This is a genomic window from Chitinasiproducens palmae, assembly GCF_900095735.1.
Lineage (GTDB): Bacteria > Pseudomonadota > Gammaproteobacteria > Burkholderiales > Burkholderiaceae > Chitinasiproducens > Chitinasiproducens palmae.
In genome coordinates this window covers 1-57,671 of record NZ_FNLO01000009.1, presented here as the reverse complement: position 1 = coordinate 57,671, position 57,671 = coordinate 1, and the positions used below count along the sequence as shown (strand labels likewise).

48 protein-coding genes, 1 tRNA gene and 1 rRNA gene (1 of these 50 running past the window's edge) are annotated in these 57,671 nt (G+C 67.0%); 16 read left to right on the top strand and 34 right to left on the bottom strand.

Annotated features, from left to right (window positions below):
• The 7 genes from BLU54_RS14955 to BLU54_RS14925 all read right to left on the bottom strand — a co-directional run.
• On the bottom strand, nt 1-398 hold the 5' portion of the coding sequence (locus BLU54_RS14955) for a phosphocholine-specific phospholipase C (protein WP_091910087.1). 1,822 nt of this gene lie to the left of the window's left edge; only the first 398 of its 2,220 coding nucleotides appear in the window; it begins with the start codon at nt 396-398; its stop codon lies beyond the left edge, outside the window.
• Between the two features lie 126 nt (nt 399-524).
• Nucleotides 525-731, bottom strand: a complete 207-nt coding sequence (locus BLU54_RS23370) for a hypothetical protein (RefSeq protein ID WP_139169702.1) — start codon at nt 729-731, stop codon at nt 525-527.
• 645 nt (nt 732-1,376) lie between these two features.
• A complete protein-coding gene (locus tag BLU54_RS14945; protein ID WP_091910082.1) occupies nt 1,377-1,742 on the bottom strand; it encodes a (2Fe-2S) ferredoxin domain-containing protein in 366 nt (121 codons plus the stop codon).
• Nucleotides 1,743-2,054: 312 nt separating this feature from the next.
• Entirely contained in the window at nt 2,055-2,726 is a 672-nt protein-coding gene (locus BLU54_RS14940; RefSeq protein ID WP_170845163.1) for a histidine phosphatase family protein, read from the bottom strand.
• Entirely contained in the window at nt 2,723-3,493 is a 771-nt protein-coding gene (locus BLU54_RS14935; RefSeq protein ID WP_407919429.1) for an adenosylcobinamide-GDP ribazoletransferase, read from the bottom strand. Before BLU54_RS14935 ends, BLU54_RS14940 begins: the two co-directional genes overlap by 4 nt.
• 25 nt (nt 3,494-3,518) lie before the next feature.
• A complete protein-coding gene (cobT, locus tag BLU54_RS14930; protein WP_091910523.1) occupies nt 3,519-4,589 on the bottom strand; it encodes a nicotinate-nucleotide--dimethylbenzimidazole phosphoribosyltransferase in 1,071 nt (356 codons plus the stop codon).
• Nucleotides 4,590-5,006: 417 nt separating this feature from the next.
• On the bottom strand, nt 5,007-7,463 hold the full coding sequence (locus tag BLU54_RS14925; protein ID WP_091910076.1) for a cytochrome P450/oxidoreductase: 2,457 nt from the start codon (nt 7,461-7,463) through the stop codon (nt 5,007-5,009).
• Between the two features lie 552 nt (nt 7,464-8,015).
• Between BLU54_RS14925 and BLU54_RS14920 the strand changes: the two genes are divergently transcribed.
• Nucleotides 8,016-8,855 carry an IclR family transcriptional regulator gene (locus BLU54_RS14920; protein ID WP_091910521.1) on the top strand — a complete coding sequence of 280 codons (840 nt, stop codon included), beginning with the start codon at nt 8,016-8,018 and terminating at the stop codon, nt 8,853-8,855.
• A gap of 244 nt (nt 8,856-9,099) precedes the next feature.
• Nucleotides 9,100-9,279: a DUF2256 domain-containing protein gene (locus BLU54_RS14915; RefSeq protein WP_091910073.1), complete on the top strand. Its 180-nt coding sequence runs from the start codon at nt 9,100-9,102 to the stop codon at nt 9,277-9,279.
• Nucleotides 9,280-9,374: 95 nt separating this feature from the next.
• Here the strand turns inward: BLU54_RS14915 and BLU54_RS14910 are convergent, their stop codons facing one another.
• A complete protein-coding gene (locus tag BLU54_RS14910; RefSeq protein WP_091910070.1) occupies nt 9,375-10,253 on the bottom strand; it encodes a LysR family transcriptional regulator in 879 nt (292 codons plus the stop codon).
• Nucleotides 10,254-10,357: 104 nt separating this feature from the next.
• On the opposite strand from BLU54_RS14910, the gene BLU54_RS14905 reads away from it, so the two are divergent.
• Nucleotides 10,358-11,560: a YeiH family protein gene (locus BLU54_RS14905; RefSeq protein WP_091910067.1), complete on the top strand. Its 1,203-nt coding sequence runs from the start codon at nt 10,358-10,360 to the stop codon at nt 11,558-11,560.
• Nucleotides 11,561-12,057: 497 nt separating this feature from the next.
• Here the strand turns inward: BLU54_RS14905 and BLU54_RS14895 are convergent, their stop codons facing one another.
• The 10 genes from BLU54_RS14895 to cysS form a co-directional block, all read right to left on the bottom strand.
• A complete protein-coding gene (locus BLU54_RS14895; RefSeq protein ID WP_139169701.1) occupies nt 12,058-13,833 on the bottom strand; it encodes a hypothetical protein in 1,776 nt (591 codons plus the stop codon).
• Nucleotides 13,830-14,198 (bottom strand): GtrA family protein, encoded by a 369-nt coding sequence (locus BLU54_RS14890; protein WP_170845162.1) that lies wholly within the window; start codon nt 14,196-14,198, stop codon nt 13,830-13,832. Before BLU54_RS14890 ends, BLU54_RS14895 begins: the two co-directional genes overlap by 4 nt.
• Before the next feature lie 4 nt (nt 14,199-14,202).
• On the bottom strand, nt 14,203-15,252 hold the full coding sequence (locus BLU54_RS14885; protein WP_091910055.1) for a glycosyltransferase family 2 protein: 1,050 nt from the start codon (nt 15,250-15,252) through the stop codon (nt 14,203-14,205).
• A gap of 316 nt (nt 15,253-15,568) precedes the next feature.
• Entirely contained in the window at nt 15,569-16,006 is a 438-nt protein-coding gene (locus BLU54_RS14880) for a hypothetical protein (protein ID WP_091910052.1), read from the bottom strand.
• A gap of 915 nt (nt 16,007-16,921) precedes the next feature.
• Nucleotides 16,922-17,015: transfer RNA gene (locus BLU54_RS14875), tRNA-Ser, on the bottom strand.
• 115 nt (nt 17,016-17,130) lie between these two features.
• The gene (locus tag BLU54_RS14870) at nt 17,131-18,384 is read right to left on the bottom strand and encodes an aspartate kinase (protein WP_091910049.1); all 1,254 of its coding nucleotides are present in this window, start codon (nt 18,382-18,384) and stop codon (nt 17,131-17,133) included.
• A 187-nt stretch (nt 18,385-18,571) separates the two neighbouring features.
• The gene (tilS, locus tag BLU54_RS14865; RefSeq protein ID WP_091910046.1) at nt 18,572-20,362 is read right to left on the bottom strand and encodes a tRNA lysidine(34) synthetase TilS; all 1,791 of its coding nucleotides are present in this window, start codon (nt 20,360-20,362) and stop codon (nt 18,572-18,574) included.
• A gap of 42 nt (nt 20,363-20,404) precedes the next feature.
• The gene (locus tag BLU54_RS14860; protein ID WP_091910043.1) at nt 20,405-21,379 is read right to left on the bottom strand and encodes an acetyl-CoA carboxylase carboxyltransferase subunit alpha; all 975 of its coding nucleotides are present in this window, start codon (nt 21,377-21,379) and stop codon (nt 20,405-20,407) included.
• A 176-nt stretch (nt 21,380-21,555) separates the two neighbouring features.
• A complete protein-coding gene (locus tag BLU54_RS14855) occupies nt 21,556-22,437 on the bottom strand; it encodes a DNA-3-methyladenine glycosylase family protein (protein WP_407919428.1) in 882 nt (293 codons plus the stop codon).
• Nucleotides 22,438-23,054: 617 nt separating this feature from the next.
• Entirely contained in the window at nt 23,055-24,446 is a 1,392-nt protein-coding gene (gene cysS / locus BLU54_RS14850; RefSeq protein ID WP_091910037.1) for a cysteine--tRNA ligase, read from the bottom strand.
• 427 nt (nt 24,447-24,873) lie between these two features.
• Here cysS and BLU54_RS14845 point away from each other — a divergent pair, with 427 nt between their 5' ends.
• The 4 genes from BLU54_RS14845 to BLU54_RS14830 all read left to right on the top strand — a co-directional run bounded on the left by BLU54_RS14845 (nt 24,874) and on the right by BLU54_RS14830 (nt 28,145).
• On the top strand, nt 24,874-25,737 hold the full coding sequence (locus tag BLU54_RS14845; protein ID WP_235837973.1) for a tetratricopeptide repeat protein: 864 nt from the start codon (nt 24,874-24,876) through the stop codon (nt 25,735-25,737).
• A 237-nt stretch (nt 25,738-25,974) separates the two neighbouring features.
• Nucleotides 25,975-26,535 carry a peptidylprolyl isomerase gene (locus tag BLU54_RS24010; RefSeq protein ID WP_211435365.1) on the top strand — a complete coding sequence of 187 codons (561 nt, stop codon included), beginning with the start codon at nt 25,975-25,977 and terminating at the stop codon, nt 26,533-26,535.
• 78 nt (nt 26,536-26,613) lie between these two features.
• Nucleotides 26,614-27,108 (top strand): peptidylprolyl isomerase, encoded by a 495-nt coding sequence (locus tag BLU54_RS24005; RefSeq protein ID WP_091910034.1) that lies wholly within the window; start codon nt 26,614-26,616, stop codon nt 27,106-27,108.
• A 230-nt stretch (nt 27,109-27,338) separates the two neighbouring features.
• Entirely contained in the window at nt 27,339-28,145 is an 807-nt protein-coding gene (locus BLU54_RS14830) for a UDP-2,3-diacylglucosamine diphosphatase (protein ID WP_091910031.1), read from the top strand.
• 49 nt (nt 28,146-28,194) lie between these two features.
• On the opposite strand, the gene BLU54_RS14825 is transcribed toward BLU54_RS14830, so the two are convergent.
• Nucleotides 28,195-29,121: an RNA methyltransferase gene (locus BLU54_RS14825; RefSeq protein WP_091910028.1), complete on the bottom strand. Its 927-nt coding sequence runs from the start codon at nt 29,119-29,121 to the stop codon at nt 28,195-28,197.
• 307 nt (nt 29,122-29,428) lie between these two features.
• On the opposite strand from BLU54_RS14825, the gene BLU54_RS14820 reads away from it, so the two are divergent.
• The 4 genes from BLU54_RS14820 (at nt 29,429) to BLU54_RS23790 (ending at nt 33,245) form a co-directional block, all read left to right on the top strand.
• Nucleotides 29,429-30,244 carry an inositol monophosphatase family protein gene (locus BLU54_RS14820; protein ID WP_091910513.1) on the top strand — a complete coding sequence of 272 codons (816 nt, stop codon included), beginning with the start codon at nt 29,429-29,431 and terminating at the stop codon, nt 30,242-30,244.
• A 50-nt stretch (nt 30,245-30,294) separates the two neighbouring features.
• Entirely contained in the window at nt 30,295-31,596 is a 1,302-nt protein-coding gene (gene lplT, locus BLU54_RS14815; RefSeq protein ID WP_091910024.1) for a lysophospholipid transporter LplT, read from the top strand.
• A gap of 112 nt (nt 31,597-31,708) precedes the next feature.
• Nucleotides 31,709-32,518 (top strand): 5'-methylthioadenosine/adenosylhomocysteine nucleosidase, encoded by an 810-nt coding sequence (locus BLU54_RS14810; protein WP_091910021.1) that lies wholly within the window; start codon nt 31,709-31,711, stop codon nt 32,516-32,518.
• A gap of 352 nt (nt 32,519-32,870) precedes the next feature.
• On the top strand, nt 32,871-33,245 hold the full coding sequence (locus tag BLU54_RS23790) for an ElaB/YgaM/YqjD family protein (RefSeq protein WP_170845161.1): 375 nt from the start codon (nt 32,871-32,873) through the stop codon (nt 33,243-33,245).
• Between the two features lie 175 nt (nt 33,246-33,420).
• Here BLU54_RS23790 and BLU54_RS14800 read toward each other — a convergent pair whose 3' ends face one another.
• On the bottom strand, nt 33,421-34,383 hold the full coding sequence (locus BLU54_RS14800) for an aldo/keto reductase (protein ID WP_091910015.1): 963 nt from the start codon (nt 34,381-34,383) through the stop codon (nt 33,421-33,423).
• A 140-nt stretch (nt 34,384-34,523) separates the two neighbouring features.
• On the opposite strand from BLU54_RS14800, the gene BLU54_RS14795 reads away from it, so the two are divergent.
• Entirely contained in the window at nt 34,524-35,213 is a 690-nt protein-coding gene (locus tag BLU54_RS14795) for an MgtC/SapB family protein (RefSeq protein ID WP_091910012.1), read from the top strand.
• Between the two features lie 213 nt (nt 35,214-35,426).
• Here the strand turns inward: BLU54_RS14795 and BLU54_RS14790 are convergent, their stop codons facing one another.
• Together BLU54_RS14790 and BLU54_RS14785 are read right to left on the bottom strand one after the other, a co-directional pair.
• Nucleotides 35,427-35,672, bottom strand: a complete 246-nt coding sequence (locus tag BLU54_RS14790) for a hypothetical protein (RefSeq protein ID WP_091910009.1) — start codon at nt 35,670-35,672, stop codon at nt 35,427-35,429.
• Between the two features lie 417 nt (nt 35,673-36,089).
• A complete protein-coding gene (locus BLU54_RS14785) occupies nt 36,090-37,739 on the bottom strand; it encodes an exonuclease domain-containing protein (RefSeq protein WP_091910007.1) in 1,650 nt (549 codons plus the stop codon).
• 546 nt (nt 37,740-38,285) lie between these two features.
• Between BLU54_RS14785 and BLU54_RS14780 the strand changes: the two genes are divergently transcribed.
• A complete protein-coding gene (locus BLU54_RS14780) occupies nt 38,286-38,504 on the top strand; it encodes a hypothetical protein (protein ID WP_091910004.1) in 219 nt (72 codons plus the stop codon).
• Between the two features lie 120 nt (nt 38,505-38,624).
• A complete protein-coding gene (locus BLU54_RS14775) occupies nt 38,625-40,469 on the top strand; it encodes an AI-2E family transporter (RefSeq protein ID WP_139169700.1) in 1,845 nt (614 codons plus the stop codon).
• Between the two features lie 48 nt (nt 40,470-40,517).
• Here BLU54_RS14775 and BLU54_RS23360 read toward each other — a convergent pair whose 3' ends face one another.
• From BLU54_RS23360 to BLU54_RS14730, 9 genes are all read right to left on the bottom strand, one after another.
• Complete coding sequence (locus BLU54_RS23360; protein ID WP_139169699.1) at nt 40,518-41,186, bottom strand: TetR/AcrR family transcriptional regulator; 669 nt, start codon at nt 41,184-41,186, stop codon at nt 40,518-40,520.
• Nucleotides 41,183-42,820, bottom strand: coding sequence for an efflux transporter outer membrane subunit (locus tag BLU54_RS14765; protein WP_091909999.1), 1,638 nt, complete (start codon nt 42,818-42,820; stop codon nt 41,183-41,185). Before BLU54_RS14765 ends, BLU54_RS23360 begins: the two co-directional genes overlap by 4 nt.
• On the bottom strand, nt 42,804-44,372 hold the full coding sequence (locus BLU54_RS14760; protein WP_091909996.1) for a DHA2 family efflux MFS transporter permease subunit: 1,569 nt from the start codon (nt 44,370-44,372) through the stop codon (nt 42,804-42,806). Before BLU54_RS14760 ends, BLU54_RS14765 begins: the two co-directional genes overlap by 17 nt.
• A complete protein-coding gene (locus BLU54_RS14755; RefSeq protein ID WP_235837972.1) occupies nt 44,369-45,751 on the bottom strand; it encodes an HlyD family secretion protein in 1,383 nt (460 codons plus the stop codon). The genes BLU54_RS14760 and BLU54_RS14755 overlap by 4 nt, the downstream gene beginning before the upstream one ends.
• A 252-nt stretch (nt 45,752-46,003) precedes the next feature.
• Nucleotides 46,004-46,792, bottom strand: a complete 789-nt coding sequence (locus BLU54_RS14750; protein ID WP_091909993.1) for an SDR family oxidoreductase — start codon at nt 46,790-46,792, stop codon at nt 46,004-46,006.
• A gap of 132 nt (nt 46,793-46,924) precedes the next feature.
• Nucleotides 46,925-47,302, bottom strand: coding sequence for a RidA family protein (locus BLU54_RS14745; protein WP_407919431.1), 378 nt, complete (start codon nt 47,300-47,302; stop codon nt 46,925-46,927).
• Between the two features lie 153 nt (nt 47,303-47,455).
• Nucleotides 47,456-49,390: a propionate--CoA ligase gene (gene prpE, locus BLU54_RS14740; RefSeq protein WP_091909990.1), complete on the bottom strand. Its 1,935-nt coding sequence runs from the start codon at nt 49,388-49,390 to the stop codon at nt 47,456-47,458.
• A gap of 75 nt (nt 49,391-49,465) precedes the next feature.
• On the bottom strand, nt 49,466-49,930 hold the full coding sequence (locus tag BLU54_RS14735) for a YaiI/YqxD family protein (protein WP_091909987.1): 465 nt from the start codon (nt 49,928-49,930) through the stop codon (nt 49,466-49,468).
• A gap of 254 nt (nt 49,931-50,184) precedes the next feature.
• Nucleotides 50,185-51,330: a catalase family protein gene (locus BLU54_RS14730; RefSeq protein WP_091909983.1), complete on the bottom strand. Its 1,146-nt coding sequence runs from the start codon at nt 51,328-51,330 to the stop codon at nt 50,185-50,187.
• 441 nt (nt 51,331-51,771) lie between these two features.
• Between BLU54_RS14730 and BLU54_RS14725 the strand changes: the two genes are divergently transcribed.
• The gene (locus tag BLU54_RS14725) at nt 51,772-53,121 is read left to right on the top strand and encodes an amino acid permease (RefSeq protein WP_091909979.1); all 1,350 of its coding nucleotides are present in this window, start codon (nt 51,772-51,774) and stop codon (nt 53,119-53,121) included.
• A gap of 725 nt (nt 53,122-53,846) precedes the next feature.
• On the opposite strand, the gene BLU54_RS14720 is transcribed toward BLU54_RS14725, so the two are convergent.
• The gene (locus BLU54_RS14720) at nt 53,847-54,230 is read right to left on the bottom strand and encodes a cupin domain-containing protein (protein ID WP_091909976.1); all 384 of its coding nucleotides are present in this window, start codon (nt 54,228-54,230) and stop codon (nt 53,847-53,849) included.
• A gap of 1 nt (nt 54,231) precedes the next feature.
• Nucleotides 54,232-54,822, bottom strand: coding sequence for a LysE family translocator (locus tag BLU54_RS14715; protein WP_091909973.1), 591 nt, complete (start codon nt 54,820-54,822; stop codon nt 54,232-54,234).
• A 120-nt stretch (nt 54,823-54,942) separates the two neighbouring features.
• On the opposite strand from BLU54_RS14715, the gene BLU54_RS14710 reads away from it, so the two are divergent.
• Nucleotides 54,943-55,860 carry a LysR substrate-binding domain-containing protein gene (locus BLU54_RS14710; protein ID WP_091910505.1) on the top strand — a complete coding sequence of 306 codons (918 nt, stop codon included), beginning with the start codon at nt 54,943-54,945 and terminating at the stop codon, nt 55,858-55,860.
• A 1,525-nt stretch (nt 55,861-57,385) separates the two neighbouring features.
• Here the strand turns inward: BLU54_RS14710 and rrf are convergent.
• Nucleotides 57,386-57,498: ribosomal RNA gene (gene rrf / locus BLU54_RS14700) — 5S ribosomal RNA — on the bottom strand.
• Nucleotides 57,499-57,671 lie beyond the last annotated feature (173 nt).

Sequence of the window (57,671 nt, the reverse complement as noted above, 5' to 3'; positions counted from 1 at the left end):
CGTCCGTGATCCCAGGCCGCCTGTGCATCGGGCCAGGTGTGCGGCGTGCCGCCCGCGCGCTGCGCGTTTCCGACCGTGCCGTCGAGGTGATACGGCGTGGCCGACGCGCCTTTCGCATCGGTCTGGTACAGCACCGATTTGCCGTTCTGCAATGGGATGCCGAAGCGGTCGCCGTAGCCACGCACGCCGCGGTAAGTCCCGAAATAACCGTCGAACGACCGGTTTTCCAGCATCAGCATCACGACGTGCTGGACGTCCTGCAGGGTGCCGGTGGCATTGTTGGCTTCGATGGCCAGCGCCCGGCGAATGCTCGGCGGCAGTGTCGCGGTTGCCAGCAGCGCGGCGCCGCCGCCGAGGGTCGCTTTCAGGAACTGTCTTTTTGCGGGGTCGATTTTCATCCGGGAATCACTCCTGATCGGGGAAGGAACGTCACCTGTCGCGCGTCGGACGCACGATGCGGCGCGCGCGCGGCGTGGTGACCGTCGATGGGTCGCTCTAGCGCGTGGCGTGTGCGTCGCGACGCTTCAGGGCGCGCATTGGCGCGTGCAGTTCGCGGCTGGCGAGCTTGCCGGCGTCGAGGCACCGTCAGGACTGCTTGCGGAATTGGGTGGACTGGTCTTCGGTGTGTCGCTGCCGCCGCAGGCGCCGAGCGCGACGCAGGCGGCAAGAAGCGTGGCCGCCAGCAGTGCGCGGGCACCGGCGGCGGGATGAGTGGCAGGATGATCGGCCATGGGCGGCGCTCCGGACATGCGCTGGCCGCGCACGTCGTCTGGCCCGCGTCATCAGGGGACGCGGCCGATGCCAGGGACGATGCGCACGGTGCACGCGTTTTCGAAAGGTCGCGCGACGGACCGGCGGCTCGGGCGCTGGTCGACGACGCGGCCCGCCGCGCGCGGCATGTGCGCCGCAGTCGCGGCCAGCCGCGCGGACGGACCGGTGGATGATGGCGGCCGCGTGTGACATCTTGTTGACGAAACGAAAGGTCCGGTGCGACCTCGTTTTGCGATGGACCGATGCATTGGTCCGAGCGGCCCTGGACGACGGCGTGATGCTCAGGCGGCGGCCGGCGTACGCCAGCGGCGCTGAGAGCGATACAGGCGGCAACACTGTTGGCGACATCGACAGCGACATGAACGTTGGCATGCGCGGCGACGTACACAGTGGCAGGAGCGGCGGCAGGAACCGTGGCATGCGCTGCGGCACTGGCAGCGCCCGCCGCCCTTCACGACCGTTCGCGCTTCGTCAGCGCGCCGTCAACGCGCTGTCAACGCGCTGTCGCCTGCTGATCACCGCGCGAGAGCAACCGCCCGAGTGCGCTCCCGACGAAGGCTGCCGCGCGCATTCCACATATTCGCCTGCATCGTTGGCCGCGACGGTCAACGCGTCGTCGAGCCGTCCGTATTGGCCTGACGGCTGCCCTCTGCCGCAGGCGCGACATCGCCCTGGCCAGTGCGGTGGAACACCAACGCATCGACGGTTTTTCCGCCGACCAGATGGCGCTCGACAATCTCCGCTACCGCGGCCGCATCGACGCGGCGGTACCAGACGCCATCCGGGTAGACGACCATCAGCGGCCCTTCCTTGCAGACGGCGAAACAGTGGCTGCGCGTGCGTTTGACGCGCAGGCCTGGATGCGCGTCGATGGCGCGGCCCAGGCACTGGAATGCGGCCTCGGCGTCCTTGCCGGCTTCGGTGCAGCGCGGGCCGGTACACATCAACACGTGTCGGTCGTGGGTTCGCATGACGATCAATGGACAATCGGCCGCGCCCGGTGCGCGGCGACCGCGCAGTGTAGCGCGATTCGCACGATGCCGAGGCCAAGATCGCGACGCTCGGTGCAACCGCCCGGAGGCGAAATGCCGGCGCCTGCTACCTGCTCCGCGCCACGCCTGGCAGCGCAACGAGCGATGCATCCCCGTGCCGTGCCTCGGCCGCGGCGTTGCAGCGGCGTTGCATTATCGGAGCCGCACCATCGGAGCCGCACCATCGGAGCCGCACCATCGGAGCCGCATCATCGGAGCCGCATCATGGAAGCCGCATTGCGCGAGCGCGCGTCAGTCGATGTCGTTCCACCTGGCAAGGCGCCACGCGTCGTCGTCCCCTCGCTCGAAGACGCACAGACCGTTGTAGTCGAGCGGCCAGGCGAGGCAGTCGCTCGGCGCGCGGGCGAGCATCAATGCGGCGAGCAGGCGGATCACGCCGGCATGGGCGATCACGACGCAGACCGTCGCTCCCGGGTCAGGCCGATTGCCGAGCCGATCCAGCGTCGGCAACCAGGCGCGCAACCTCCCGAGAAATGCGGTCAGCGTCTCGCCACCGTGTGCGCGATAGCCATGCAGGTCGGCAGCCCAAGCATCGATCGATGCGCGTTCGATTTGATCCCAGCGCTGCATTTCCCACACGCCGAAATCCATCTCCCGCAGGCGTTCGTCGTCGGCAAAACGGACCTCCAACGATGCGGCGAGCGCCGCCGCAACCGTACGGCAGCGCAATGCCGGACTGGTGAGTATCGTCACGCGCGCGCGCGGCACGGTCTCTTCGTCGGGCGACAGGTGTCCGACGGCGCCATTTTGCGAGGCGAACACGCCGGGCAGGCGCCGGCGCAGACGCGCCGCGAGTGCGGCGGCCGCCTCGACAGCCGGCACCGCCAGCGCGACGTCGGTGCGTCCGTAGCACGTCCCCTTCGCCACCGCGACCGGTGGATGGCGCACCAGGATCAGTGTCAACGCGCGTACCACGCCAATGCCACCAGATAGATCGACAGCTCGGCGAGCTGTTGCGCGAGACCGAGGCAATCGCCGGTGTAACCGCCAATGCGTCGCTTGAACCAACGAAGCAACGCCGCACGCAACGCCAGCAACGTCAGCAGCATCGCAACGCCGCAGCGCCAGTCCAGCCAGAACAACCAAGGTAGACCGGTCAATACCGCAACGCTGCGCGCGACCGTGCCAAAGCCGGCGGTAATCGCCTGTGCCTTGCCCGACTCGCGCGCATAAGGCAGCGCCCAGACCAGGCTGATCGCGGCGCTCCGGCTGGCCGGATGGGCGACGAGCACGACCCAGGCAGCCAGCGGCGTCGGCAATGCCGCGATGGCCTGCCAGCGCAAACCGAGCGCCAACACGAGCCCGATCGCCCCGAACGCGCCGATGCGGGAATCGCGCATGATGCGCAGCACGTCGTCGCGCGAGAACGCGCCGCCCAAACCATCACAGCAGTCCGCCAGCCCATCTTCGTGCAGCGCGCCGGTAAGCAGCGCGGTCGTGGCCAACGCGAGTCCAGCGGCGATCGTCGGTGGCCACAGGCATGCCGCCAACAGCAGCACCAATGCACCACAGCCACCTACGAACAGGCCGACCAGCGGGAAGTAGCGGCCCGCCGCCGCCAGCGCGGGCGCGTCGCTACCGATCGCGGGCATCGGCACGCGCGTGAAGTAAGCGAAGGCGGCAATCAGGTGGCGCCACTCGGTGACCCACCTTGCGCGCATGGCCCACATGACCCGCATCACCCGCATCAGGCGCTCAACCGCGATCGCTGACGTTGGCCGATTCGAAGCTGGCCATCTCGCAGAGCATCGCGGTGGCGGCGCGCAACAGCGGCACGGCCAGCGCGCAACCGGTGCCTTCGCCGAGGCGCAGATCGAGGTCGAGCAGCGGGGTCGCTTCGAGCCGTTCGAGCAGCAGCCGGTGACCGGTCTCGCGCGACGTGTGTGCGAACACGCAGTAGTCGAGCACGCGGCGCTCGAGCGCCGCGGCCGCCAGCAAGGCCGCGCTGGCGATGAAGCCGTCGACGAGAATCACCATGCTGCGTGCCGCCGCCGCGAGCATGCCGCCGGCGATCATCGCAATCTCGAAACCGCCGAAAGTTGCCAGCGTCGCGAGCGGATCGTCGTCGGTGCGCGGATGCGCGGCGAGCGCCCGCGCGAGCACCGAGCGCTTGCGCGCCAGGCCCGCGTCGTCGACGCCCGTGCCGCGTCCGACGCAGATGTCGATCGGCAGGTCGCACAGGCGGCTCATCAAGCAAGCCGCCGATGAGGTGTTGCCGATGCCCATCTCGCCGAACCCGATGGTGTTACAGCCGAGCTCCGCGTGGTGCGCGACACGCGCGGCGCCGCTGCGCAGCGCGAGATCGAGCTGTTCGCGGCTCATCGCCGGGGCATGGAGGAAATCGCGCGTGCCGGGGCCGACGGGCATCGACACCAAGGCGGGATCGCGCGGCAGCGGCGTCGCCACGCCCGCGTCGATCACTTCCAGCGCAACGTCCGCGGACCGGCAAAACACATTCACCGCCGCGCCGCCCGCCAGAAAGTTCGCGACCATCTGCGAGGTCACCACCTGTGGAAAGGCGCTGACACCCTCGGCGACGATGCCGTGGTCGGCCGCGAACACCAGCAGCGTCGGCCGGACGATGGCCGGTCGCAGGCTACGCTGGATCAGGCCGATGCGCAGCGCCAGTCCTTCGATGCGACCAAGGCTGCCGAGCGGCTTGGTCTTGCGGTCGATCGCATGGCGCAGCGCATCGTGCAGCCGCAAATCGAGCGGCGCGATCGCGTTGACGCCGACGGACAGATGAGCGACAGGGCTCGCGTGCATATGCACCGGTTGCGACATGACTGGCAGTGAGCAGAAGTGGACGAGGTCCGGCGCGAGGCCCGCGGCGCCGGCATTGCCGCGAGTGTAGGCCGGTCTCGCGGCATGTCAAGCCGTGCGACGCGCGCGCTGGTGGGATCGCGAGCTGGCGACGCTGTGACGCATGCCAATGCCATCGCGACATCGCCACGTCGTCGGGCCGGCACAGAAGCGGCCTCCATGCGGCCTCTATGCGGCCTCGCTGTGGCTTCAATGCGGCCTCCAAGACCACGGTGCGGCGGCGCTGATCCGACGATGCGCTCGCGCTGCCCCGCATTCAGGCCACGGCGACCCATCTCAGGGACGCCCTGCCGCACCGCCGACTGCGATGCTCGCGCCGGTACGCGGTGCCCTCGCAAGACGCGGCCGACACCATCGAACTCAGAGGTCGAGCACGACGCGCTTGCCCGCCGCCCGCGAGCAACAGCTCATCATCTTGGTGTTCGATTCACGCTCGGCGCGGGTCAGCACCACGTCGCGATGATCGATGGTCCCATCGAGCACGCGAACCTCGCACGAACCGCACAGCCCCTCCTCGCAGTCGCTGCGCACCTCCACATGGGCGTCGCGCAGCGCTTGCAGCAGAGTCTGGTCGGACCTGACCTGAACGCTTTTCCCCGACGACGCCAACACGGCCTCGAACGCGTGCTCCTTGCTGGGATCCAGCTTGCCCAGCGCCGAAGTGAAATGCTCGACCCGCAACGTGTCTTGCGGCCAATGCGCGCAGGCCTGCGTCAACGCGTCGATCATGCGCGCCGGGCCGCAGGCGTAGACCCGCGTCTCGGCGCACGGTGTCGCCAGCAGTGCCGTGAAGTCTGCACGCCGCCCTTCGTCACTCGCATAGACCTGCAAGCGTTCGCCGTGCAGCGCCGTCAGTTCGTCGAGCAATGCCATCGATGCGCGCGAGCGGCCGCAGTAAATGAGTCGGTAATCCAGGCCCAGCGCACGGGCGCGGCGTGCCATCGCGCTGACCGGCGTGATGCCGATGCCACCGGCAATCAACAACACGGTCCCGCGGTCGGTCTCGAAATGAAAGTGGTTGCGCGGCCCGCGGATACGCAGCAACGCACCGGCCCGAGCGTATTCGTGCACCCACGCCGAGCCGCCGCGACCGTCCGGCTCGCGCAGCACCGCGATCTCGTAGGCGTCTCGCGCGTCCGGGTCGCCACACAGCGAGTACTGGCGGGAGATCGGGCGGGCAGCCGCGGCACCGTCCTGCGAGCTCGCGCCGCCATCCTGAATGCCACCGGACGCGACGGCACAGACCACATCGATGTGGGCACCCGGCGTCCAGCGCGGCAACGGACGTCCGTCCGCAGCCACCAGACGCAGTCGCACGATATCCGAGGTCAGCGCGACGGCCGACTCCACCTTGACGGTACGGTAGGCGTCGACGCGCGTGATGTCCCCGATGCGGACCGGCGCCCGGGCCGACAGCACCGCGCGGTCGCGACGCTCGGGATTGGCGGCCGGGTCCCATTCCACCCATAGATGCTCCGGACCCCGGAACGATGTATTCGGCACATAGCTGAACGCTTGCTCGGCCAGCCGCATGTGCGGCAGGCGCCGGCTGAACTCCTCGAGAAAGATCTGCAGCTCCATGCGCGCCAGGTCTTTGCCGAGACACTGATGGGCGCCGAAGCCGAACGTCAGTTGGTCGCCGGCGTTCTCGCGCCGGATGTCGAAGAAGTCCGCGTCGTTGAAATGGCGTTCGTCGTGATTCGCGGACGAGGTGACGATCAGCAGCTTGGCGCCGGCCGGAATGTCGACGCCGCCGATGCGTACGTCGCGCGTGGCCAGCCGCCGCCATGCCGCGACCGAGCCGTTGTGCCGCAGGCACTCCTCGACCGCGTTCGGAATCAGCGACGGGTCGGCGCAGATGTCTTCCCACGCCTCGCGATGTTGCAGCAGCAGCTTGATCGCGTTGGCGGCGGCATTCGCCGTGGTTTCATGCGCGGCAACGATGCCCGCCATCATCATCGAATGCAGATACGAGTCGGTGACGATTTCCGGATGCTGCTTCTGCATGCGAATACCGTATTGCATCCAACCGGGACCGGACGGATCGGCGCGCATCTTGTCGAGCACCTTGCCGGCGAATTGCCAGAACTTGCCGACCGCATGCGCGACCGCCACCTGCTCCTCGGGCTTCGGCCGCCCCCAGGTGTTGACCGTGTGCGCGATCGAATACTGGCGCAGCATGTCCATGTCTTCCTCGGGCACGCCGAGGAAGTGCAGCGCGACGGTCAGCGGCACCTCCCACAGCATCTGGTCGACCAGATCGGCGCGTCCGTCGTCGATGAAACGATCGACGTACTCGCGCGCCAGCCGGCGCACCATCGCTTCATGGTGGCCGAGCTCGGGCGGCGTGAACGGCTCCATCAGCACGCGACGGCGCGGCATGTGAGCCGGCTCGTCCTCGTTGACCAGCGTGCGACTCATCCCGTATTCGTAGGACGCGAGCACCGCATTGGCTTCCGGCCCGGTCGGCGTGATCTTCTCAAGCGCGATCGACGGACTGAAGGTGATGTTGTCGCGGAAGATCGCCTTGATGTCGTGATAGCGCGTCACCACCCAATAGCCGAGCTGCGGACTGTAGAACACCGGCTCCTGCTCGCGCGACCAACGCACATAGTCCGGCGGGTCCTGCTGATAGCCATCGCTGAACGGATCGAAGTCCGCCGCCCTGGCACTGACCGGACAGCCGTTCGGGGCCCGCATCGCACTGTGATCGATCGGACAGCGGCCGGCGCCGCCCGCGGGCGGCGCCGACGGCACGCCAGCGGCGGGCGTCAGGACGTTGTCGATTGAAGCGTCGGACGGAGTGGCGGTCGTCATGGGGTTTCTCACCGGCTGTTTTGCGTAATCCTAGTACGCTTTGCGTAATTCGCGTATCGGGACTAGTCCGGGTAAACCGTAGCGCCAGATGAGCGTCGCCGTGGCATCGCGCAAGCCGGCCGCCCTCGCTTATGATTGAGCCGGTCAGCAGTGTGTCGTCACGGCCGCGCATCTTGCGGTGCAACGGTGCCCGTTGCTGGCAACATCGCCCTCCGATGCCCGCCTCGCTCGTCTCGTGCGCATCGTTGCCGCTCCGTGCGACCATGGTCACCGTCTGTGACGCCTGGTCACGCTTCGCAGCGCTTCGTGGCGCTCGGTTGCTTTCCGTCGCATTCCATCGCCTTTTGTCCTCTCCTCGCCGCCGCGGCTTCTCGAATGCCTTCTCTGCCCCGCACTGCCTCGCCGCCGTCCGGATCGACCGGTCCTACCGGTCCCGCCAGTACGGCGCGTACGGATCTCGGCAACGACCACGATGCGGCCGCCCGCCAGAGCCGCGAGACCGGCCCGGCAGGTCACCCCGCGACGCCGTCCGGATTGGCCGCGCCGACGCGCATGCCCGTATCCGGCAGCGCGGAGACGCCGGCACGGGATCGACGGCAGCGGGTGCAGTCGGCCGAGACGGCGATGGCGGTTCTGAAAGCGCTCGGCGCACTTGGCGGGCGCGCCGCGCTCAGCGCCATCGCCGCACGGGTCGACGAACATCCGTCCAAGGTTCACCGCTACCTGAGCAGCCTGGTCGAAGCCGGCCTGGTTTCGCAGGACGATGGCTCCCAGGATTACCGCCTGGCGCTGGAAACGATGCTGCTGGGCATTGCCGCGATGCGTCAGGCCGATCCGATCCGTCTGGCGGAAGGCTCCCTGCTGCGGTTGCGCGAAGCGCTCGGTGTCACCTGCTTTCTGGCAATCCTCGGCAACAAGGGCCCCACCATCGTTCGCTTCGAGGAGCCGGGGCTGCCGGTGACGGTCAACGTGCGCGTGGGCTCGGTGCTGTCAATGCTTTGGTCGGCTACCGGGCGGGTCTTTCTGGGACTGGTCGATGCACGCAGCGCCTTCAAGCTTGCGGAACGCGAGCTCGCCGGCTTGACGGCGTCCCAGCGGGCTTTGCTCGATGGCGGCGACCCGATCGGCACGTTGCGCCAGGCCGTGCAACGCGATGGCTGCGCCGCGGTGCGGGACGTCAATCTGAAAGGCATCAGTGCCGTTTCCGCGCCGGTTTTCGACCACGCAGGCGGCGTCTGCGCGGCGCTCACCGCCCTCGGTGCCAGCGGCGGCTTCGATCCATCGCTCGACGGGCCGATCGCCGCGGCAGTGCGTGCCGAGGCCGTGGCTGTCAGCACGCTGCTCGGCTATCGCGGCGCCGACACCGACCGCACGACCATCGATCCTGCCTGATGGCAACCGCGCTATCCGCCTCGGCACGGCTCCCATCGAGGGCTCCATCGCGGGCCTCAGCACGGGCCTCGCTAGCGGCTCCAGCGCCGGCCACGATGGGAACCAGGATGCGGACGGCCACCGCTCCCGCACGACGGGACCTTGCTGTACGCCAGCCGTGGCGCCCTTTGGGTGCCCTCCATCGGTCGGTAGGGGCGCCATGCGGCCGGGCTGAACCACGCCACATGGCAAATTGGTCAGCGCAATGAAGATGCGGCGCAAAGGCGACCTGCCGACGCGCGTCTGCGCGCACTGCGGACTGCCGTTCACGTGGCGCAAGAAGTGGCGCGCGAACTGGGACGAGGTTCGCTATTGTTCGGAACGGTGCCGCGGCGAGGCGCAACGCGCGCGCCGCACTGGGGACGCACCCGGGCCGTCCGCCTGAACCCGTCCGCCACTGCGGCGATGAGGGACCCATTCGGGTACTGGCGCGCCGTGACCACGCTCGCCGCCGGCGCGCGCGAATGCATCAATCATCGATCAATCGACCAGCAGGGCGACCAGAGCCTCGGCGGCGCGGGTCCGGTAGCGCTCGCGATGGCGCAGCAGGTTGAAGCTTCGAGGCGGCAACGCGAAGCCCGCTCGCACCAACCGGCCCGCTTCGATCGCCGGCGCGGCAACCCGTTCGGACAGCACGGCTGCGCACGCGGAATGCTCGACCGCGACACGAACCGCTTCGTTGGACGGTAGCGTCAGCACGACATCGAGCGTGGCCGCGTCGACACCGCCCGCTCGCAGCGCCGCCTCGAACACCGAACGGGTGCCCGATCCGCTTTCGCGGCTGATCCAACTCGAACGCACCAGATCGGCGGTGCCGAGACGCCGGCCGTCGGCCCACGCATGGCTGGGAGCGACGACCACGAACAGTCGGTCGGTGGCGACCTGCGTGACGTCGAGCGATGCGCCATCGACGTCTCCCTCGACCAGGCCAAGATCGGCGCCACCCTCATTAACGCCCTGCGCAACGCCCGAAGTGTTGCCGATCGTCAATGCCAGCTCCAGCGCCGGATAGCGCTGCCTGAAAGCGATCAAGCGTTGCGGCAGCCAGTAGCTGGCAATGGTCTGACTGGCATGGACCCGCACCCTGCCCCGGCCGGTGCCGCTCATTTCCTGTAGCGCCAGCTCCGTGGCCTGGGCATTGGCCAGCGTGGCACGCGCCTGTTCAAGGAAAGCGGCACCCGGCGCGGTCAATACGATGCCGCGCCCGACGCGATCGAACAACTGAACGTCATAGCGGCGTTCGAGCGCCCGGATGGCCGCACTCACCGCGGCAGGGGTCAACGCCAGCGCGTCGGCGGCGCGTGTCAGATGACCACGGTCCGCCACCGCAACGAAGACCCTGAGCTGATCGAGCGTCAATTGTCAAATCCAAGTGAACGAACACAAAGATATTAACAGATGGATTTAACGATTTGGCGACCCGACAATGACGTAACCGACAAGGAACCGACAAGGAACCGATCATGAACCGCTCCATCAGCGCCGCAGGCCGCGTCCAGACGTCTTCATCCGTGTCCGCCACTACCGTCGGCGCCGTACCGGCCCGGACGCGGCGCGCTCACCGCGGCTGCGGAGCCAGCGCGTGGCTGGCGATCGGTGGCGGGACAGTCCCACCGATCGCGGCCGCGACACGGCACACGTGGTCCGGCAGCGTCGCACGACTCCTCCCCGGCATCGCGCTGAGTATCGCGGTATCGTTGGCCGCCGCCGCGGGCGAATACGTTCAATCACGCTTCGTCGGCCACGTCTGGCTCGAAAGTCTCGTGCTGGCGATCCTGCTCGGCACCGCGGTGCGCAGCCTCTTCGCCCCCGGACCCCGATTCGCGCCGGGGATCACATTCAGCGCGAAGACAGTGCTCGAAGTTGCGGTGCTGCTGCTGGGCGCGGGCATCAGTGCCGGTGCCCTGCTGGTCAACGGTCTGCCCTTGCTGCTCTGCGTCGCGGCGATCGTGCTGCTGGCCGTCGGTCTTGGCTTCGCGATCGGCCGCGCGTTGGGGCTGTCGCGCCACCTGGCATTGCTGGTCGCATGCGGCAATGCGATCTGCGGCAATTCGGCCATCGCTGCCGCGGCGCCGGTGATCGGCGCCGACGCGAAGGACGTCGCGGCATCGATCGCCTTCACCGCGGTCCTGGGCGTCGCGGTCGTGCTGCTGCTGCCGGCGCTGTCGGTGTGGCTGGGCATGAGTGCGACGCAATTCGGTGTGTTCGCGGGCATGACGGTCTACGCGGTGCCGCAAGTGCTCGCGGCAACTGCGCCAGTGTCGCAGATCAGCGTGCAGACCGGCACACTGATCAAGCTGGTCCGCGTCCTGATGCTCGGACCGGTGCTCCTGCTGCTCTCCTTCATCGCAGACGCCGAACGCGGCGAAGCCGACGCGTCGACCGGCAAGCGGGCGCGGCTCGGCCAGCTCGTACCGTGGTTCATCGTCGGCTTCCTGCTGTTGATGGCGGCACGTTCGATGGGTTGCTTACCCGCGGCAGTGCTGGCACCCGCGCACTGGCTCTCCAACGCTCTGACCATCGTCGCGATGGCCGCGCTCGGCCTTGGTGTGGATATTCGATCGATTGCGCGGGCCGGCGGCCGTGTCATCGCCGCCGCGCTGTTGAGCCTGAGCCTGCTCGCCTGCCTCAGCCTTGGCGCGATTCATCTGCTGCACCTGGCCTAGCCCCGCGACCAGCCAAGCTGCCTGTTCGCGCGCGATACCGGCCGCGTCAGCGGACGACATCGCAACGGCTGGCGAAATGCGCGGTGCACGCGCCGCCCCCCAGCGTCGCGTGGTCGTGCATTACGAGCGGCCCCGCGCACTAACGTTGCATGTGCGTTGCAGGACCGTGCAACCGCAGTGCGCCACTTACGCCTGCGGCGCTTCGTGCGCCGCCCGGGTCGTCGCATGGCTCGTTGCGCCGATAGTTGCGCCGATAGTTGCGCCGACAGTTGCGCCGATAGTTGCGCCGATAGTTGCGCCGATAGTTGCGTCGGTTGTTGCGTCGGTTGTTGCGTCGGTTGTTGCGTCGGTCTTCGGCCGGATCATCGCGCTGGTCTTTGCCAGCCTGGTTGCTGTCGCGTGCGGGCATTATCGGCCGCATCGCCTCGTCGCTGTCGCGTGAGGGCATTATCCGCCGCATCGCCGCGACTGGGCCGATCCTGGGCGACAGTTTTGGCTTACTTCAGCGTCACGGACCGCTTGCCGAACAGCATGAGCACGCCGTCGATCCACGCCGGCGTGTTCGGGCCACGCTCGTAGCGACCTTGCTCGACCACCATGCCGCCGACCACGCGTCCCGGCGGGTGCTGGGCGAACGACATGGTGTCGCCAGGCGCGCGACCGGCCTGCCAGTTCTGCGCCCGCACGGCCGCAAAGCGGCGATACGAGCGGAAGTCCGCATGCAGCGCAGGCAGCGCGGCCAGGAACGCGATCGCCGCGCCGGCCAGCAACAGCGAGGCACCTTGCACCGGACGTGGCGCGGTCACCCTCGATACGGCGCCGGGGCGCACGCCACATCGACGGTGGCGGCGCCCCGCTGCCCACGCGGCCGCGGCCGACGCAAGACCCAGATAGACCAGACACTGTCTGAACGTATCGTGACGCTCGCAACAGAGCAGGCCGAACTGATAGAACGCCGCGCCGATCGACAGCGCCACGACGCCGAGGCAAGCGCACGCGAAGGCTGCGAGCAGCACGGGGATGCCCGCCGGCGACGCTCCTGGGCCCGCTGCTTCATGAGTCCCCGCATTTGGTAAGGCAAGTTCCATCCCGACAGCCGGCAAGCGGTGCAGCGACATCGCAGGTGCCGCGTGCGACGCCGGAGGCGGCGTCATGAACGGCGCGAGCAGACGTCGGCAACCGATCGTGAACAAGCCCTTCACGGCCAAGCCGGCGACAACGTTCAACACGCCGCTCGACGTACCGTCGAGCGAGACCATCGCCACGAGCACGGCATGCACCGACGCCCGCAGTGCGGGTGCAAGATGGTGAGCGACGGTCGCCTGGCCCATTACCTCGATGCTCTGCGTCACGCGGCCGAAATACAGCAGGCCAATCACGCCGAAGGCGAGCACTACCGGCAGTCCCACCCACTTCAACGCCCGCAATGCACCGCGGTCCAACGTACTGGCTACCACCACCAGCAGGCCGAATGCCGCTACGAACATCGCGCCCACCTCGGTGCTGGTCGCCGCCACCGCGAGCGCCACGCACAGCGGCAGGCATGGCGGCACGGCGGCACGCGGCGTCGGCGCTACGGCAGACGCGACGGACCCGACGGACCCGACGGCAGCCGCCTCCACGGAAGCCCTGGCGGAGCCGCCGTCGGACGCACCGTCGAATGTATCGCCGGCACCACTGTCGGCAGCGCTGCCGGACGTGCCTGCCGCCTGCGCCAGCAGCGGCGCGCGCTCGGTGGATGCGGCCAGGATGGGCCGGGTCGACCCGCGCAGCGTCATGCCGCTTGCGATCAACGTCAGACAAACGAAGGCGAGCGTCGCAACGGTCGGTACGTAGGCGAGCGTGGCCATTGGCCAATAGAAAAACTCGGCGACCGGATGGCCCAACAGACAGCCGCACCAGATCGCCAGCGCCAGCAGCAGCAAGGCGCGGCGCGCAACGCCGCGTGGCGCCCACCGCGCCGGCAACAGCAGCAGCACGGCGAACAGCAGCCACGCCAGCGCCAGCGCCGCGCCGATCAGCGGCCTGCCAAACGCGAAGACCGCCAGGCTGTAAACGTAAATCAGGCCTTCGGAGAACGGACGCGGGCTCCAATGCAGCACCCGCGACCAGACCGCATCGAGTCCGCCTTCGCGCATGTGCGGGAACACCGCGTATTCGTCCTGCCAATGCCCGATCGGCAACAGTGCCGCGAACAGCGCGATGCAACACGCCAACGCAGTGCAGGCGAACGTCATGCGAAAGGCATGGTCGCCGCGAACCGTTCTATTCATGTCTTGAACGACCAGGATGCATTCGCAACGTAAGTGAGCGCAAGGACCGCGGCTGTCGCCACGCATTGCGCAAGCAGGTACGGCAGCGCGAACGCGCCGGTGAGCAGTGCCATCACCATCGCATTGATCGCCAGGCCGCCTGCGGCGACCAGCATGAAGCGGGGCGCGGCGGCGCGATGGCGGGCGGTGCCACCGAAGCTGTAGCGATGATTGAGTAGATAGTTGGTCACCGCGCCCGCCACCGCGCCGGCTGAAGAGGCGGCCACCGGACCGACGCCCATGCTATGAACCAGGCAGATCAGCAAGACATACTGCACCGCCGTGCCCACCGCGCCGAGGGCGGCATAGCGTAGAAAGCGAAGCATCGCGTCAGCCCCCGGCACCGGTCGCCTGGGCGGCACCGGTGGCATGGGTGGCACGGGTGGCGTTCGCGCCATAGCGCTTGCGTACGATGTATGTCGGCCGGCGCTTGGCCTCCATATACATCCTGCCGACATACTCGCCGATCACGCCGATGCCGATCAGTTGCACGCCGCCCAGGAACAGCACCGCGGTGATCAGCGACGCGTAGCCCGGCACGTCCCGGCCGTGGATCAGCGTGCGTCCGACCAGATAGATCGCATAGAACAACGCCGACAGCGCGGTCGCCGTCCCGAGGTAGGTCCAGACGCGCAACGGCAAGGTGCTGAAACTGGTAATGCCTTCGAGCGCAAGGTTCCACAGCCGCCACCCCGAAAACTTGCTGTCGCCGCAGGCCCTGGCTTCCCGCCGGTACGACACGCACGCCGTGCGGAATCCAACCCAGGCGAACAACCCCTTCATGAACCGCCGGTTTTCCGGCAACTGCCGAAGCGCGTCGATGACGGGCCGCGTCATCAGACGAAAGTCCCCGACATTCTCCGGAATCTTCGGATCGCTGATGCGATTGTGAAGACGGTAGAAAGCGGCGGCCGTGCGCCGCTTGGCGAAGGTGTCGGTGCCACGTTCACTGCGTTTGGCCAGCACCACCTCATACCCCTCCCGCCATTTCGCCACCAGTTGCGGAATGACCTCCGGTGGGTCCTGCAGATCGGCGTCGAGGGGCAGCACCGCATCGCCGCGCGCCGCTTCGATGCCGGCGGTCAGCGCCGCCTCCTTGCCGAAGTTGCGCGACAGATCGATCACGACCACGCTGGCATCGTCCGCCGCGTGCGCCAACAAGCGCACCAACGTATCGTCGTTGCTGCCGTCATTGACGCAGACGATTTCGTGATCGAGTCCTGGCATGCTGTCGAGCACCGGACGCACGCGTGCGAAGAACGCGTCGACCGCGCCGGCCTCGTTGAAAAACGGAGCGACCAACGACAGCAAGGCACGCGACGCCGCCGCGCGACGCGTCTCGTCCGGCCATACGCCCGAAACCGCGGTGCTTCGTTGCATCACGTGCTCCCCGCTTGAACGCGCCTTGCGCGCCTTACGCGCCTTACGCGCGCAACACCATAGCGTTGCATCCAAGCGGCAAGCTTACCATCCGCGTTTTCCGGCACGCCTGCCCGGAACAAGGGATGGGGGACGGACGGGCGAGGAAGCCAAGGACATGCCATGTTCGACCTTTGCGGCAGCCTCGGTGTCGCGATCGCGCGACAGCCGCCATCATGCGCGGCAGGGCACCGACGGCTCGCGAGATTCGAGCGTGCCGCCCGAGCGCACGAGTCGGCAGCTTTGCTACCTTTGGTAGCTTCGGCAGCACCAAACTCTACCGCGCTTGGCGCTGCGTCGCGGACGCGGATGCGGCAATCGGCGCAGTGCCGCGGTCGCACTCTAGCCCCAGTACTGCCTCACCGGTTTCGTTCCGGACGCGATAGCGATTGCCGGGATAGAACGTCAGGCGCAAGGTCTTTGCGCCGTTTACATGATGAAATTTTCCGCCGCCGGTATAAGTGCCGCCAGTCTGTTCGACCGATAACGGCAAGCGACCGACCGTGGGCTCATTGATGAGCTCTACATAGAAATTGACTCGCTCGGGCGAAAATTTGAAACAGCCCACGTCGAGACCGTCGTAAGACGTGTCTACCGTCAACTCCCCGTCCTTTTCGAACGACCATCTGCGGTTGTCTTCGAAGGTATTTTTCGCGCTCACGCCGAATGACGCCATCGAGAGCGTGACAACAATTACTGCGCTTGCGATCTTCATTGCTTTTCCCCGTCTATTACGCGCCACCGCGTTCGTCAGCATGCCTCGATAGCATCAAGCAATCGACAGCATCCGGGCAATGAGAATTGGCTTAGCTCGGCAGCGCTCTATCTAAGGCGACACGACTCCGCGGACACTGCCCATTAGCCGGCCAGCCGGCTGAGCAACGGGCCGCGCGCATCGCTGTGCTGAGGGTCAGGTATGCAAGCGGGACGAGATACCGCACCCGGATGCGACGTCAGCGCCGCGCGCACGAGACGCCGATGATGAATGCGTGCGCTGAGGCGGCGCTTCGACAAGGGAACGCGCTCACACTGCCATCTCGGACGGCGCGTCGCCACCGAACGGCGGGTGCGGGCTTGCGCCCACGCCGTCCACGGTAGACGCGAGGGCGACGCGTCGCCCTCGCGCGGCGAACATAGGCCGGTCAGCCGCAGCATCGACGACGCCGCGCGTCCGCGCGCATCCGCGAGTTTGGTCCGCTGCAACCCGTTCCGTCGTTTAAGTCACAGGTGGCGCGATGAGCGGGGTTTCGTTTGTCCGCGTGTTCGACACCATCCGCCGGGTCGATGGCGATCGACCGATCTACTCAGGGGGAAGCTGGGTAACCGATATGCTGCTCGCCGGTGGCTTGTCCACTTGATTAACCACACCGCGCGGTCATCGCGTGGCACTGACGGAAGCCGGCCAGGACGTGCGGTGCGAGATGGCCGACCTTGAGCAAGACGGCCTACTCCGAGGCTGTTGGCCTGGCGAAGATTTCGGTCCGATTAAACGCTGGGAGTTATTGTTGACCGCGAAGTAGCGCGCTTTGAACAGCCGATCGGCTGGCGTGCAAGCATCGGGGGTAGTGCTGTGGGTAAGTCATCGCTGGACTGAGAGAATCAAGCGAAATCACCGACTTACCATTAATACTGGCGGAGACGGAGGGATTCGAACCCTCGATGCAGGTTTTGGCCCGCATGCTCCCTTAGCAGGGGAGTGCCTTCGACCTCTCGGCCACGTCTCCGAACAGTCTCGCTTCGGAAAGCGAGAAGCCGCAATATTAGCGACTTAGCGGTCCCCGGTCAACGACAGTTTCGTGTAAATCGCAAAGCTGCGTTGCCCGTGGCCGCGCGCCGCGTTCAGGCGCTTTCCAGACCGAAGGCCTTGTGCAGCGCGCGCACGGCGAGTTCCATGTACTTCTCGTCCATCAGCACCGAAATCTTGATTTCGGAGGTGGAGATCATCTGGATATTGATGCCCTCTTCCGACAGCGTGCGGAACATCTGGCTGGCAACGCCGACATGCGAACGCATGCCCACGCCGACCACCGACACCTTCGACACTTTCGGGTCGCCCTCGATGCTGCCCGCGCCGATGTGGTCCTTCACTTCGGCCTGCAGGATCTCCAGCGCGCGCTGATAGTCGCCGCGCGCAACGGTGAACGTGAAGTCGGTCTTGCCGTTCGAGCCGCGGTTCTGGATGATCATGTCGACGTCGATGTTCGCGTCGGCGACCGGCCCGAGGATTTGATACGCAATACCCGGCTTGTCGGGCACGCCGGCCACTGCGATCCGCGCTTCGTCGCGCTGGAATGCGATGCCGGAGATGATCGCCTGTTCCATGTCCTGTCCTTCTTCGTCAAGAGTAATCAGCGTTCCCGATGCCATCTCGGTTTCGAGCGGGATGTCCGGGTCGGTCAGGCTCGAGAGCACGCGCGTCTTCACCTGGTACTTGCCGGCGAACTCCACCGAACGGATCTGCAGCACCTTCGAGCCAAGACTGGCCATCTCCAGCATCTCCTCGAAGGTGATGCTGGACAGCCGGCGCGCTTCGTCGACCACGCGCGGGTCGGTGGTGTAGACGCCGTCGACGTCGGTGTAGATCAGGCACTCCTCCGCCTTCATCGCGGCCGCCACGGCCACTGCCGACGTGTCGGAGCCGCCGCGGCCCAGCGTCGTGATGTTGCCCTGCTCGTCGACGCCCTGAAAGCCGGTGATGACGACCACGCGGCCGGCGTCGAGATCGGCGCGCACGCGCGCGTCGTCGATGCTGCTGATGCGCGCCTTGGTGTAGGCATTGTCGGTCCGGATCGGCACCTGCCAGCCGGCATAGCTGACGGCGTCGATGCCGATATCCTGCAGCGCGATGGCCAGCAAGGCGACGCTTGCCTGTTCGCCGGTCGACGCCAGCATGTCGAGTTCGCGTGTCGACGGCCGCGCCGAAATGTCGTTCGCGAGTTTCAGCAGCCGATTGGTTTCGCCGGACATCGCCGACGGCACCACGACCATCTGGTGTCCCGCCTTGTGCCACTTGGCAACCCGACGCGCCACGTTGCGGATGCGCTCGACCGAGCCCATCGACGTGCCGCCGTATTTGTGTACGATCAATGACATGGTTGATTACGGTTGAGACTGGCGGGCATGGTCGCGCGGAAGGCGACTGCCCGTTTCATTGCGTCGCATGGACGCACGCGTTCACCGTCGACACGCGCCCCGGTCGGGGATCGCGCAGGCGATGCGGCCGGCCCCGCAGGTGACGGACCCGGTCATCGAAAAAACGATAGAAATTACAGGATGCAGGTCAGCTTGACAAGCCGACAGGCAGGAATTGCCATTCGAAGCGCACATACCGGTGTGGCGGGCCGGCCTGCGCGTCCGCGATGCGGCGCAATTCCGTCGCGTAAGCGATGTCGGCGCCGAGGCGCGGCACGAACGCAAGCCGTCCGTCGATCTCGAACAACGGCACGGCGCGTTCGGCTGCCGGCACGCAAGCTTCCTGGAAAAGATTCTTCAGGCTGCGCGAAGGTCCCCCTGCCCGCGTTCGCATCCGCTCGCCGCCGCCGCGACTGCGCGCAGTAACCATCGCGTCGGCAAGCGCGCTCAGCGGCCAGAGGTCCGCCAGCGCATCGCGCAACGGGGCGCAGGTCGAGTCAGCGTGGCGATCGCGGCCAGGAGGGCACGCCGATTCGCATGCCGAGTTGCACTGCGATTCGCTATGAGGTGCCTGACCCGATGCGCGATCGCCTCGGGAGCCGTCGCCGTGCTCGCGATGCAAAGCGGGCGCGTGGTCCACGGCAAGCAGGCGCAGGCAGCCGCCCCAGGCGGGCAGATGCCATTCACGCAGGCAAAGCGTCGCGCCCCGGATCGACACCGGTTCCAGTGCCGCACTTGCCCGCGGTCGGCCCGCCAGCGACTCACAGGCCGCCAGCCAGCGCAGACGGCCGCGCTCACATACCAGCGTGCGTCCTTCAAAGCGCCCAAGCATGCCGCGAGGCGCCGCGCGCAGCGCATTAGGCGACGCAGCAGGCGACGCACTACACAACGCCTCAGGCAACGCATCAGGCAATGCATCAGGCAATGCATCAGGCAATGCACTACGCAACGCAACACGCAACGCTTCGAGGCGGGCAGTTGACGGCGCGCGCAGCCCGCAACGCCGAAACCAGCGGCGCAGGGCGTTGCGCAGGCGCGCATCATCCAGTTGCAACAGGATCGGAACACTGAGCGGTGCGTCGCAGGCGGACACCGCACCTGCCGCGGCCAGGTCGATGTCGGCAAGCGCATCGAGAAGATCCGCGGCCTCTGCGGCGTGTCGGGCGACCCGGCCGAGCGTCGTGCGATACGCCGGGAATCGTTCCGCCAGCCCGGTGGCCAGGCATTGACGCAAGGCGTTGCGCGCGAAACGCGCATCCCCGTTCGATTCGTCCTCCACCCATCCCGCCGCCGTCGGCGGCGCCGCTCCATCCGAGCGTAGATACCAGGCAAGCGCCGCGCGCAGTTCGTCTCGCGTCGATGTCAGGCAAGGCCGCAGCAGCCAGATTCCGCCCGCGCTGCGACGCTGGACCGGCATGCCGGCCAGGCCTGCCGGCCCGGCGCCGCGCAGTGCCTGCAGGAGGACGGTCTCTGCCTGGTCGTCGGCATGCTGTCCAAGCAGCACGATCGTGACACCGGAGCGTTTCGCCAGACTGTCCAGCGCGTGGTAGCGCGCGGCGCGGGCGGCGGCCTCGATGCCGCGTGGATCGTCCCCTGCCACGCGCACATCGGTGCTCTGGAAGCCGACGCCCAGGCGCGCGGCGACGGCCGCGCAGTGCGCCTGCCAGGCGCCGGCGTTCGGCGACAGCTGATGATTGACGTGCAGTGCGTGCAGACGCCGCGGCGCGAGTGCACGGCTTGCCGCATACAACAGTGCGGTGGAGTCAGCGCCCCCGCTGAATGCGACGGCGACTTCGGCTTGCGCCGCGCGATCAACGTACGGATCAGCCGACGAATCAGCCGACGAGCCGGCCACCGAATCGGCAAACCATTCGGCAGACTTCGCGAGCGCAGTGCGGACGGCGCGCTCGAGTGCTAGCGCCGCGGCCTCGCCGTTCATACCGAGCCGGCGCGCGCCGGGCCGGTCGCGGCATGCATGCGGTCAGCCGCGCGGGGCCGGCGTCTCGCGGTATTTGCCATAGCCTTCGAGACGCTCGTAGCGTCGCGCGCGCAGGTCGGCGGTGCTCATGCCCTGGAACTGGCGCATCGAATCGGTCAGCGCCCGGCGCACGGACAGCGCCATCGCCTTCGGGTCCCGATGGGCGCCGCCGAGCGGCTCGTTGATGATCTTGTCGATCAGGCCGAGCGCCTTCAGCCGTGGCGCGGTCAGGCCCAACGCCTCCGCGGCTTCCGGCGCCTTGGCCGCGCTCTTCCAGAGAATCGACGCACAGCCTTCCGGCGAGATCACCGAGTAGGTGGCGAACTGCAGCATCGCGACGCTGTCGCCAACGGCAATCGCCAGCGCACCGCCGGAACCGCCTTCGCCGATGATCGTCGCAATGATCGGCGTGTTCAGTTCGGCCATCACATAGAGATTGCGCCCGATCGCCTCGGACTGGCCGCGCTCCTCTGCACCGATGCCCGGATACGCGCCCGGCGTGTCGACAAACGTGAAGACCGGAATGCGAAACTTCTCCGCCAGGCGCATCAACCGTTCGGCCTTGCGGTAGCCCTCGGGGCGGGACATGCCGAAGTTGCGCAGCGCGCGCTCCTTGGTGTCGCGGCCTTTCTGGTGACCGATCACCATGCAGGACTGACCATTGAAGCGCGCCAGGCCACCGACGATCGACACGTCGTCCGCGAACGCGCGATCGCCGTGCAGTTCATGGAAGTCGGTGAAGATCTGGTTGATGTAGTCGAGCGTATAGGGGCGCTGCGGATGGCGCGCGATCTGCGACACCTGCCACGGCGACAGCTTCGCATAGATGTCCTTCGTGAGCTGCTGGCTCTTGCTGCTCAGACGCTCGATTTCTTCCGAGATATCGACGGCCGAATCGTCCTGCACGAACCTGAGCTGTTCGATCTTCGCTTCAAGCTCGGCGATCGGCTGTTCGAAATCTAGAAAAGTCTGTTTCATGCTTACTGGTCCCGTCGCATATTTTGGGCAGCGCGTATTCTACAGGGTCGGCAGCGACGCGGGGCCGAACCACCGCGCCGCCATGCCGCCGATGGCCGAAGCGGTGCTGCCGAGGACTCGGCCGATGGTCCTGCGCGCCGACGCCCTGCGCTCCGAGGCCCTGCGCTCGGACCGATTCACGTCATCCGCGGGATCGGATCGAGGCTGCGCCACAGATACCATGTCGCGACCGTCCGCCAGGGTTCCCAGTTGGCGGCCACTTCCCGAGCCTCGCTGCGCGTTACCGGCTCACCGCTGAAGTAATTGACGCTGATCGCGCGCAACAGGCCGAAATCGTCAAGCGGCAGCACGTCCGGTCGGCGCAGGTTGAAGATCAGGAACATCTCGGCGGTCCAGCGCCCGATGCCGCGGATCTGCGTCAACTCGGCAATCACGGCCTCGTCGTCCATCGTCGACCAGGCGTCGGGATGCAGGGAACCGTCGACGAAGTGCCGGCTAAGGTCGAACACATATTCGGCCTTGCGTTTCGACAGCCCGCACGCGGCCAGTTGTTCGACACCCAGTGCATGCACCGTGGCGGGTTCGCAGCCGGGGCAGCTGGCCAACAGCCGATGCCAGATCGCATCGGCTGCCTTGACCGAAATCTGCTGTCCGACTACCGATCGTGCCAGCGTCTCGAACGGCTCGCCGCGACCGATCAGATGCGTGCGGCTGAAGCGGGGAATCAGCTTCTTCATGATCCGGTCGCGACGCATCAGATCGGCACATGCTTCCTCCCAATACGCCGGGCGCCCTTCGCTGATTTCCAGCGGGCCGATCTGCGTTTCCACCAGGTCGGCTGACCCGGGGTCCGCGTGCACCGCGTCGACCACCTCGGTCGGCACCGGCGCGCGAGCCGTCTGCGCGGTGGCTGCCTTCTTGCCTTCGGCGACCTTGCCGGTCGGCTTGGCGAGCGCCTTGCCCGGCGCGTCGACCGCGAGCCTGCTTTGCTTCGGTGACGCCTTCGATGTCGCCGCGGCCTTCGTCGGCGCGGCGTTGCCTGCAACCTCGTTGGGCATGCCGACAGCGCTAGCCGCCTTGCGCGCGGCCGGACGCTTGCCGGCCGCGCGCGCGCTCGGTGCAGGCACCGCGGCCGCGCCAGCGCTGGCGCGGCGCGCGGGCGACCCCGCCGCCCCCGTCTTCGAGGCTGCGCCGACACGTGGCTGGGCTGACGCGCGCGGGGCAGCTTCGGTCGCGGCTGGAAGCGCTCTTGCCTTCGTCGCCTTCGTCGCCTTCGTTGCCTTCGCCGCCTTGGTGCCCCTGGTCACCGTGGTGGCCTTCGCCGCCTCGGTAGCCTCGGTAGCCTTGGTAGCCTTGCTTGCGTCGGTGGCCTCTACCCTGGCTACCGGCGTCGACTTGCTGGCCCGCGCTGCCGCCCCTACTTCCGTCGTGCCTCGCGCGGCAAGCTTGCTGGCGCTGTTGGCCGTCGGTTTGGCAGGCAACCGCACTGCTGCCGGCAGATCGTCCGCGGCAGGCGTCGTCCGCCGGCGGCTGCCGCCCTTCCGCGCTGCATCCCCAGCGTGCTTCGCAACTCCGACGGACGCGACGGCAGGCGCGACGGCGGCCGCGTCGCGTTCCGGCGCGGTGCGGGCGGCCGGCTCGCCGGTTTCGGTCGGCTCTTCGCGCCGGGCGGTATTCACGCGCGTCGCCATGTCGTCACGCCCTTCGCACCGTCCTCCAGCACCACGCCACTGTCGAGCAGGCGCTGCCTGATTGCGTCGGCCTGCGCGAAGTCGCGCCCGGCCTTGGCCGCCCGCCGTGCCTCGACCAGCGTCTCGATCTCGGCGACGTCGATAGCCTGCGCCTGGCCCCCGCCTTGTTGCAGGAAGGCACGCGGCGCGCGTTGCAACAAGCCCAGGCAGCCACCAAGCGCGCGCAGTTGCGCGGCCATGGCCGGCTCGCGCCGACGATTCACTTCGCCGGCGAGTTCGAACAGCACCGAGATGGCCTGCGCGGTATTGAAGTCGTCGTCCATTGCCGCCGCAAAGCGGCTCGCATGTTCCCCGCTCCAGTCGAGCGGCGCATCGTCGGGCGCGGTCTGATCCAGCGCGGTGTACAGACGGCTGAGCGCGGCACGCGCGTCGTCGAGTTGCGCGTCGCTGTAGTTCAGCGGGCTGCGGTAATGCGCGCGCGCGATGAAGAAGCGCACCACCTCGCCGTCGTAGCGCGCGAGCACGTCGCGGATCGTGAAGAAGTTGCCGAGCGATTTCGACATCTTCTCGCCGTCGATCTGCACGTAGCCGTTGTGCATCCAGTAGTTGACGAAGCGCTCGCCGCTCGCGCCCTCGCTCTGTGCGATCTCGTTTTCATGGTGCGGGAACTGCAGGTCCTGCCCGCCGCCATGGATGTCGAAATGCGCGCCGAACAGCGCGCAGCTCATCGCCGAACATTCAATGTGCCAGCCCGGCCGGCCCGCGCCCCAACGCGACTGCCAGACGCTGTCCGCCGGCTCGTCGGCCTTCGCGCGCTTCCACAGCACGAAATCCAGCGGGTCGTGCTTAGCGTCGTTGGTCGCGACGCGCTCGCCCGCGCGCAGGTCGTCAAGCGACTTTCCCGACAGCTGGCCGTAGCCGTCGAACTTGCGCACCGCGTAGTTCACGTCGCCATCGTCGGCCGCGTAGGCATAGCCGCGGGCGGCGAGCGTGTCGATCATGCCGAGCATCTGCGGCACGTAGTCGGTCGCCCGTGGCTCCACGTCCGGGGGCTCGATGCCAAGTGCCGTCGAATCCTCGTGCATCGCCGCGATGAAGCGGTCCGTCAGCGCCTTGATCGTGATGCCCTGCTCCACCGCGCGGCGGATGATCTTGTCGTCGATGTCGGTGATGTTGCGCACATACGTGACGCGATAACCACGGGTGCGCAGCCAGCGCCGCACCAGATCGAACGCCACCATCACGCGGGCGTGCCCGACGTGGCAGTAGTCGTAGACGGTCATCCCACACACATACAGCTTCACTTCGCCCGGCGTGATCGGCGTAAAGACCTGTTTCTCGCGAGCGAGCGAGTTGTAGATGCGCAGTTCTTTCATAGCGGGGGGGATAGACGGCGGCGCTGCATGCGGTTACGCGCTTGCCCCATGGCCGGCTGCCCCGCGCGAAGTCCGGTGCCGGACGCGGGAAGCGAGTCGAGGAACGAACGGAACGGCATCGGAATAGCGAGCGATTTCGAAAGGGAACGGCACGGCAAGCGCACCACCGGTGCCGGAGGGATACCTTGCCGGGCCGACCCCGCCAGGGTTGCCCGGCTTGCACCGCCAAGCCAGGCCACGACCCGGGTCCGGACCACCAGCGCGCCGACGCGACCGTGGCGGTGTACGACTGGCAAGGACCGGCCGGACGCGGAACGTGGCACCAGCAAGGCAAAAACCTATCTTGCAAAGGCAATCGGGCCGACTCCCGAGCCGGCCCGACCTTTTGCTAGAATGCGCACCGAGTATAACATCGCGACCCAGCCATATGAACAGTTCAGGCAGCTCCGCGGCTGCGCGCCGCGCCGCGGCGCCGATCGCGCCGATCGACCTACGTCACTTGCCGCTGCACCTGCTGCAGATTGCGCCGGCCGCGCCGCGCGGGGCGCGTGTCGCGTCGATGCGCGGCGCTGGCGCACGCGGGCTGCGCGGTATATTGCTCGGGGCCTGGCTGGTGCTCGGCGGCACTGGCATGACTGCGCACGCTCAGACGGCGACCGCCTACACCGACGACACGCCGGCCGTCGACGCGGCCATCTCATCGCAGCAGTGGCCGCAAGCGTTGCACGAACTCGACGCGCGCATCGCGAGCCATGCGGACGACGTGCAGGCCCAGTTCAAGCGCGGCACGGTGCTGGCCCGGATGGGACGCCGCGAAGAGGCGATCCAGGCCTTTGAAGGTCTGATCGAGCGGCATCCGGAGTTGCCCGAACCGTACAACAACCTGGCCGCCCTCTACGCGCAAGCCGGACGGCTGGACGATGCGCGCGTCACGCTCGAGAGCGCGCTGCGCGCTCACCCGGGCTTCACGCTCGCCTATCGGAATCTGGGCGACGTCTACCTGAAGCTCGCGCAGCTCGCCTACGAACGTTCCGGCGACGCGGTGGGCACGCAACGCGCCGGACAGATCGCGACCTTGGTGCGGCAGGCACCGGCGACCACGCCGCCCCGCGCGAAGCGCTCGGTCGACAGCGCCGGCAATGGCACCGGCAATGGCACCAGCGACGGCGCCGACGAAGAGGCCGGCCCGTCGAGCCGGGAGAGCGCGACCGCGAGCGACAAGTCGGCGCACTTCCCATCGACCGCGCGCCAGGACACCAGCATTTCGACGACGGTGCCCGTCCGTCCCTGAGCACCCGGCACCGCGCGCCCGACCGCGCCCGACCGCGCCCGACCGCGCATGTGCCGCTTGAACGGCCGCCGCGACGCGAGCGCCGTTCCCGCCACCGTCGCGCGGACCGGCACGCTGGCCGGCACCGCCCCGATTTTTCCACCGGAGACCCGCATGGCCCCCGATCAGAACCGCCTCTCGCGCGCCGCCGCGTCGCCGCTGCGTCGCCTGGCGCTGCGCGCCGCCGTTGCGGCCGGCATGACCGTCACCGCATTGGCCGGCACGTCATCGTCCGCACTGGCGCAGGCCGCGCCCGGCGCCCAACCCGAAGTCGCCTTCACCACCACGATGGGCGAGTTCCGCGTGGCCCTCGACCCGGCGCGTGCGCCGAAGACGGTCGCGAACTTCCTGTCGTATGTGAAGTCCGGCCAGTACGACGGCACCGTGTTCCATCGCGTGATTCCCGGCTTCATGGTGCAGGCCGGCGGCTACGACGCGGCGCTCAACGAGAAGCCGACGCGCGCCCCGATCCCGATCGAATCGCAGAACGGGCTGAAGAACAGCGCGGGTACGCTCGCCATGGCGCGGACCGCGGATCCGAATTCGGCGACCGCGCAGTTCTTCATCAACACGGTGGACAATCCGAATCTGGACTATCCTCGTCCTGATGGCAACGGTTACGCGGTGTTCGGCAAGGTCGTGGCCGGCATGGATGTCATCAAGCGTATCGAGGCCGTGCCCACCACGCGTCACGGTGCGATGGCCAATGTGCCGACGCGTCAGGTGGTGATCGAGCAGGCTCGCATCGTCAAGCCCTGAGGCCGCGGCCGCGCCGCACCGTCCCATGGCCGCCCGGCAAAGCCGGGGCGGCTTCCCTCAAGAAACAGGAGCGTTTTCATGGTTGAACTGCATACGAACAAGGGCGTGATCAAGCTCGAACTGGACGCCGCGAAGGCGCCGAAGACGGTCGAGAACTTCCTGTCCTACGTGCGCAAGGGGCACTACGACAACACCGTCTTCCACCGCGTGATCGACGGTTTCATGATCCAGGGCGGCGGCTTCGCGCCGGGCATGGATCAGAAGCCGACCGATCAACCGATCGAGAACGAAGCCAACAATGGCTTGAAGAACGACAAGTACACGGTGGCGATGGCGCGTACCAACGACCCGCATTCGGCGAGCGCGCAGTTCTTCATCAACGTGGCCGACAACGACTTCCTGAACCATTCGTCGCCGTCGCCGCAGGGCTGGGGCTATGCGGTGTTCGGCAAGGTCGTCGAAGGCCAGGACGTGGTCGACACGATCCGCAAGGTCAAGACCGGCAGCAAGGGCTTCCACCAGGACGTGCCGAGCGAAGACGTGCTGATCGAGAAGGCGGTCGTCGTCGACTGAGTGCAAGCGACGCGCCGCTTGCCGGCGCGTCGGACGCCGCGCGGCCGTGACCGCGCGGCGCGGGGCGAATGGCGCCGGCGGCACGCCTGACGGCTGTGGCCGGTGAGCGGCGCGAGCCGGCGCGCGATTGAACGACCACCTCGTTGAACCACTCCTTTCGTGCCGTTGCCGCGCCAGTGCCGCGCGAGCCGCCTGCCGCCAGCCCCCCTTCCGATGTCGCGTCCGAACGCATGAGCCCTTCCCGTACCGGCCCGGTGCTCGTCATCGCCGACCTCCATTTGAGCGAAGCGTTGCCGGTCACCGATGCGGCATTTGGACGTTTCCTCCGCGAAGAAGCCAGCACCGCAAGCGCGCTGTACATTCTTGGCGACCTGTTTGAATTCTGGGTTGGCGACGACATGCTCGCCACCCCGTTCGCCGCCGACGTGGCCGCCCGCCTGGCTGCTCTCTCGTCCCGTGGCGTGGCCATCTACGTGATGCACGGCAATCGTGATTTCCTGCTTGGCCGGCGCTTCGCGGCCCGTGCCGGCGCGACATTGCTGCCGGACCGCCACGATCTCGTTGCGTTCGGCCGCCGCGTTCGGTTGCTGCACGGCGACACGCTCTGCACCGACGATGTGCGCTACCAACGTTTTCGCCGGCTGGTGCATCGGCCGTGGCTCCAGCGTTTCTTTCTCGCCTGGCCGCTGCGGTGGCGGCTTGCGCTCGCCGCGCGGCTGCGCGCCGACAGTGCGCGAAGCGGCGCGGCCCGGGTGTACCTGAGCGACGCGACACCGCTCGGCATCGATGCGGAACGGCGGGTGGCGCCGCCGGTCGAGACCATCGTGCACGGACATACGCATCGGCCCGCGCTGCACGCGCATCGTGCCGGCCACGCCGTCGAGCGCTGGGTGCTGCCGGACTGGGAACTGGACATGACGCCGCGACGCGGTGGCTACCTGCGCATCGATGCGGCGGGCATCAAACTGTGTCCGCTACCCGAAGTCGATGGCGACGGTGCCGAAATGCCGTTGCGGGGCGTGGCGGGCGACGCCTGACCGCGCCTTTCCATATGTGCCGACAGCCGCGCGCCCGGAGGCGACCGGCTCAGCGGCGCTGCGGCGCTTGCCCCGCCGTGAGCAACATCTGCTTGGCGATGCCGCGCAGCAGATGCACCTCCTCGTTCTCCAGGCCCGAGCGCGCGAACAGGCGCCGCAGCCGGCTCATCAGTTTCTTCGGATGAGCGGGATCCAGGAAGTCGATTGCAATCAGGCCTTGCTCCAGGTGCTGGAACAGCCGTTCGATGTCTTCGGCGCGAGCAGCCGCCGCGGTTGGAGCCGCAGCCGTCACGCGTCCCGCTGCCTGCCCTTCCGGCCAGCCTGCCGCACCTTCCGCCGCCGCGGATGCACGTGTCGCGGCGAGCGCGTCCGTGGCGAGCGAGCCCGTCGCCAGCGTGTCCCCGGCGGTCAGGCCGGGCGCGGCCGTAGCGGCCGCCGCCGGAGCCGCCGCAGCGGCAGTCGCGTCGCGATAGGCGATTCGCATCTCGTAGGCCAGTACCTGGATCGCTTGCGCCAGGTTCAGCGACGAGTAGGCCGGATTTGCATCGATATGGGCAATTGCCGCGCAACGCTCGACGTCGTGATTTGCCAGGCCGGTGCGTTCGTTACCGAACACCAACGCAATTTCGCAGGCCGCCGGCGCCGGTCGGCGGTCGGCCGCGTGCCGGGCCGCCTGGCGCGGCGACAGCACCGGCGGCCCGAACTCGCGGGTGCGCGCCGATAGCGCCAACGACCAGTGCACGCCTGCCAATGCCGCGTCGAGCGATGCCACTTCGCAGGCGGCGGCCAGCACGTCGTCCGCGCCGCTGGCCATCGCGCGCGCTTCCGGATGGGCACGCACATCCGGCTCGCGCGGCCGCACCAGCACCAGGCGGCCGAAGCCCATGGTCTTCAGCGCGCGCGCGGCAGCACCCACGTTTCCAGGATGGCTGGGTTCGACCAGAACGAAACGGGTCGCGGCAAAACAGTCGGACATAGTGGCTCCCGATGGCCCGGCAAAGACAGATCGCGCAAGTTTACCGACAACGCGGCGCGCGGACTCGGATAAAATGCCGGTTTCGCGCCGCGTGGGTACGGTGCGGACCGGCCCCGGCCGGCTCGTCCGCAGCCGGTCCCTCGCGGCCCTCCGCCCCAGGGCGCTGTTTCAGTCACCAGAACGTCGCCAGCTTGCCGTCCCCGCTCGCTTTGCCGCCGCAAGCCGCCCGCCGCCCAACCCGCGCGCACGGGCGGCCCAGGCAGCGACGCCGCGACGGATGGCCAGCCGTGCAACGCAGGAAAACGTTATGCATGCCATGCTCAACATCGCCGTCAAGGCCGCGCGTCGCGCCGGCGGCATCATCAACCGCGGCTCACTCGATCTCGAGCGCGTGCAGGTCAGCAAGAAGCAGCACAACGACTACGTCACCGAGATCGACCGTGCGGCGGAAGCCGCGATCATCGAGACGCTGAATCAGGCGTTCCCCGATCATTCGATCCTCGCGGAGGAATCGGGTGCGACCGATCGCCGGTCCGATTATCAGTGGGTGATCGACCCGCTCGACGGCACGACCAACTTCATCCACGGCCTGCCTTATTACTGCGTCTCGATCGCGCTGACCAACAAGGGCGTGACCGAACACGCGGTCGTGTATGACCCGACCCGCAACGATCTGTTCACCGCAACGCGCGGCGCGGGCGCCTTCCTCAACGAGCGGCGCATTCGCGTGGCCCGCCGCGACCGGCTGACCGAAGGTCTGCTCGGCACCGGTTTCCCGTATCGCGAGATGAAGGGACTCGAACAGTATCTGCGTTTGTTCGGCGCGATGACCCAGGCGTGCGCCGGCATCCGTCGTCCGGGCGCCGCGGCGCTCGACTTGGCCAACGTCGCCGCCGGCCGCATGGACGGCTTCTTCGAACAGGGCCTGAAGCCCTGGGACGTCGCGGCCGGCAGCCTGCTGATCACCGAAGCCGGTGGCCTGGTCGGCAACTACAAGGGCGACAGCGACTTCATGGACCTCGGCGAGATCGTCGCCGGCAACCCGAAGATCTTCGCGCAGATGGTCGCCGTGTTGCGTGGCCACAGCCTGGCCAACCCGCCGGCCGGTGACGCGCCGGCCTGAGCGGCCGCTGCCTTGCGCGTGAGCGTCCCGAACGCGCGCCGGCGATCTCCATGAAAAAAGGCTTCTACGCGATCATCGCGGCGCAGTTCGTCTCGTCACTGGCCGACAACGCACTGCTGATCGCGGCGATCGCGCTGCTCGGCGAGATGCGCGCGGCGCAGTGGGTCACGCCGCTGATCCAGTTCTGCTTCTCGATTTCGTACGTGGTGCTGGCGCCGTTCGTCGGCGCGTTCGCCGACGCGATGCCGAAGGGACGCGTGATGCTGCTGTCGAATGCGCTGAAGGCGTTCGGCTGCCTGGCGATGCTGTTCGGCCTGCATCCGATGCTCGCGTACGCCGTCGTCGGGATCGGCGCGGCCGCATATTCGCCCGCCAAATATGGCATCCTCACGGAACTCCTGCCGGCCGACAAACTGGTTGCCGCGAATGGCTGGATCGAGGCAGCGACGGTGGGCTCGACGATCGCCGGCACCGTGCTGGGCGGCGCGTTGATCAGTCGTCACGCGGCGCCGGTGGTCGCTGCGCTGCACCTGCCGGCGCTGGGCACCGTGGCGCGCGCCGCGCTGCTGGTCGTCATGCTGATCTACATCATCGCGTCGCTGATCAACCTGCGGATTCCCGACACCGGCGCGCGCTACGACCAGCAGTTGCGCCATCCCGGCGCGCTGGTCACGCAGTTCGGCCACGCCTGTTCGGTGCTTTGGCATGACCGGCCGGCACAGATCGTCCTGGCGGTCACGACGCTGTTGTGGGGCGCAGCGGTGACGCTGCAATTGCTGATTCTGAAATGGGCGGGCAGCGCGCTGGGCATGACGCTCTCCGGCGGCGCGGTGCTGCAAGGGGTGATCGGCATCGGACTCGCGTTCGGCGCCGCCTACGCCGCGCGCCATCTCAGCCTGCGGCGCGCCATGTCGGCCCTGCCGGTGGGCATCGTGACCGGCGTGGCGATCGTCGCGACCGCGTTCTACAACCGTTCGCTGTTCGGCGACGCGGCGCTGGACATCGCAGGGCAGCACCTCAGCGTGGGCGTGATCCTCGCCTACCCGCTGATCGCGCTGATCGGCGCGCTGTCCGGCTACTTTGTGGTGCCGATGAACGCCGTCCTCCAGCATCGCGGGCACGTGTTGCTCAGCGCCGGCGCGTCGATTGCCGTGCAGAACTTCAATCAGAACATTGCGGTGCTGATCATGCTGGGCCTCTACGCGCTGATGCTGGCGCACGGCTGGACAAGCGCCGCCGTGATCGGCGTGCTCGGCAGCGTGATCTGCGTCGCAATGGCCGGCATGATCGCGTGGCACCGCCGCAACGAGCGACGCTTCGGCGTGGTGCCGCTCGGCGACGACGCGTCCTGAAGCGCCGCGGCGCTTCATCCCTGGTTCATCTCTCGTTGGTCCTTACCGCTCACGCCACGGCCGAGCCGGCGGCCGTGCCAACGCGCCGCCCGTTCTTACCCTGGAGCCAAGCATGCCGAATACTTCAGACGCGGTCGCGATCATCGCGGCGCTGCCGCAGGAAATCAGCGCCCTGCTCGGGCGCCTGCGCGCCGCCGAGCATGCACGCGCCCATCTCCGGGGCGGCCGCGAATACCTGGTGATCGAGCGCGGTAGCCGACGGCTTGTCGTGACGCTGGCGCGGGTCGGCAAGGTCGCGGCGGCCACCACCGCAACCGCGCTGATTCATCAGTTCGATGTGGGCGCGATCGTCTTCGCCGGCGTCGCGGGCGGCCTTGCCGCATCGGTCGGCGTCGGTGACGTGGTGGTGGCCGACGCGCTGCGCCAACACGACATGGATGCGTCTCCGCTGTTTCCGCGTTTTGAAGTGCCGCTGCTCGGCCGCGCCGACTTCGCGACCGACGTCGGGCTCAGCGACGCCCTGGCCGATGCCGCGCAGCGCTTCCTGGCAGACCAGGCGACAACCGGCGCGGACGTCGTGCCGAATGGACGGGACGGCAGGCGCGGCGGCCAGTTGCACCGCGGCCTGGTACTGTCGGGCGATCGCTTCGTGGCCGACGACGCCGCGCGCCGCGCGCTGCTGGCCGGATCGCCCGGTGCGCTGGCGGTGGAGATGGAAGGCGCGGCCGTCGCGCAGGTCTGTCATGAGTACGGCGTGCGCTGCGCGGTGATGCGCACGATCTCGGATTCAGCCGACGCCAGCGCCGCCGAAGGCTTCACCCATTTCCTGGCCGAACGCGCCAGCGTCGTTTCCAGCGCGATCCTCGCGCGTTTCCTGTCCACTACCTATGGACTGGTTACTCCGCCCGACGAGATCGGCTGAGCGATCGGGAAGCGAGCGCCGCTCGGCATCGCGCACTGATCACCAGGCCGGTGTTGCCGGTGTTGCCGATTTTGCCAGCCGGACACCGAACCGCCGTCCATGGCCGCCGCGGGCATTGGCGCATCCGCAGGCGCGGCCTGCACCGCTGCCTGCCCCGGCTGCCTATCCACCCGCCGCCTGCCCCTTTACCGATAAGCGGCGCGCCCGGCGCGGTTTCAAAAAGCGCGCTACTCTGTGTAACAGGGGTCGCTCAAGCGCGATGCAGTGCGAACGGACTTTTGTTCACCTCACACGGTACCGCGCGCCAATCTGGCGCACCCACCGTTTACCGCCATCTTCCAAGGAGACTGCTATGAAACTGTTCAAGAGCCGCACGGAACGTACCCTCGACGACGGTGTGTCCAAGGCGCGCGACTTCACGGACGACGCCAGTTCGAAGGCCGGCAAGCTGGTCGACGACGGTCGCGACCAACTGCACCGGGTGCTCGATGAAATCGAATCCGCGTTGTCGAGCGCGAAGGACGTCGACGTCGATGGCCTGAAGAGCAACGTGCTCTCGAAACTGACCAGCGCGCGCGGTGCCCTCACCGAAAAGAGCGCGTCGGTCGGCCGTACGCTGAACGACGCACTGGGTCAGGCTGATGAAGTCGCCCGTCAAAAGCCGTGGCACGTGGTGGGTGCGGTTGCCGGCCTGGCCCTGGTCATCGGTTTCCTGGCCGGCCGCTAAGCCTGTCGTACGGCAGTGTCGATCGCGGCCGCGGACCGCGTCGGCACGCGGCGGGCGGGAGCCGGCGGCCGCAAAGCGAAGCCCGTGGCACGAACGCTGTTCATGGTCGGCGCACTCGTCGTCTAAGAGAGCGAGCAGTGCGCTGACGCACACTGCGCTCACGCACACGATCAAGTCAGCACGCTGCGTCCGGCGCGCTGGCGGCATCGAGCCGCGCTAGCGCGTCCGATGACAGATGTAGCGTGGCGGCGCCGGCCAGTTCCTGCAACTGCGCGACGCTGGTGGCGCTGACGATCGGCGCCGTGATCGATGGCCGGGCCAACAGCCAAGCCAGCGAAATTTGCGCTGGCGTTGCGTCATGGTCCTTGGCGACCGCATCGAGCGCGGCCAGTACACGCAGCCCGCGCGCATCGAGGTACTTGCCGGCCGCCGCGCCGCGTGCGCGGCCCTGCAAGTCCGCCTGGCTGCGATATTTGCCGCTCAGGAAGCCGCTGGCCAAGCTGTAGTAGCTGATCACGCCCACGCCTTCGCGGGTCACGACCGGCTCCAACTCCTGCTCGTAGTGGGCGCGTTCGACCAGGTTGTACTCGGGTTGCAGGCTTTCGTAGCCGGGCACGCCAAGCTGGCGGCTCGCCGCGCGGGCCGCCGCGAAACGCTCGCCCGTGTAGTTCGACGCGCCGATCGCCCGCACCTTGCCGGCTTGAATCAACTCGGCGAACGCTGTCAGCGTCTCTTCGAGCGGCGTATCCGGGTCGTCGGCGTGCGCCTGATACAGGTCGATGTAGTCGGTCCGCAAACGGCGCAGCGACGCGTCCACTGCCTCGCGGATGTAGGCCGCCGACAGGCCCCGCTTGCCCTCGCCCATCGGCTTGCCGACCTTGGTCGCCAGCACGATGCGATCGCGCGGCGCGCCTCTGGCGAACCACTGGCCAATGATCTCCTCCGATTCGCCGCCGCGGTTGCCCGGCGCCCAATAGGAATAGACGTCGGCCGTGTCGACGAAATTGAAGCCTGCATCGCACCAGGCATCGAGCAGATTGAACGACTGCCGTGCGTCCGCCGTCCAGCCGAATACATTGCCCCCGAACGCGATGGGCGAAACGCTCAGGTCGGCGTTGCCCAGTTTGCGCAGTGTCATGGTTGTCCTCGTTCCGTGGCTGTCCAAGCCGAGTATCCTAGAAGATCGCGGGCCGGCGTGCAGCGGCCGCTTGCGTCCGCGCTCGTAGCCATCCATCGATGTCGCGCCGCTGAGCGCGGCGCAAGCGTCGGGAGAACGCCATGCTGTCGGATTTTGAATTGATCGCGAGACTGGTCATCGCTGCCTTGCTGGGCAGCGTAATCGGCTTCGAACGTGAACGTCTGTTCTGGGCGGCGGGCCTGCGCACGCACATGTTGGTATGCGTCGGTTCGGCACTGATCATGTTGGTTTCGGCGTACGGCTTCGCCGGTGTGCTCGGCAACGAGCACGTCGTACTCGATCCGTCGCGCGTTGCCGCGCAAGTCGTGTCGGGCATCGGCTTTCTTGGCGCGGGCTCGATCCTGCTGCGCGGCGAAGTGGTGCGCGGCCTGACCACCGCGGCCAGCCTGTGGACCGTGGCGGGCATCGGCCTAGCAGTCGGCGGTGGCCTCTACACGGCCGGCATCGCGGCAACGTTAATCATCCTGGCGATTCTGGCCGGGCTCAAGCCGCTGGAGGAACGTTACCGCGCGAGTTGGCAAAGTGCGTCGGTCGTGTTGCAGGCGGACCGTGGCACGGTGTCAATGCATCGTGTCCACGAGGCGCTCGGGCCGCGCGCGAACAAGGTTCGCCAGTTCGTCGTCGAGCAGAGCGAAGATGACCCCGAGCTCGACGAAGTGCGCGTGGTGCTGTCGCGCGTGTCGAAGGCCCAGGCGCAGGAAATCATGAATGCACTCACCGGACTGGACGGGGTACGCAGCGGTCGCAGCGGCCGGCCGGGCGCCCAGTGATGGCAGGCGTTAAGGAGACGCGAGACGCGGACGGGCGGGCAACATGGCTCGCCCGCCCGTTGCACGAGCGGCGCACACGGTGCACACGGTGCACACGGTGTACGCGGTGTACGCGGTGTACACGGTGTACAGCGTGCATACGGCATGCGGCTCAGCGGCTGAAGATCACCCAGGCAATGCTCAGGGCGCTTGCAAGACAGTAGATCAAGTCCATCAGCGGTCTCGGCGTTCGTTGGTGGACGCGCCGGAGCGCGGCACGGAAACTTCGTCGATGCCGAAGCTTCGGCGCGTGACCGCCAGCAAGCGCTTCGCGGCCAGCGATAGAGAGTGTCCGTAGGGTGTCGAAGCCGCATGGCCCTCCGCTGTCGACCGTCCCCGACCGTTGTCGACGCCCATGGACTTGACCGCCATGAAGGCAGTCGAAAACGGCGAGACAGGAAACAAGGACGACGGGCTCATTGGCAACTCCACAAGGAATAGGCAGAGTCTAGATGATAACGATTCTCATTTCAATAAAGAGCGCATTTATCCCTTCCAGAGTGGGGCTTTTAAGCGCTGTGGATGCTGCCGCGCGCACTCCAGAAACACACGAAGCACGACGCTCTGGTGGACAAAGGGCGACGCATGCCGCGCTGGTCTGAGCAGGCCGCGCCTTTTCAGTTACCGACGCCGCTACCGCTGCGGCGCGAAGCCGCGCTTTGCCTATGATTGCGTCGCCTTCCCACGCGCCGCCGATCGCAAACCTGGCGCGGCAAGGGGCACTAGCGGCAGCGGAGGCCAGCCGCATCGGCCCACCGGAACCTCGTTGGCTGCGATCGGCCGGGCGCTGAGTCGTGCCGCACGGACCCGCGCCGCACGGACCCGCTTGGGGCCGTCCTACGCAGCCGGCATCTCGGTGTCGGCAAACGCCGACGTTTCGTGCCGCCCAGCCACACTGTCCGCCAACCTCGTGCCGCCGGTCACTGCCGCTGCCGGCGCCACGGCTGCTGTGGCCCGGACCGGGATGGCTGCGATCTTGCCGGCGTTAGTGTCCACACCGTGGTCCACACCGCAGTCCACACCGCTGGCGACATCGCTGACTGCATCGCTGCCCACGCCGCTGGCCGCACGGCCAGCCGGCGGCGCCGCCGAGTTGACAGCCAACGCCGCCCCGTCACCCACCAGGGGCCGCGCCTTCGCAAGCCAGGCGCCGCCCGCCGCGTTGAGCAGGCGGTAGACGTCGCGATCGAAGCGAACCGCACGCCCTTCGAGCAATGCCAGGCATTCGTCCAGTGTTCCGGCACTCCCGAGGAAGTCCCAGTGGTGGATCACGTGCAAGCCCGCACCCTCCTCGATAACAGCGGCGCCAGCGAATGGCCAGGGCTTGAGCCGATGCGTCGCGAAGGTCTCGTCGACGCGCGCGTGATGCGCTGCGGCGCTCTCCAGGCCGACGCACGCGCCGCGGCATCGACGCACCTGATGCGAGAAGCAGGGGCGTCCAGGACTCACCTTCTCGAGACCGAGATGCGCAAGGCACAGGCCATCGCGATCGGCCAGCGTGCGCGCCGCCGCCTGCGCATCCCGCCGCGTCTGGTAAGGTCCGTAGTAGATCGGCCCGCCCGGGCCGAGCTCGGCGCGCATCGGCTCGGAGAGATCGACGAGCGTCAGCCGACCGCCAAACAGATCGTCGTCGAGACGCCAGGCGAACGACTTCTCCTGCCGCCGCAGTAGCCGGTTGTGGACCGGCGCCATCGCCTTGACCAGACGCGCTTCTTCCAGCAGCGCGCCGAGTTCGCCGGCACATTCGCGCCATTCGACGCGCCGCACTTCCTGCGACAGCCGCATCTCCTTCTGCGAGCTGTGGTCGCTCGAGAAGTGGTTCAGCACGCGCTGGCGCAGATTGACGGCCTTGCCAATGTAGATCGGCAGATCGTTTTCGCCGAAGAATAGATACACGCCCGGCCCAGTCGGCAAGCGCGCGGGCAGATCGGCGTCCAGACTCGCCGGCAGGCTCGACACGGCCGTCAACGCGTCGAAGGCTTCGCGCAGCACTGGCGGATCCACGTGCCGCGGCAGCAGCCGCCAGAACTGTGCAATCGCCTGGGCATCGCCAAGCGCGCGGTGGCGGTCGCTCACTTGCAGACGATGACGCTCGATCAGTGCGTCGAGGCCATGACGCGCGTAATGCGGGAAGAGCCGGCGTGACAGCCGGACCGTGCACAACACGGTGGCGCGGAAGTCGGCGCCGAGCCGCCCGAATTCGTTCTTCAGGAAGCCAAAGTCGAAACGCGCGTTGTGTGCGACGAAGATATGGCCCTGCAGACGGGAGGCAATCTCTCCGGCCAGATCCGCAAAGGTCGGTGCGTCGGCCACCATCGCGTCGTCGATGCCGGTCAGCGCGGTAATCGCCTGCGGAATCCGTTGCCCGGGATTCACCAAACTTTGCCAGACATGCTCGCCATCGTCGTCGACCACCACGATCGCCACCTCGATGATGCGATCGGTGCGGGCGGTCCCGCCGGTCGTCTCCAGGTCCACGAAGGCCATCGGCGGATAGGGCCGCAGAGGGCGGCGCGGCGCCGCCGCCGCGGCTCCGTCGGAAGGAACCGGGCACGGACCGGTAAGCGCCGTATTCGCGAGAATGGTCGATGACGGCGGCAAGGCCGCAAGCACTGTCGGCGGGGGGGCTGTCGGCGGAGGGTCTGTAGGCTCGGGCGCTGTCGGTGCCGGCGCAACGGAGGCAAGCGCAAGCGGCGCAGACGACGGCGGCGGGACGTCGGGCCTGCCGCGTGCCGACCTCGCCAGCGCGCGATCTGGATCAAGCGCCTCATCAGCACACGGCGCCAAGCCGTCGATATCCAGTTGAGCAGCAATGTGAGCAGCGTTCTTCAAACGATTGATTCGTAGGAAAGCTCTGTACGGATGCACAGTATAGGTGGACCCTGGCCGAATGCCGCCGGGCCCGGTAATCCATGCCGATCCAGGCGATGTCCACGCGACATCCGCGCACCCTTCGGTCGCCCTGCGAGCGGCTGGCACGATCAATGCTTATTGGTCTACATCTGCTTCCGAACGACTTACCGGACACCCATCATGAGCAACGCCAAGACCCAAGCCCCGTCGATCTTCCGTATCCAACAAGCCAGCAAGACGTTGCGTAGTCGGGCTTGGCGCGCGGCGGGCGCGAGTCGCACGGTGGCGAGTGCACGCGCCGCCGCGAGCGCAGCCGTGCAGAAAGTCGACCGTCTGCAACTCGCAACGTCTGTCTTGCTGGCCCTGGGACTGCGCCCGCGCCTTGAAACGGCTCGCTGATCGGGACTGACAACTGTGGCGCCGCCGCGTCGACCGATCTCGCAGGAATTTCAGCCGATCAATCGCGCGCGTGTGCGCAATGAGGTCCCTTCGGCGGAAACGCCGGGCCTGCGCGGGTTGATGACGCTCGCAGTAGGTGTGGTTGTAGTCGCTGCCCTATCGCTGGCGCACGACATCGTCATCCCGATCACTCTGTCGATACTGCTGAGTTTCCTGCTGGCGCCCCTCGTGCAGCGCCTCAGACGGCTGCACCTCGGATTGGTGCCGTCGGTGTTGATTTCGGTGCTCACCTCGCTCGCGGTGATCGTCGCGCTGGCGGGGCTGATCGGTACGCAGATCGCCAGTTTGGCGCAGAACATTCCTGCTTATCGCAGCACCGTTCTCGAAAAGGTCGAAACTCTCGAACAATCGACCGTCGGCCGCATCGGCCGCTTCGTTGGCACGGCCTCCAATACGCTGCAGCGTCTGCGGCGCTTCGATGCGTCGCCAGATACCCAGGCGGCCGGACGCCCGAAGCGCGAGCCGATGCCGGTCGAGATCCAGGAGCCGCCGCCCTCTCCGCTTGGCTTGCTGCAACGCATCGTCGCGCCGATTCTCGGACCGATCGAGATGGCGGGCATCGTGTTCGTCATCACGGTATTCATCCTGTTGCAACGCGAGGATTTGCGCGATCGCTTGATTCGACTGTTCGGCGCTACCGATTTGCATCGCACCATCACCGCGATGGACGATGCCGCAGCGCGTTTGAGCCGCTATTTCCTCGCCCAGCTCGGCGTCAACGCCTCGGTGGGGCTGGCCATCGGCATCGGTCTGGCGGTGATCGGCGTGCCAAGTCCGGCCCTCTGGGGCGTGCTGGCCGCCTTGCTTCGCTTCGTTCCATATATCGGTACGTGGATTGCCGCGTTGCTGCCGATCTCGCTGGCCGCCGCGGTCGGTCCCGACTGGGGCATGGCTGTCGCGGCGGTCGCCTTGTTCGTGGTGGTCGACGTTACGGCGGGCCAGCTTGTCGAACCGCTGCTATACGGCCGCAGCACCGGTCTGTCGCCGACCGCCGTGGTCGTCTCGGCCGTTTTCTGGAGCTGGATTTGGGGGCCGTTGGGCCTGATCCTGTCGACCCCGCTGACCTTGTGTCTGGTGGTGCTGGGCCGGCACGTCGACCGTCTTGAATTTCTCGACGTGTTGTTGGGCGACCAACCTGCGCTGACGCCGTCCGAAACCTTCTATCAACGCATGCTCGCCGGCGATCCGGACGAAGCGATCGCCCAGGCCGAAACGCTGATTCGCGAAGGCTCGCTACTCAGCTATTACGAAGAAGTGGCGGTGCCCGGCCTGCAGCATGCAGCCATCGACGTGGAGCGCGGCGTTGTCTCGGACCTGCAACGGGAACGGATCCGCGCCGCCGCCGCGGAGCTGGTTGCGGGCCTGCATGGTCCGGAAGTCAGTGCCGATGGCCGTCGCAATCCCAACGCGCAGGCACACGCCGCCGCTGCGAATGCCGAAGCGGCTGGCTCGGACATCGTCACGGTGCCGCGCCCGCCGACGCAAACCGTGCTGTGCATTGCAGGGCGCGGCCCGTTCGATCCGATCGTCAATGAGATCGTCGCGCAACTGCTGCAGCAGTACCATGTGAACGCCCGGGTCGTGCCGCACGAAGCGGTCTCGCGTGCGCGCATCACCGAATTCGATCCCGAAGGTGCGACTATCATTTGCCTGGTCGGGCTGCAGATCCGGGGCGTCTCGTCGGGCCTGCGCTACCTTGTGCGCCGCCTGCGCACCCGCATCACGGGCGCGACCGTGCTGGTCGGCATCTGGGCGGAAGGCGAGACCGGCAACTTCGACGAGGATTTTCTGCGTTCGCTGGGCGTCGACCGCTGCGTGGAACGGCTCGACAGCCTGTTCAACGCCTGCCTGGACGCGGCAGGCCGGCCGCGCGCGACTCCGGATGCGCCACGCGCCGTCGCCTAGCGACGATGGATCCCGGCGCGCCGGGCGCTGCCCCCTTCTCCCGCAATCCTATGCTTGCACGCCGCGCTGTCCGTGCGGCGCATACAACGCACGGAATGCCGCGACGCAGAGGGCGACGTGCGCGGCGATGGTCTCCTTTGTCGGCCGAAACCGGTCGTCCAGCAAGGAGTCGATCCGAATCGTACCGTGTAGCATGCCAAAGAAAAATTCCGCCGCGCGTGGGCAGTCGCAACACTGCAGCTCCCCTGCCGCTACCGCGCGCCCGATCAGGTCGCTCATCATCTGCAACATCGGCACGCGCGTCGCCTCGACGATGTGCGCGGCCAGGGTCGGAAAGCGCGAGCATTCGCCGATCAACACGCGGAACAGCGCCAGATTCTCGCGCTTCGTCAACAACGTGACGAACGAGGCGCCGATCAGCGTCAAACGCGCCTCCAGCGTCAGATCGGTGCGCGCGCCGATGGTCCGGCAGCGTTTGCGGAGCGCCGTCGCCTTTTCGTCGACGACCGCGAGGAACAGGTCGGTCTTGCTCGGGAAGTGCGCGTACACCGTCACTTTCGAGACGCCTGCCGCCGCCGCGATCGCGTCCATCGAGGTCCGCTCGAAGCCAGCGGAGAACAGGGCATGAGCGGCGGCGACGATCTGCCGGCGTTTGCCCCGCACATCGGACGGCAGTGCGGCGGCGCGTGGCGCGCCGCGGACGGCGCGCGGCGTCATTGCGGCGTGACCTGCCCGGCTGGCCCGAACACCTTGTACTGCGGCAACGTCACGTCCTGATACGGTTGCCAGCCGCCGCCCAGCGCCTTGTAGAGCGACACCAGATCGGTGCTGAGCTGCACGCGTGCATTCGCTACCTGTTGCTGGGTGTCGGTGAGCTGGCGCTGCGCATCGATCACATTGATGAACGATACCAGGCCCTTCCGGTAGCTTTCGCTGGCCAGGTCGAAGTTGTTCTGCTGCGCGGCGAGCGACGCATCCAATGCCCGTACGCGATCCTGATCGGTGCGGTACGCGACCAGTCCATTCTCGACTTCCCGCAACGCGTCCAGCACCGCCTGGCGGTAGCCGAGCACTGCCTCGGCCTGCTGCGCGCGCGACAGGCGCACGTTCGACACCAGCCGCCCGCCCTGGAAGATCGGCAGCGACACGCTCGGTCCGAAGCTGTAGAAATGGCTGGCCCAGCGCGTCAGATAGCTCGCCTGCGAATTGCGCATGCCGAACTGACCGGTCAACGACAGGCTCGGGAACAACTGCGCGATCGACACGCCGATCGACGCGGTCGCCTGATGCAGCGTCGCCTCGGCGCGGCGGATATCGGGACGGCGGCGCGCCAGCGCTGCCGGGATGCCCACCGGCACGGCCGGCGGCACCGCCGGTAACACCACCTGTCCCGCCGGTAGCGCGAGCTCGGCGTCGAGAGTGCCCGGCGCCTGGCCCAACAACACGGCCAGACCGTTCATCGCCTGCCGCGTCTGCGCCTCGTAGCTGGGCAGTTGGGCCCGCAGGCCAGCCAGCTGCGCGCTGGCGTTCTCGACATCGCTCTGCGGTGCGAGACCGTTCTGCTGCCGGTTGCGCGTCAGCGCGACGGTGTCTTCAGACAGGCGAATCTGCGTGGCCAGCAATTGCGCGATCGCCTGCGCGCCACGCAGTTGCAGATAGGCACGCGCGACTTCCGCCTCCAGCGACACCAGACCGTCGTTGCGATCCTCGATGCTCTGCTGCTGGGCCGCCTGCGCGGCTTCGACCGAGCGGCGCACCTTGCCGAACAGGTCCAGTTCCCACGACGCGTCGAAGTTCACCTGATACAGGTTGACCGGCTGAGTCAGCTGGCCGAGCACGCCATTCGCCTCCGGACTCAACGCCTCGGCGCGCTCGCCGATGTGTTGCGAATCGAGGATGCCCTGCAAGCCCAACTGCTGACGCGTTGCGCGCGCGCCGGCGCTCACCGTCGGCAGTCCCGCCGCGCCGCTTTGCGTCACCTGCTCGCGAGATTCCGCGATGCGCAGCACGGCCTGTTGCAACGAGAGATTGCCGGCGATTGCGCGCTCGACCAACGTGTCCAACAGCGGGTCGTTGAAGTTGCGCCACCACGCCGGATCGGGCTCGGAGGCGACCGGCGACGAATCGTTCACATTGCCGGTGGTACGCGCAAGGTCGTGATAGGTTTCCGGCGTGGTCGGCGTGGGCGCCACATAGTCTGGGCCGACCGTGCAGCCCGCCAGCCAGAGCGCCGCGAGCGCCACCGCCAGCACAGGCAGCCGGCGCTGCGGGCCCGCGCCGGCGTGACGCTGGCGTGCCTGGGTACGGCTAGGATTCGAAGAGAACACGTGCATTTCAGTGAGCGGCGACATTGCCGGAACTCTTGACCGGCGCCAACAGGAAGCAGAGCGGGATCATCACGAACGCGAGAATCGAGCACAGCGAGAACACGTCGATATAGGCGAGCACCTTGGCCTGCGAGATCATCGCCTGATACATGCGGCCGACCGCGAGCTGCGCGGGATCGCCCGCCGCCTGCGAGAAGTCGCGTATCGCGGCGGTCATGCGCTCGACCGCCAGCCGGAACTCCTCGTTCAGCGGCGTCATGTTGTGCACCATGTGCGCGCTGCGGACCTGCGTGCGCTCGGTCAGCCCGGCCGTGGACAGGGAGATGCCGATCGAGCCGGCGACGTTCCGGAACATCGTGAAGAGCGCCGACGCGTCTGCGTTCAGGCGCGGCGCGAGCGTCACGTAAGCGATCGTGGTCAACGGCACGAACAGGAAGCCCAGACCGATCGATTGCGCGCTACGCATCATGACCAGCGTCTTGAAATCGATGTTCGGCACCAACTGGCGCGAGTACAGAAACGCGCAACCGAGCGCCAGGAAGCCGAACGCGATCAGCAGCCGCGTCTGCACGATCGGCATCAATCTCAGTACCAACGGAATCGACAGCACGATCAGGATCGCGCCCGGCGACAGCACCAGACCCGACCACGTTGCGGTATAGCCCAGCTGCTGCTGCGCCAACTGGGGCAGCAGCACCGAGCTCGCGTACAGGATCATCGCCATGCCGGCCATCAGCGCCGACGCGGTCGCGAAATTACGATCCTGCAGGCAACGCAGGTCCACCACCGGACGCTTCGCGTACAGCAGCCAGTAGATCGCCCCGACGATCCCGATGACGGTCAACACCGCAAACGTCACGATGAAGCTGGACGCAAACCAGTCGTCATCCTCGCCGCGGTCGAGCACCACCTGCAGGCAACCCAGGCCGAGAGCGATCAAGCCGATGCCGATGTAGTCGATGCTCAGCGCGCCCTTCTTGGCGGCGCGCTCCCACGGCGGGTCTTCGAGAAATTGCGCGACGGCCAGCGTGGTCAGCAGGCCGACTGGCACGTTGATCAGGAACACCCAGCGCCAGCTGTAGTTGTCGGTGATCCAACCGCCGAGCGTCGGGCCGATCACCGGCGCCACGATGATGGCGATCGACGACAGGCCGAAGGCCTTGCCGCGGTCGGCCGGCTTGAAGTAATCGAGCAGCACCGACTGCTGCACCGGTTGCAGACCGCCGCCGAAGAAGCCCTGCATGATCCGGAACAGGATCAGTTGCCACAGCTCGGTGGCGATGCCGCACAGGAACGAGCACACCGTGAACATCGTGATGCAGATCAGGAAATAGCGCTTCCGGCCGAACCAGCGGCTCAGGAAGGCAGAGATCGGCAGCACGATGCCGTTGGCGACCAGATACGAGGTCAGCACCCAGGTCGATTCGTCATAGCTCGACGACATCGTCCCGGCAACGTGCGGTAGCGCAACGTTGACGATGGTCGTGTCGAGAATCTCCATGAACACCGCGAGCGTGACGACGATTGCCACGACCCACGGATTGGCGCCCGGTCGCCAACCGGCGTGCGCGCTCATTCGAGAAACACCTTCGGTTCGACGGAAAGACCGATCGGCAGCGGCACGTCGGGCTTCAGGCCTCGATCGATGACGATCTTGACCGGTACGCGCTGGACGATCTTCACGTAGTTGCCAGTGGCGTTCTCGGCCGGGAACGCAGAGAACCGCGAACCGCTGCCCTGCTGGATGCTGTCGACGTGGCCTTCCAGGTCAAGATCGGGATAGGCATCGACCTTGATCGCCACCTTGTTGCCCACGCGCATGTGCTGCAGCTGCGATTCCTTGAAGTTGGCCGTGATGTAGATATCGCGCGTCACCAGAGACAGCAGCGACGTGCCGGCCTGTACCAGCGAGCCCAATTGCACGTTGCGACGCGTGATGTAGCCGTCGCTCGGCGCACGCAGCTCCGTGTACGAGAGATTCAACTCCGCCACTTCCAGTTGCGCCTTCGCCTGCTGGACCTGCTGCTGGCGCGCCTCGACCGCCGTTTCGGCCTGACGGACCTGCAGCTCCACCTTCGACGCGACGCTGACCTGCGCGCGCGCATTGCTCACGTCGGCACGTGCCGAGCGCTGCTGCGCGGTGGCGGTGTCGATGTTCTGTTGCGAGGTGGCACGCGGATCGACGCCGCGCTGCCGCTGGTAGGCCGAATTGGCATTTGCCAGATTCGCTTCCGCGCTTTGCTGCTGCGCACGCGCCTGCTGCAGTTGTGCCGGATACTGCACGCGCGCCAGTGCCAGCTGTGCCTCGGCCTGATGCAGCTGCGCTTCCGCGAGGCCGACCTGGGCCTGGGCCTGATCGCGTTGCGCGATGTAGTCGCGCGGATCGATCTGGAGCAGCAGATCGCCCTTCTTCACGCGCTGGTTGTCGCGGACCGCAAGACGCGTGACGTAGCCGCTGACCTTCGGCGCCATCGTGACGACGTCGCCATCGGTGAACGCATCGTCGGTGCCTTCCTTGTTGCGACCATTCAACCACATGATGATCGCAACGATGATCACCACGACGACGGCGACCGCGAGGAAGATCAGCGGCTTCTTGCCGGGACGCTTGCGCCCGCCACCGTTCTTGCCGTCCTTGCCGTCGCTTTTCTCGTCGTCGTCCTCGCCGTCGTCGTTCTTCTCGTCGCCCTCCTTCTTGCCGTCCTTGCCACTGCCCTTGTCTTTGTCCTTGTCTTTGTCGCCGCTTTTACCGCCATCGTTTCGATCCGCATCGCGCTCGGCATCGTCGCCTTGCGTGGCCGGACGCCCATGGCTGTCCACCAGCCGCGCCTCGGGATCGGTCGCTTCGTCGTGCAAATGAACGTGCACATGCACGTGACGACCGTTCATCTCGTTGGCCCGTTCAGCGTCGTCGCGAGACACCTGGCCGGCGCCCCCGTTCTGGTTGTTGTCCATAGCTTTCGGAATGCTTTCGGCGACACCCGCCGTGGTTGCGGTCGGCTTTCCCGGGCCGCGGGTTTAACGCAAGAGTCTAACAAAATATGAACTGTACTGTACTGACCAGTTCAGGTCGCGGGACCGACGGGGCATGTGCAATCGCGGCGCCGACACGGTTCGCAAGGCGAGGCTTGGCGTGCAATGCCGCAGTAGACGACTGCGCGCGTAATAGCGCAGCAGACGACCGACGCGCGTGACGGCGCGCTGGGTTCAACTGCTCTGCGCGGTGGGTCGCAGGACGATCTCGTTGACGTCGACCTCGGGCGGCTGACCAATCGCATAAGCGATGGCGCGCGCAATCGCGTCGGGACCGATGGCGATCTCGTAGAGTTCGGCGATGGCTTTCGCGCTGGAAGGATGGCGGGTACCCGCCGGCAGTTCGGTCGCGATTGCTCCCGGCGAGACGATGGTGGTGCGGATCGACTCGCCGACCTCCTGACGCAGTCCCTCGGAGACCGCCCGCACGGCGAACTTGGTCGCGCTGTAGACCGCGCCGCCGCCGAAGACCTTCAGGCCGGCCACCGACGAAATATTGACGAAGTGGCCACTGCCCTGCGCCTGGAACACCGGCAGGGCGGCGGCGATACCGTGCAGCACGCCGCGCAGGTTGACGTCGATCATCGTGTTCCAGTCGTCGACCATGGCCTTGCGCAGCGGCGCGATCGCCATCACGCCAGCATTGTTGACCATCACGTCGACGCGTCCGAAGCGGGCCCGCGCATGTTCGACCAGCGCCGCCACCTCCGACGCAACGGTGACGTCGGTGCGCAAAACTTCCACATCGGCACCGTCGGCGCGCAACGCCTCGGCCAGCGCGTCGAGCCGGTCGCTGCGGCGCGCCCCGAGGACGACCGAGGCGCCCTGAGCCGCCAACAGCCGCGCGCTGGCTTCGCCCAAGCCGCTGCTCGCTCCGGTGATGACGACGACCTTTCCGGCGATGCCGGGAACGCCACTGCGCGCGGCGCTCGCTTCGCGCACGCTATCTTGCTGCTGGGCCATATCTGCTCCTGTCGGTTCGAATGCTCGGGATTCGCCCAACAGTATCGCCGAAAGGCCGCGCGCCGGTTCTGGCCGGCGCCGCCGCCAGGCAGAGCGGCCGCAACGCCAACTGCAAGGCGGCCAGCCCGTGGTTCAACCGGGGCGGCGCGCGATCAGGTCGATTTCGACCAGCGCATCCCTCGCCAGGCCGGTCACGCCAACGCAGGTGCGGGCCGGCAGACGGCCGACCGGAAAGTAGCTCCGGTAGACATCGTTCATCTGCGCGTAGTCACGCTTGAACTCGGTCAGGAAGATCCGCACCGAAACCACGTCGGCCAACGACGCGCCCGCGCCTTGCAGCACGAGGATCAGATTGTCCATCACACGCCGGGTCTGCGCGGCCACGCCGTCGGGGAGCGGCGCCGCGTCGTCGTCGGGATCGGTCGGCATCTGGCCGGTGACGAACAGCCAGTCGCCGGCTGCCACCGCGTGCGAAAAAGGCGCGACAGGCGTCGGCGCGCCGGTGATCATCAGAAACTCGGTGCTTGCGGACAAATCGTTCTCCTCGCCCCAATGGGCATGAATGATGTGATCGGGAAGGCGTGGCAAGGCACGACGCGTAGACGGAAGGCGCCGCGCCTCCGTCCGCGCAGCAGCGGCACCAGCGTCAGCCATCGTAGCGCATCAAATTGTCGACAGCCGCGCATCCGGCGAGGCCAGCGCGGCACGGACCGCATCGAGCACGCGCGCATCGTCGACTGTGCTGATGTCGCCGACGTCGCGTCCCTCGCTGACTGCCTGCAGGCTGCGCCGCACTACTTTCCCGGAACGCGTCTTGGGCAGCGCCGGCACCACGATCACGCGCGACGGGCGTGCGATGGCGCCGAGACTGCGATCGACGGCCGAGCCGGCCGACGCAGCCAGTTCGACATCGTCGCGGGACACACCATCGGCGGGCTGTTCGCGCCGCACCACGAAAGCCCAACTCGTCTGGCCCTTGATCTCGTCGTGCACACCGACAACCGCCGATTCGGCGATCGCAGGGTGACCATTGAGCACGGCCTCGATCTCGCGCGTGCCGATGCGATGCCCGGCAACGTTGATGATGTCGTCGGTGCGGCCCAGGATCATGAAGTCGCCGTTCGCATCGCGCACGGCCCAGTCGAATGTAGAGTACAGCGTGCGGTCGGGGCCGACGGTCCAATACGTGTCGCGATAGCGCGCTGCCGCCTGCCACAGCGTCGTCAGGCAGCCGGGCGGCAGTGGCGCACGCAGTGCGAGCAAGCCCTTCTCCCCGGCCGGCAGCGGCGTGCCGCTGTCGGGGTCGACAATCACGGGAACATAGCCGCGCTGCGGCCTGCCGCAACTGCCGAGCTTGCTGGTCTGGCCGGCCTGCGCGCCGGACTCATGCCAGGGTACGGCAAGGATCGGCCAGCCCGTCTCGGTCTGCCAGTAATTATCGATCACTGGCTTGCCGCTTGCCTGCTGAATCCAGGCGGCGGTTGCCTCGTCGAGCGGCTCGCCCGCCACGAAGATCCCTCGCAACGCGCTCAGATCGTGTGCGGCCGGGTCGCACGCGGCCTGCTTGCGCAGCACCCGCAATGCGGTCGGCGCGGAGTAGAACAAGGTGACACGATGTTCCGCACAGATGCGCCAGAGTACGTTAGGGTCCGGGTGCAGGGGCGTGCCTTCATACAGCAGCGTCGTCGCGCCGATCAACAACGGTGCATAGACGATGAAGCTGTGCCCGACCACCCATCCGATGTCGCTGGCGGTGAAGAACACATCGGACCGATCGGCGTGAAAGACCTGCGCCGCCGCGGTTGCGAGCGCCACTGCATAGCCACCGACATCGCGCTGCACACCCTTTGGCGTGCCGGTCGTTCCGGAAGTATGCAGCACGTAGCTCGGCGCGCCCGATGGCAGCCAGACACAATCGATCGGTCGGCCGGCGCAGCGCGAACGCAGGGTCATCCAGTCGAAGTCGCGCCGGTCGGTATGCGGCGCGTCCGCCAACTGCCGGTCGTACACCACCACCGACGGCGTGCATTCCGGCACGCGTGCCAGCGCGGCATCCAACAAAGGCTTGTATGGAATGATCTTGCCACCCCGACTGCCGGCGTCGGCAGTCAGCACCGCCGCGGGCTTGGCATCGGCGATCCGCGCCGCCAGGCTGTCGGTGGCAAAGCCGCCGAACACGACGACGTGGACCGCGCCGATACGTGCGCACGCCAGCATTGCAAACACCGCCTGCGGGATCATCGGCATGTAGATCAGCACGCGGTCGCCCTGCCCCACGCCCAACGTCACCAGCATGGCTGCCACGGCGCACACCTCGTCGCGCAGTTGCGCGTAGGTGTAGTGGCCGGTTTCGTTGGTCTCGGACGAGACGTGACGCAACGCCACTGCCTCCGGACGCGCCTGTGCGTGCCGGTCGACGGCGTTGAAACAGAGGTTCGTCTGCCCGTCGGGGAACCACCGCGCCGCCGGCCCGTCACCACCGGCGTCGTCCAGGATCGTTCGGGGAAATGCCTGCCACTCGATGCGCCTGGCCTGCTCGGCCCAGTACTCGAGTTCGGCCTGCGTGCTGCTCACGTCCGCGTCTTCGCCCTTTGCCACCTCGCCCTCCAGTCCTTGCCGCAGCGACGAGTATTAGGGGCCGCTTTACGGGCACGCGTCATTCCTCGTTTACGCCTAGCCCGGCTGAATCGAGCGCTTGGCTCGCGCCAGAAAACCATCGAGTTGAGCCGCGAACGCCCGGCCATCCCGCGCAGAGAAAGGTGCCGGCCCACCGGTAGCCACGCCTGCACCGCGAAGCTCGTCGAGCATCGATCGCATCGCGAGCCGTTCCCGTATCGTGTCGTTGGTGAACCAACCGCCGCGAGGATCGAGCGCCGCGCCGCCGCGCGCGAGGACATCCGAGGCCAGCGGAATATCCGCGGTAATGACCAGGTCGCCTGGCTGTACGCCCTCCGCGATTCGCCGATCCGCCGCGTCGGGACCGGAGGGCACTTGCAGCGCCCGGATATGAGGGGAAGGCGGCGTGCGCAGAAAGGCGTTCGCCACCAGCGTGACGCGGCTCTGCGTACGCTGCGCGGCCCTAAACAGGATGTCCTTCACCTGCGCCGGGCAGGCGTCGGCATCGACCCAGATTTCCATGACCAGAGTTCCGAAGAGCGCGCGGCGGCGAAGGCCGCATCGTACGCTGCCAAAGCGGCCCGCGTCGCATTCGACCCGCCACCGCCGGCCATCAGCCGCCAACGTTTGATGCTCGATGCCCGATGCACGACGTCCAAGACCCGAAAGCGGATGCCAAGCGCAAATTGAGGCGCGCCCGACGGCATGCCAAGTCGCAACGCGTCGACGGCTGCCGCGCGGCGGCCTTCGGACCACTGCCGACGCGCCCGCCTGTCTCACTCGGGAAGCTTGTCGAGCGCCTTCGGCTCGTGGATCGGACAGCCATTGAACTGCCCGCGGTAGGTCGCGGACATTTCATATGCCGGCTTGCGCGAGCGCATGATGCCGCCCAGCGGCCGATGCGCGGCAAGGCCATGCCACGGGCTGAACGCCAGCCCATCGTCCACCGCCGCCGAACGCGCATCGGTCCACGCCGGTTGCGGTGCGACCGTGATGCGGGCGACCGGGAAGAACGGGCTTTGGTCCTCGTCCCAACGCACGGCGGCATCCTCGATCGGCATCTTCTGCAGATCCGTGCAGAGCTGCACGCGCACTTCCCACTCGCCGCCCTGGTTCGCGAAGAACGCGTTGATCTCCTCGCGCAAGCCGTCGGGTCGATCCTTCAGATCGACCTTCTGATCCGTCAATGCGGTCAGCGACGGCGACACCGGCGCGACGCTCAGCTTCGCGATGTATGGACCATAAAGGAACGGCACGATGGTATAGAAAGTTTCGCCGAGCACCTGCGTCTCGGGGTGACCGCCCATGCTCTTCAACGTGGCGCTCTGTGCGCCAACCGCCTCCAGCGCAGCCTCGGTGCCGCGTAGCACGGCCGATAGAATTTCCTTCGCTTGGCCCGCCTTGTCGGTAGTCTTGGCGAGCAGCTTCAACGTCTTCAGGAAGTCCTTCGGCGTCGATGCGGTGAAGGCCGGCGCGTTCTGCATTACGAAGTCTTGCGTCGTTTGCCCTTCCGCCCCGGGCAGCCGCGGGCCATCGACGCCGATCACCTTGATGGCAAGTCCGCGGGGTGTCGACACCCGGTCCGACAAAATGTCGCCAGGGTTGGTCGAGAAACGCAGCACCACGGGGAATGTGCCTGCCTGCGCGAATACCCCCTGCGCCAGGGCCGGCGGCAGGTTGTCCAGTACGCGCAACTCACCGCGCAGCAGCCCATGACTTTTCGCGTGCACGCTGCGCACTGCATGTCCATAGTCATGCGAAGTCTTTTCGGTGATCTGGCGCATCGCGTCGGTCAATGCAGCGATGGTCTCGCCCTCGTCCTCCGGGATCTGCTCGAAGTCTGCCTCGAAGCGCAACGGTTCGATGTTGAACGAAGGCGCCGTGGCCGCGACAGCTGGAGCCTGGGGATAACGCTCGGACATGGGGATGCTCCATTGTGAGCGGTCGTCGCACGGTTGCGACGACGCGATATTTGCCCGGATTAAAGCAAGAGCCGTTCCGTCCGACGACCATGCAACGCAGGTTTTGCGGGCACCAGCGCATGCCAGACGACGGAAATCGCGCCCGCCGCCGCCCGCTTGCTGATTCAGCGTTTACCTGGGGTAGATCACATAACGTGAACCGCACGGTGTAGGATCGCAACCCTGGCTCGGCCCGTTGCCCGATCGGCGCGGACCCGCCTTCCCTTCACGCTTGCGGACACCCCGCGGGCAGCACGGCAACGACACGCGCCCGAGTGGCGGGCGTCGTTGCCGCCGGGCCCGCGCGGATGATCCGTTCGCGCATGAAAACATCACGGCGTTCCGGGCCGGCGCACACCGCGCCGCCGGCTTCGCCGGCACGTCAGTAAAAGGAGTTGTGGTATGGCAGGAGACACACAGAAACACCACTTGCAGCGCGCGCTCAAGAACAGGCACATCCAGTTGATCGCGCTCGGCGGCGCGATCGGCACGGGCCTGTTCATGGGCATCGCGCAGACCATCAAGATGGCCGGACCGTCGGTGCTGCTCGGTTATGCACTGGCTGGCGTCATTGCCTTCCTGATCATGCGCCAGCTGGGCGAGATGGTCGTGGAGGAGCCGATCGCCGGTTCCTTCAGTCACTTCGCTTACCGATACTGGGGCGGCTTCGCCGGCTACATGTCGGGCTGGAATTACTGGGTGCTTTACGTCCTGGTCGGCATGGCCGAACTGTCCGCGGTCGGCCTCTACGTGCAGTACTGGTGGCCGGGCTTCCCGACATGGGCGTCAGCCGCGATCTTCTTCGTGGTGATCAACGCGATCAACTTCGCGAGCGTCAAGCACTATGGCGAGACCGAGTTCTGGTTCGCCATCATCAAGGTGGCCGCGATCGTCGGCATGATCGGCTTCGGCGCCTATCTGCTGATCACCGGTAAGGGCGGTCCCGACGCATCAGTCGGCAACCTGTGGCGACTTGGCGGCTTCTTCCCGAACGGCGTCAGCGGTTTGGTCATGTCGATGGCCGTCATCATGTTCTCTTTCGGCGGTCTCGAACTCGTCGGGATCACGGCCGCGGAAGCGGACCGGCCGGACGTGACGATCCCGCGCGCAACGAACCAGGTGATCTACCGCATCCTGCTGTTCTACATCGGCTCGCTGGCGGTGCTGATGTCGCTTTACCCGTGGCAGAAGGTGGTCACCGGCGGCAGCCCCTTCGTGTTGATCTTCCATGCGCTCGACAGCGATGGCGTTGCGACCGTGCTGAACGTGGTCGTGCTGACCGCGGCGCTGTCGGTGTACAACAGCTGCGTGTACGCGAACAGCCGGATGCTCTACGGCCTGGCCGAGCAAGGCAATGCGCCGCGCACCTTCGCGCGGCTGAACGGACGCGGCATTCCGGCCGCGGCGCTGGGCGCCTCGGCCGTCGCCACCGGCTTCTGCGTGCTGATCAACTACGTGATTCCCGGCCAGGCGTTCGAGCTGTTGATGGCCCTGGTGGTCTCCGCGCTGTTGATCAACTGGGCGATGATCAGCCTGATCCATCTGCGCTTCCGCCGCGTGAAGCAGGCCGCCGGCGAGACGCCGCGTTTCCCCAGTATCGGCTACCCACTGACCAACTATGTCTGCCTCGCGTTCCTCGCCGGCATCCTGGTTGTCATGTATCTGACGCCCGGCATCCGCATATCGGTAGTGTTGATTCCGGCCTGGCTAGCGCTGCTCGGCGCAAGCTATCTGTTCAAGCGCAAACCTTGAGCACTCGCTGACAGGCGGGCGCGCGCCGACGCAGTCCGCCTGTCAGCGACACTCGACCGAGGCGCGTGTCGGGCTCCGGCGACTGTGCGGTTTCGCCCTGCTTCGCAGCCGAGGTTCGGCCACGAGGGTCGGCGCTTGCCGCTACTGCGTGGACATGCCGGCACGCGCCAGCAACGTCGGCCGCCGAAATTCGCCTCATGCGGGCGTAGCTAGCAACGATCCCGAAATGTGGCGGCGCCGATATAGGCATGGCGGGGGCGGCATAGGCGGGGCTGGCACGGGCAGTACCGGCATAGGCGGTGTCGCCCGGTGGGCCGCCAGCGCAATGACGGTTGCGCTGGGCCCGGTGGGCAGCGTCCGGCCGACAGTTCTCACTGCCTATTCTCGCCAGTTGTGCCTTCAGCCCGCTTCCGTTGCACGCGCACCGCAGGCCTGTTTCGCCAACGCGGCCTCACCGCGTAGTCGGCGACCCGCCTTCGCCGCGCCGCTTGCTCGCGCGTGTGCGCGTGTGCGTGTGTGCGCGTGTGCGCGTGTGCACGTCTGCGCGTCTGCACGTCTGCACGTCTGCACGTCTGCACGTCTGCACGTCTGCACGTCTGCACGTCTGCACGTCTGCACGTCTGCACGTCAGTTGTACCCCAACCGCAGGACCGCCGACACGCGCCACGCGCAGATTCAGCTCGCTAACGGCCGAGCGTGGGGGCACGGGGTCGGCGCACGTCGCCTCAGCGCAGCTGCGCTGACAGAGGTTTGGTGAGCGGCGAAACCACGTCTCCCGTATGCTTGGTGCGCGCCAGTTCGACCAGCACAACCCAGCACTCCTCCGCAGCAACGGGGTTGTGCAGGGTCCCGCGCGGCACGACATGGATCGAGCCGGCCGGTACCTCTGCAACATGCCCGTTCTCGTATTCGATCTTCAGATGCCCACGGACGACATAGAACAGTTCGTCTTCCTCGGCATGGTCATGCCACACCAGTTGACCGCGAACCTTCGCGACCTTGAGGTACTGATCGTTCACCTGCGCCACGACTTTCGGCGACCAGTAGTCAACGACGTCGTCGAACGCACGGATCAGGTCGAAGGATGCTGCAAACGGGAACATCGCCATTTCAAGTCCAGGTCAGCGCGATCGACCCCGCCAGCAGCAGGCCCATCGCAATATTAAAAGCGCGCCACTGCCGGTCGGTTCGGAGCCATTTCGCCAACACGACGCCAAGCGCGCACCAGAGTGACAACGACACGCAGGCCGCCAGCCCGAACACCGTCGCCAGCAACAAGCCGAGACGTTGCGGGCTGCTGGCCAGCAACGCGAATGTCGCGGCGGCACTCACCGTCATTGCCCAGCTTTTCGGATTCAGCGCCAGCAGCACCAATCCGTTCAGCATGGTCGCGGGCCGTTGGGCGCCGTCCTTGCGGTGCGGCGCGCCGCTTTGGATCACGCGCCATGCCAGCCACAGCAGATAGACAGACCCCAGCGCCTTGACGACCGTCTGCAACGCGGGCACCCGCAATAGCAGCTCGCCCAGGCCCACGGCGGCGACTGCCGCCATCAACGCGAGCGCGAGCGCAATTCCCAGGATCAACGGAAGCGACCGAACAAAGCCAAAACGCGCGCCCGACGCCGTCGCGAGCGCCGTTGCGCCGCCCGGCGAGAGCGTGGCGACGGTGACGAACAGTACAAGTGGCGCGACAGAGCTCATCAAACAATGGTGGGAGTCGAAGAAATGCATAGACACAGCGTGTCTCGACTATAAGCAGCCTCGCCGCATATCGAAATCGAATAGTTCTGATGCCGCCCATTAGCCGGCATAATGCGTCGGATGAAACGCGATCTCGACCTCGACCTGCTTCGTACCTTCGTGACGGTTGCAGACAACGGCAGCATGACCGTGGCGGCCAATTTGCTGCACAGGACACAGGGCGCCGTCAGCCAGCAGATCAAGCGTCTGGAGACGGCGCTGACCTGTACGCTGTTCGTCCGTGGCAGCCGCGGACTGAGTCTCTCGCGCGAGGGCGAACAGTTGCTGGAGAAAGCCCGACAGCTGCTTCGCATGAACGACGAGATCTGGGCCGAGCGTGCAGAACACCCGTTTACCGGCATGCTCCGGATCGGTGTGCCTTACGATCTGGTCAACTCGCTCGCACCGACAATGCGATCGTTCGCCGATGCGCATCCGTTGGTCGATATATCGCTGACCTGCGGCGCGTCGCCCGACTTGAGTCAAGCCGTGGACGATGGACGGCTCGACGTCTCGCTGGTCGAATATCCGGAATTCGCGGCTGACGGCGAAACGCTACGCATCGAACCGTTGATATGGGTAAGCGGGCGCCACAGCAATGCGTCACGGAAGCGGCCCCTACCGCTGTCGATGGTCGACGAGCGATGCGCGTTTCGCCCCGTCGTGCTTGGCGCATTGTCCGACGCAGGCATTCCCTGGCGCACCGTCTTCGAGAGCGGCAGCATCGAGGCGACCGCGGCCACGGTACGGGCTGGACTTGCAATCACCACCTGGCTGCGCTCAACGGTGCCGTCAGACCTCGAAACGCTGGATCCGCAGATCGCAGGCCTACCGCCCCTTCCCGCTTTCTCGATCAGCCTGCGCACGCCGCCTGCGACGACGGCGGCCGCCATGAAATTCTCGCGTCTCTTGCGGGAGTCGTTCAGCGCGGCCACGCGCTTGACTCCCATTACGGGGGAGGCGACCGGCCGGCGCTTCGCGTCAGGGATGCCGGCCTAGACCTCGTCCGGTCAGACGCCGGTCTCGGCGGCAACTGATGGTGAGACAGTCGTTCGTGCCGGCGTACAGATCCGGTGACAGGCTGCCCGTCAGTCCGAACATTCGAATCGACCTCCTCCCAAAGCGTACGCTGAGGCGACGGGTCGCTCGCTCACGATGAGGCAGGAGACCGTGACCTGGCCTGCCGTGGTCACGGCGGTCAGCGCATGCCGAGCGGCGAGAGCGCTCCATGGCTCCACGTCTCTGCGACGTCGTATCGGCGACGTCGCGTCGGTGACGTCGTGTCGGCGACGTCGCGTCGGTGACGTCGTGGCGGCAACTCCATGGGAGCAACCTCGTGCGGGCAACCTCATGAGGGCAATCGGTGGCGGCAGCCGATGGCATTATCCATCGGCGATACTCAGTGGCAGCACCCGGTGGCAGCCGCCGTGCCGACTGGCCCGCCGGTGCTGGGGGTGCCAGCGACCGCCTGGCTAGCGGCTGAGCCAGTTCATTCGGACTTGCAGCGCTGACTCGATTCGGGCTAACGGCATGAAGGCGAAGCCGGGAACGACGACGCCGAAGCTTGTCGAGAGTGGACTGGATCGGACCAGCCGTGGCGTTCGCAGGGTCGGTCGCCTGCACTGCCTATCCTGCCCGAAACGTGCTCCGCCCACTTCGGCCCGGCATACTTTTGTCGACGAGGGACTGGCCAAACCTGTTCTGGCCGCGCCGATATCCATGCCAATACTTCACCCGCCCGCCCGCACGCACGCACGCAATGTCGCTACGTGCGCGCGTGGACGAACGAATCCATGCGGAAGCGACGACGGAAGCAAGCAGATTCGGTGCGCTTACCATCAAGGAGCTACGTCGAGCGTGGAGCGACGCCGAGCAGGCAGAGGCACGAGTCGGCGAGACCGGGTCGCTGACATCCAGCCTGGCATTAGCGCGGGTGCCGTTGCGCTGGGTGATCTGGCGCCGCCGTGCCGCCGTGCCGCCGTGCCGCCGTGCCGCCGTGCCGCCGTGCCGTTGTGCCGTTGTGCCGTTGTGCCGTTGTGCCGTTGTGCCGTTGTGCCGTTGTGCCGTTGTGCCGTTGGGCCGTTGGGCCGTTGGGCCGTTGGGCCGTTGGGCCGTTGGGCCGTTGGGCTTCCGTCCTGTTGTGGCAACGTCGCGGTGCGCTGTCTTACAACCATTCAGCTGTCGACCCCATAGATCGCACGGCGAAAGTGCCAATTCCGCAGGGGCACGGCGATCACGGACGTGATCGGACGGGATCCCAAGTTCTGCTGCGGTCTGCATTGCGTAACACGATAGATCAACGCAAGGCAGGCGCGGTAAAAAGCAGCGCCAAGTCTCTGGCGCGAGCGCTAGCCACACGACACCTTGCGGCATGAGGTCGTGATCGCGCACCGTCCGACATCCGATGCCGTTCATTCGCGGCGGCACGCCACATCGGCATCGCAAACCGCATTCGGCGGCGCATTTTCCGTTGCCGGAAAGCAAAAAACCCCGCTCGATGAGCGGGGTTTTCTACGAATGGGGAGCCTGACGATTACCTACTTTCACACAGGTATCTGCACTATCATCGGCGTGGAGTTGTTTCACGGTCCTGTTCGGGATGGGAAGGGGTGGGGCCAACTCGCTATGATCATCAGGCTAAGGGGGTTGTGTACCAGACCAGGTCTGGTTCACGAATAGGGTAGAGAAGTAGTTGGGTTGCGATTGTGTCGCACAACGACTGATCACGCAAACCGAGCGCTTTGCTTTGGCGCAAACGCACTGGTTATAGGATCAAGCCTCACGGGCAATTAGTACTGGTTAGCTTAACG

Excerpts from the sequence above, each read along its gene's own strand:
- BLU54_RS14760 (WP_091909996.1), bottom strand. The coding sequence starts at position 44,372 with ATGAGCGCGCACGCCGGTTGGCGACCGGGCGCCAATCCGTGGGTCGTG.
- BLU54_RS14715 (WP_091909973.1), bottom strand. The coding sequence starts at position 54,822 with ATGAGCTCTGTCGCGCCACTTGTACTGTTCGTCACCGTCGCCACGCTC.
- BLU54_RS14855 (WP_407919428.1), bottom strand. The coding sequence starts at position 22,437 with ATGCCCAACGAGGTTGCAGGCAACGCCGCGCCGACGAAGGCCGCGGCG.
- BLU54_RS14735 (WP_091909987.1), bottom strand. The coding sequence starts at position 49,930 with ATGGAAATCTGGGTCGATGCCGACGCCTGCCCGGCGCAGGTGAAGGAC.
- BLU54_RS24010 (WP_211435365.1), top strand. The coding sequence starts at position 25,975 with ATGACCGTCACCGCATTGGCCGGCACGTCATCGTCCGCACTGGCGCAG.
- BLU54_RS14745 (WP_407919431.1), bottom strand. The coding sequence starts at position 47,302 with ATGATCACCGGCGCGCCGACGCCTGTCGCGCCTTTTTCGCACGCGGTG.
- BLU54_RS14845 (WP_235837973.1), top strand. The coding sequence starts at position 24,874 with ATGAACAGTTCAGGCAGCTCCGCGGCTGCGCGCCGCGCCGCGGCGCCG.
- BLU54_RS14915 (WP_091910073.1), top strand. The coding sequence starts at position 9,100 with ATGAAGATGCGGCGCAAAGGCGACCTGCCGACGCGCGTCTGCGCGCAC.
- BLU54_RS14935 (WP_407919429.1), bottom strand. The coding sequence starts at position 3,493 with ATGTGGGCCATGCGCGCAAGGTGGGTCACCGAGTGGCGCCACCTGATT.
- BLU54_RS14890 (WP_170845162.1), bottom strand. The coding sequence starts at position 14,198 with ATGCTTCGCTTTCTACGCTATGCCGCCCTCGGCGCGGTGGGCACGGCG.
- BLU54_RS14730 (WP_091909983.1), bottom strand. The coding sequence starts at position 51,330 with ATGTCCGAGCGTTATCCCCAGGCTCCAGCTGTCGCGGCCACGGCGCCT.
- BLU54_RS14790 (WP_091910009.1), bottom strand. The coding sequence starts at position 35,672 with ATGAGCCCGTCGTCCTTGTTTCCTGTCTCGCCGTTTTCGACTGCCTTC.
- BLU54_RS14925 (WP_091910076.1), bottom strand. The coding sequence starts at position 7,463 with ATGACGACCGCCACTCCGTCCGACGCTTCAATCGACAACGTCCTGACG.
- BLU54_RS14720 (WP_091909976.1), bottom strand. The coding sequence starts at position 54,230 with ATGGCGATGTTCCCGTTTGCAGCATCCTTCGACCTGATCCGTGCGTTC.
- BLU54_RS14765 (WP_091909999.1), bottom strand. The coding sequence starts at position 42,820 with ATGTCGCCGCTCACTGAAATGCACGTGTTCTCTTCGAATCCTAGCCGT.
- BLU54_RS14895 (WP_139169701.1), bottom strand. The coding sequence starts at position 13,833 with ATGAATAGAACGGTTCGCGGCGACCATGCCTTTCGCATGACGTTCGCC.
- BLU54_RS14785 (WP_091910007.1), bottom strand. The coding sequence starts at position 37,739 with ATGGCCTTCGTGGACCTGGAGACGACCGGCGGGACCGCCCGCACCGAT.
- BLU54_RS14750 (WP_091909993.1), bottom strand. The coding sequence starts at position 46,792 with ATGGCCCAGCAGCAAGATAGCGTGCGCGAAGCGAGCGCCGCGCGCAGT.
- BLU54_RS14780 (WP_091910004.1), top strand. The coding sequence starts at position 38,286 with ATGAGCAACGCCAAGACCCAAGCCCCGTCGATCTTCCGTATCCAACAA.
- BLU54_RS23790 (WP_170845161.1), top strand. The coding sequence starts at position 32,871 with ATGAAACTGTTCAAGAGCCGCACGGAACGTACCCTCGACGACGGTGTG.
- BLU54_RS14885 (WP_091910055.1), bottom strand. The coding sequence starts at position 15,252 with ATGCAACGAAGCACCGCGGTTTCGGGCGTATGGCCGGACGAGACGCGT.
- BLU54_RS23370 (WP_139169702.1), bottom strand. The coding sequence starts at position 731 with ATGGCCGATCATCCTGCCACTCATCCCGCCGCCGGTGCCCGCGCACTG.
- BLU54_RS14800 (WP_091910015.1), bottom strand. The coding sequence starts at position 34,383 with ATGACACTGCGCAAACTGGGCAACGCCGACCTGAGCGTTTCGCCCATC.
- BLU54_RS14775 (WP_139169700.1), top strand. The coding sequence starts at position 38,625 with ATGACGCTCGCAGTAGGTGTGGTTGTAGTCGCTGCCCTATCGCTGGCG.
- BLU54_RS14880 (WP_091910052.1), bottom strand. The coding sequence starts at position 16,006 with ATGAAGATCGCAAGCGCAGTAATTGTTGTCACGCTCTCGATGGCGTCA.
- BLU54_RS14810 (WP_091910021.1), top strand. The coding sequence starts at position 31,709 with ATGCCGAATACTTCAGACGCGGTCGCGATCATCGCGGCGCTGCCGCAG.
- BLU54_RS14920 (WP_091910521.1), top strand. The coding sequence starts at position 8,016 with ATGCCCGTATCCGGCAGCGCGGAGACGCCGGCACGGGATCGACGGCAG.
- BLU54_RS14825 (WP_091910028.1), bottom strand. The coding sequence starts at position 29,121 with ATGTCCGACTGTTTTGCCGCGACCCGTTTCGTTCTGGTCGAACCCAGC.
- BLU54_RS24005 (WP_091910034.1), top strand. The coding sequence starts at position 26,614 with ATGGTTGAACTGCATACGAACAAGGGCGTGATCAAGCTCGAACTGGAC.
- cobT (WP_091910523.1), bottom strand. The coding sequence starts at position 4,589 with ATGCACGCGAGCCCTGTCGCTCATCTGTCCGTCGGCGTCAACGCGATC.
- BLU54_RS14795 (WP_091910012.1), top strand. The coding sequence starts at position 34,524 with ATGCTGTCGGATTTTGAATTGATCGCGAGACTGGTCATCGCTGCCTTG.
- BLU54_RS14870 (WP_091910049.1), bottom strand. The coding sequence starts at position 18,384 with ATGTCATTGATCGTACACAAATACGGCGGCACGTCGATGGGCTCGGTC.
- BLU54_RS14860 (WP_091910043.1), bottom strand. The coding sequence starts at position 21,379 with ATGAAACAGACTTTTCTAGATTTCGAACAGCCGATCGCCGAGCTTGAA.
- cysS (WP_091910037.1), bottom strand. The coding sequence starts at position 24,446 with ATGAAAGAACTGCGCATCTACAACTCGCTCGCTCGCGAGAAACAGGTC.
- BLU54_RS14725 (WP_091909979.1), top strand. The coding sequence starts at position 51,772 with ATGGCAGGAGACACACAGAAACACCACTTGCAGCGCGCGCTCAAGAAC.
- lplT (WP_091910024.1), top strand. The coding sequence starts at position 30,295 with ATGAAAAAAGGCTTCTACGCGATCATCGCGGCGCAGTTCGTCTCGTCA.
- BLU54_RS14755 (WP_235837972.1), bottom strand. The coding sequence starts at position 45,751 with ATGGACAACAACCAGAACGGGGGCGCCGGCCAGGTGTCTCGCGACGAC.
- BLU54_RS14905 (WP_091910067.1), top strand. The coding sequence starts at position 10,358 with ATGAACCGCTCCATCAGCGCCGCAGGCCGCGTCCAGACGTCTTCATCC.
- BLU54_RS23360 (WP_139169699.1), bottom strand. The coding sequence starts at position 41,186 with ATGACGCCGCGCGCCGTCCGCGGCGCGCCACGCGCCGCCGCACTGCCG.
- BLU54_RS14710 (WP_091910505.1), top strand. The coding sequence starts at position 54,943 with ATGAAACGCGATCTCGACCTCGACCTGCTTCGTACCTTCGTGACGGTT.
- tilS (WP_091910046.1), bottom strand. The coding sequence starts at position 20,362 with ATGAACGGCGAGGCCGCGGCGCTAGCACTCGAGCGCGCCGTCCGCACT.
- BLU54_RS14945 (WP_091910082.1), bottom strand. The coding sequence starts at position 1,742 with ATGCGAACCCACGACCGACACGTGTTGATGTGTACCGGCCCGCGCTGC.
- BLU54_RS14820 (WP_091910513.1), top strand. The coding sequence starts at position 29,429 with ATGCATGCCATGCTCAACATCGCCGTCAAGGCCGCGCGTCGCGCCGGC.
- BLU54_RS14830 (WP_091910031.1), top strand. The coding sequence starts at position 27,339 with ATGAGCCCTTCCCGTACCGGCCCGGTGCTCGTCATCGCCGACCTCCAT.